Annotated in this window: 50 protein-coding genes and 1 riboswitch (1 of these 51 running past the window's edge); of the genes, 40 read left to right on the top strand and 10 right to left on the bottom strand. The window is 36.7% G+C overall.

Annotation, left to right across the window (positions count from 1 at the left end; all coding sequences use genetic code 11):
* The 19 genes from ACEN4I_RS09880 to ACEN4I_RS09790 all read left to right on the top strand — a co-directional run.
* A protein-coding gene (locus tag ACEN4I_RS09880) for an SDR family oxidoreductase (RefSeq protein WP_407103053.1) crosses the window boundary here: on the top strand, positions 1–599 show its 3' portion. 61 nt of this gene lie to the left of the window's left edge; only the last 599 of its 660 coding nucleotides appear in the window; the start codon falls outside the window, past its left edge; the stop codon is at positions 597–599.
* A 325-nt stretch (positions 600–924) separates the two neighbouring features.
* Positions 925–1,968: a family 20 glycosylhydrolase gene (locus ACEN4I_RS09875; RefSeq protein WP_407103052.1), complete on the top strand. Its 1,044-nt coding sequence runs from the start codon at positions 925–927 to the stop codon at positions 1,966–1,968.
* A 244-nt stretch (positions 1,969–2,212) separates the two neighbouring features.
* Positions 2,213–4,105 carry a beta-N-acetylhexosaminidase gene (locus ACEN4I_RS09870; protein ID WP_407103051.1) on the top strand — a complete coding sequence of 631 codons (1,893 nt, stop codon included), beginning with the start codon at positions 2,213–2,215 and terminating at the stop codon, positions 4,103–4,105.
* Between the two features lie 51 nt (positions 4,106–4,156).
* Positions 4,157–4,636: a hypothetical protein gene (locus tag ACEN4I_RS09865; protein ID WP_407103050.1), complete on the top strand. Its 480-nt coding sequence runs from the start codon at positions 4,157–4,159 to the stop codon at positions 4,634–4,636.
* Between the two features lie 10 nt (positions 4,637–4,646).
* Complete coding sequence (locus ACEN4I_RS09860) at positions 4,647–5,945, top strand: alpha-L-fucosidase (RefSeq protein WP_407103049.1); 1,299 nt, start codon at positions 4,647–4,649, stop codon at positions 5,943–5,945.
* Between the two features lie 32 nt (positions 5,946–5,977).
* Complete coding sequence (locus tag ACEN4I_RS09855) at positions 5,978–7,603, top strand: glycoside hydrolase family 13 protein (RefSeq protein ID WP_407103048.1); 1,626 nt, start codon at positions 5,978–5,980, stop codon at positions 7,601–7,603.
* 268 nt (positions 7,604–7,871) lie between these two features.
* On the top strand, positions 7,872–8,513 hold the full coding sequence (locus ACEN4I_RS09850; protein WP_407103047.1) for a YesL family protein: 642 nt from the start codon (positions 7,872–7,874) through the stop codon (positions 8,511–8,513).
* 42 nt (positions 8,514–8,555) lie between these two features.
* Positions 8,556–10,844 carry a helix-turn-helix domain-containing protein gene (locus tag ACEN4I_RS09845; protein WP_407103046.1) on the top strand — a complete coding sequence of 763 codons (2,289 nt, stop codon included), beginning with the start codon at positions 8,556–8,558 and terminating at the stop codon, positions 10,842–10,844.
* Positions 10,845–11,109: 265 nt separating this feature from the next.
* Positions 11,110–12,102 carry an ABC transporter permease gene (locus ACEN4I_RS09840; protein ID WP_407097442.1) on the top strand — a complete coding sequence of 331 codons (993 nt, stop codon included), beginning with the start codon at positions 11,110–11,112 and terminating at the stop codon, positions 12,100–12,102.
* Positions 12,103–12,123: 21 nt separating this feature from the next.
* Positions 12,124–13,053 carry a carbohydrate ABC transporter permease gene (locus tag ACEN4I_RS09835; protein WP_407097441.1) on the top strand — a complete coding sequence of 310 codons (930 nt, stop codon included), beginning with the start codon at positions 12,124–12,126 and terminating at the stop codon, positions 13,051–13,053.
* 31 nt (positions 13,054–13,084) lie between these two features.
* The gene (locus ACEN4I_RS09830; protein WP_407103045.1) at positions 13,085–14,725 is read left to right on the top strand and encodes an extracellular solute-binding protein; all 1,641 of its coding nucleotides are present in this window, start codon (positions 13,085–13,087) and stop codon (positions 14,723–14,725) included.
* A gap of 117 nt (positions 14,726–14,842) precedes the next feature.
* Positions 14,843–16,126, top strand: coding sequence for a glycoside hydrolase family 125 protein (locus tag ACEN4I_RS09825; protein ID WP_407103044.1), 1,284 nt, complete (start codon positions 14,843–14,845; stop codon positions 16,124–16,126).
* A 6-nt stretch (positions 16,127–16,132) separates the two neighbouring features.
* Complete coding sequence (locus ACEN4I_RS09820; RefSeq protein WP_407103043.1) at positions 16,133–17,518, top strand: glycoside hydrolase family 1 protein; 1,386 nt, start codon at positions 16,133–16,135, stop codon at positions 17,516–17,518.
* Between the two features lie 23 nt (positions 17,519–17,541).
* On the top strand, positions 17,542–20,256 hold the full coding sequence (locus tag ACEN4I_RS09815) for an alpha-mannosidase (RefSeq protein WP_407103054.1): 2,715 nt from the start codon (positions 17,542–17,544) through the stop codon (positions 20,254–20,256).
* A complete protein-coding gene (locus ACEN4I_RS09810) occupies positions 20,253–22,463 on the top strand; it encodes a GH92 family glycosyl hydrolase (RefSeq protein ID WP_407097438.1) in 2,211 nt (736 codons plus the stop codon). Before ACEN4I_RS09815 ends, ACEN4I_RS09810 begins: the two co-directional genes overlap by 4 nt.
* A 51-nt stretch (positions 22,464–22,514) precedes the next feature.
* Positions 22,515–25,553: a glycoside hydrolase family 2 TIM barrel-domain containing protein gene (locus ACEN4I_RS09805; RefSeq protein ID WP_407103042.1), complete on the top strand. Its 3,039-nt coding sequence runs from the start codon at positions 22,515–22,517 to the stop codon at positions 25,551–25,553.
* A gap of 116 nt (positions 25,554–25,669) precedes the next feature.
* Complete coding sequence (locus ACEN4I_RS09800) at positions 25,670–26,623, top strand: N(4)-(beta-N-acetylglucosaminyl)-L-asparaginase (protein WP_407097436.1); 954 nt, start codon at positions 25,670–25,672, stop codon at positions 26,621–26,623.
* Positions 26,624–26,638: 15 nt separating this feature from the next.
* The gene (locus ACEN4I_RS09795; protein WP_407097435.1) at positions 26,639–27,955 is read left to right on the top strand and encodes a Sapep family Mn(2+)-dependent dipeptidase; all 1,317 of its coding nucleotides are present in this window, start codon (positions 26,639–26,641) and stop codon (positions 27,953–27,955) included.
* 40 nt (positions 27,956–27,995) lie between these two features.
* Positions 27,996–29,354: an exo-alpha-sialidase gene (locus tag ACEN4I_RS09790; protein WP_407097434.1), complete on the top strand. Its 1,359-nt coding sequence runs from the start codon at positions 27,996–27,998 to the stop codon at positions 29,352–29,354.
* 227 nt (positions 29,355–29,581) lie between these two features.
* On the opposite strand, the gene ACEN4I_RS09785 is transcribed toward ACEN4I_RS09790, so the two are convergent.
* The 3 genes from ACEN4I_RS09785 to tyrS all read right to left on the bottom strand — a co-directional run bounded on the left by ACEN4I_RS09785 (position 29,582) and on the right by tyrS (position 33,089).
* On the bottom strand, positions 29,582–31,042 hold the full coding sequence (locus ACEN4I_RS09785) for an amidase (RefSeq protein ID WP_407103041.1): 1,461 nt from the start codon (positions 31,040–31,042) through the stop codon (positions 29,582–29,584).
* Positions 31,043–31,187: 145 nt separating this feature from the next.
* Positions 31,188–31,676, bottom strand: a complete 489-nt coding sequence (locus ACEN4I_RS09780) for a GNAT family N-acetyltransferase (RefSeq protein ID WP_407103040.1) — start codon at positions 31,674–31,676, stop codon at positions 31,188–31,190.
* Between the two features lie 150 nt (positions 31,677–31,826).
* Entirely contained in the window at positions 31,827–33,089 is a 1,263-nt protein-coding gene (tyrS, locus tag ACEN4I_RS09775) for a tyrosine--tRNA ligase (RefSeq protein WP_407097431.1), read from the bottom strand.
* Between the two features lie 475 nt (positions 33,090–33,564).
* Between tyrS and ACEN4I_RS09770 the strand changes: the two genes are divergently transcribed.
* Genes ACEN4I_RS09770 through ACEN4I_RS09755 form a run of 4 tightly spaced genes read left to right on the top strand, consistent with a single transcriptional unit; the run spans position 33,565 to position 36,748 of the window.
* A complete protein-coding gene (locus ACEN4I_RS09770) occupies positions 33,565–33,957 on the top strand; it encodes a GntR family transcriptional regulator (protein WP_407097430.1) in 393 nt (130 codons plus the stop codon).
* On the top strand, positions 33,954–34,643 hold the full coding sequence (locus ACEN4I_RS09765; protein WP_407097429.1) for an ABC transporter ATP-binding protein: 690 nt from the start codon (positions 33,954–33,956) through the stop codon (positions 34,641–34,643). Before ACEN4I_RS09770 ends, ACEN4I_RS09765 begins: the two co-directional genes overlap by 4 nt.
* Positions 34,640–35,473, top strand: coding sequence for a hypothetical protein (locus tag ACEN4I_RS09760; RefSeq protein ID WP_407097428.1), 834 nt, complete (start codon positions 34,640–34,642; stop codon positions 35,471–35,473). Before ACEN4I_RS09765 ends, ACEN4I_RS09760 begins: the two co-directional genes overlap by 4 nt.
* Positions 35,474–35,506: 33 nt before the next feature.
* Positions 35,507–36,748 carry a hypothetical protein gene (locus ACEN4I_RS09755; RefSeq protein ID WP_407097427.1) on the top strand — a complete coding sequence of 414 codons (1,242 nt, stop codon included), beginning with the start codon at positions 35,507–35,509 and terminating at the stop codon, positions 36,746–36,748.
* A gap of 554 nt (positions 36,749–37,302) precedes the next feature.
* Here ACEN4I_RS09755 and ACEN4I_RS09750 read toward each other — a convergent pair.
* Positions 37,303–37,950: an MBL fold metallo-hydrolase gene (locus tag ACEN4I_RS09750; RefSeq protein ID WP_407097426.1), complete on the bottom strand. Its 648-nt coding sequence runs from the start codon at positions 37,948–37,950 to the stop codon at positions 37,303–37,305.
* 254 nt (positions 37,951–38,204) lie between these two features.
* On the opposite strand from ACEN4I_RS09750, the gene ACEN4I_RS09745 reads away from it, so the two are divergent.
* Complete coding sequence (locus ACEN4I_RS09745) at positions 38,205–39,197, top strand: MsnO8 family LLM class oxidoreductase (protein ID WP_407103039.1); 993 nt, start codon at positions 38,205–38,207, stop codon at positions 39,195–39,197.
* A gap of 60 nt (positions 39,198–39,257) precedes the next feature.
* Positions 39,258–39,333: riboswitch (Fluoride riboswitch) on the top strand.
* A gap of 81 nt (positions 39,334–39,414) precedes the next feature.
* Entirely contained in the window at positions 39,415–40,617 is a 1,203-nt protein-coding gene (locus ACEN4I_RS09740; RefSeq protein WP_407097423.1) for a chloride channel protein, read from the top strand.
* Positions 40,618–40,952: 335 nt separating this feature from the next.
* Here the strand turns inward: ACEN4I_RS09740 and ACEN4I_RS09735 are convergent, their stop codons facing one another.
* The 3 genes from ACEN4I_RS09735 to ACEN4I_RS09725 all read right to left on the bottom strand — a co-directional run bounded on the left by ACEN4I_RS09735 (position 40,953) and on the right by ACEN4I_RS09725 (position 44,010).
* On the bottom strand, positions 40,953–41,774 hold the full coding sequence (locus ACEN4I_RS09735) for a carbohydrate ABC transporter permease (RefSeq protein WP_407097422.1): 822 nt from the start codon (positions 41,772–41,774) through the stop codon (positions 40,953–40,955).
* On the bottom strand, positions 41,771–42,637 hold the full coding sequence (locus ACEN4I_RS09730) for a carbohydrate ABC transporter permease (RefSeq protein ID WP_407097421.1): 867 nt from the start codon (positions 42,635–42,637) through the stop codon (positions 41,771–41,773). Before ACEN4I_RS09730 ends, ACEN4I_RS09735 begins: the two co-directional genes overlap by 4 nt.
* Positions 42,638–42,729: 92 nt before the next feature.
* Complete coding sequence (locus tag ACEN4I_RS09725; protein WP_407103038.1) at positions 42,730–44,010, bottom strand: ABC transporter substrate-binding protein; 1,281 nt, start codon at positions 44,008–44,010, stop codon at positions 42,730–42,732.
* 316 nt (positions 44,011–44,326) lie between these two features.
* Here ACEN4I_RS09725 and ACEN4I_RS09720 point away from each other — a divergent pair, with 316 nt between their 5' ends.
* From ACEN4I_RS09720 to ACEN4I_RS09680, 9 genes are all read left to right on the top strand, one after another.
* Complete coding sequence (locus ACEN4I_RS09720; protein ID WP_407097419.1) at positions 44,327–45,151, top strand: Cof-type HAD-IIB family hydrolase; 825 nt, start codon at positions 44,327–44,329, stop codon at positions 45,149–45,151.
* 304 nt (positions 45,152–45,455) lie between these two features.
* The gene (locus ACEN4I_RS09715; RefSeq protein WP_407127732.1) at positions 45,456–45,896 is read left to right on the top strand and encodes a hypothetical protein; all 441 of its coding nucleotides are present in this window, start codon (positions 45,456–45,458) and stop codon (positions 45,894–45,896) included.
* A 3-nt stretch (positions 45,897–45,899) separates the two neighbouring features.
* The gene (locus tag ACEN4I_RS09710) at positions 45,900–46,772 is read left to right on the top strand and encodes an extracellular solute-binding protein (RefSeq protein ID WP_407097445.1); all 873 of its coding nucleotides are present in this window, start codon (positions 45,900–45,902) and stop codon (positions 46,770–46,772) included.
* 36 nt (positions 46,773–46,808) lie between these two features.
* Positions 46,809–47,696: a carbohydrate ABC transporter permease gene (locus ACEN4I_RS09705; RefSeq protein ID WP_407103278.1), complete on the top strand. Its 888-nt coding sequence runs from the start codon at positions 46,809–46,811 to the stop codon at positions 47,694–47,696.
* 29 nt (positions 47,697–47,725) lie between these two features.
* Positions 47,726–48,538, top strand: a complete 813-nt coding sequence (locus tag ACEN4I_RS09700) for a carbohydrate ABC transporter permease (protein WP_407103276.1) — start codon at positions 47,726–47,728, stop codon at positions 48,536–48,538.
* Positions 48,539–48,869: 331 nt separating this feature from the next.
* On the top strand, positions 48,870–49,031 hold the full coding sequence (locus ACEN4I_RS09695; protein ID WP_407103275.1) for a hypothetical protein: 162 nt from the start codon (positions 48,870–48,872) through the stop codon (positions 49,029–49,031).
* Positions 49,015–49,353, top strand: coding sequence for a GNAT family N-acetyltransferase; N-acetyltransferase (locus tag ACEN4I_RS09690; RefSeq protein ID WP_407103277.1), 339 nt, complete (start codon positions 49,015–49,017; stop codon positions 49,351–49,353). Before ACEN4I_RS09695 ends, ACEN4I_RS09690 begins: the two co-directional genes overlap by 17 nt.
* 144 nt (positions 49,354–49,497) lie before the next feature.
* Complete coding sequence (locus ACEN4I_RS09685) at positions 49,498–50,316, top strand: Hsp33 family molecular chaperone HslO (RefSeq protein ID WP_407103274.1); 819 nt, start codon at positions 49,498–49,500, stop codon at positions 50,314–50,316.
* On the top strand, positions 50,313–51,035 hold the full coding sequence (locus tag ACEN4I_RS09680) for a MerR family transcriptional regulator (protein ID WP_407097744.1): 723 nt from the start codon (positions 50,313–50,315) through the stop codon (positions 51,033–51,035). Before ACEN4I_RS09685 ends, ACEN4I_RS09680 begins: the two co-directional genes overlap by 4 nt.
* 204 nt (positions 51,036–51,239) lie before the next feature.
* Here the strand turns inward: ACEN4I_RS09680 and ACEN4I_RS09675 are convergent, their stop codons facing one another.
* Positions 51,240–51,596 carry a hypothetical protein gene (locus ACEN4I_RS09675; protein WP_021150714.1) on the bottom strand — a complete coding sequence of 119 codons (357 nt, stop codon included), beginning with the start codon at positions 51,594–51,596 and terminating at the stop codon, positions 51,240–51,242.
* A gap of 153 nt (positions 51,597–51,749) precedes the next feature.
* Between ACEN4I_RS09675 and ACEN4I_RS09670 the strand changes: the two genes are divergently transcribed.
* The gene (locus tag ACEN4I_RS09670) at positions 51,750–52,184 is read left to right on the top strand and encodes an Rrf2 family transcriptional regulator (protein ID WP_005237713.1); all 435 of its coding nucleotides are present in this window, start codon (positions 51,750–51,752) and stop codon (positions 52,182–52,184) included.
* Positions 52,181–53,572 carry an NAD(P)/FAD-dependent oxidoreductase gene (locus tag ACEN4I_RS09665; protein ID WP_005237714.1) on the top strand — a complete coding sequence of 464 codons (1,392 nt, stop codon included), beginning with the start codon at positions 52,181–52,183 and terminating at the stop codon, positions 53,570–53,572. The genes ACEN4I_RS09670 and ACEN4I_RS09665 overlap by 4 nt, the downstream gene beginning before the upstream one ends.
* A gap of 374 nt (positions 53,573–53,946) precedes the next feature.
* On the opposite strand, the gene ACEN4I_RS09660 is transcribed toward ACEN4I_RS09665, so the two are convergent.
* Entirely contained in the window at positions 53,947–54,225 is a 279-nt protein-coding gene (locus tag ACEN4I_RS09660; protein ID WP_407097695.1) for a DUF1905 domain-containing protein, read from the bottom strand.
* A 268-nt stretch (positions 54,226–54,493) separates the two neighbouring features.
* Between ACEN4I_RS09660 and ACEN4I_RS09655 the strand changes: the two genes are divergently transcribed.
* From ACEN4I_RS09655 to ACEN4I_RS09640, 4 genes are all read left to right on the top strand, one after another.
* Entirely contained in the window at positions 54,494–55,378 is an 885-nt protein-coding gene (locus ACEN4I_RS09655) for a hypothetical protein (protein WP_407097696.1), read from the top strand.
* A gap of 211 nt (positions 55,379–55,589) precedes the next feature.
* Positions 55,590–55,745, top strand: a complete 156-nt coding sequence (locus tag ACEN4I_RS09650) for a hypothetical protein (RefSeq protein ID WP_407127730.1) — start codon at positions 55,590–55,592, stop codon at positions 55,743–55,745.
* Positions 55,746–55,894: 149 nt separating this feature from the next.
* Positions 55,895–56,215, top strand: coding sequence for a type II toxin-antitoxin system Phd/YefM family antitoxin (locus ACEN4I_RS09645; protein ID WP_407097698.1), 321 nt, complete (start codon positions 55,895–55,897; stop codon positions 56,213–56,215).
* 3 nt (positions 56,216–56,218) lie between these two features.
* Positions 56,219–56,437: a hypothetical protein gene (locus ACEN4I_RS09640; RefSeq protein ID WP_207558107.1), complete on the top strand. Its 219-nt coding sequence runs from the start codon at positions 56,219–56,221 to the stop codon at positions 56,435–56,437.
* A gap of 342 nt (positions 56,438–56,779) precedes the next feature.
* Here the strand turns inward: ACEN4I_RS09640 and ACEN4I_RS09635 are convergent, their stop codons facing one another.
* Positions 56,780–57,460 carry a hypothetical protein gene (locus tag ACEN4I_RS09635; RefSeq protein ID WP_407097700.1) on the bottom strand — a complete coding sequence of 227 codons (681 nt, stop codon included), beginning with the start codon at positions 57,458–57,460 and terminating at the stop codon, positions 56,780–56,782.
* Positions 57,461–57,671 lie beyond the last annotated feature (211 nt).

The raw sequence follows: 57,671 nt of genomic DNA, 5'->3' as shown, positions 1-57,671 counted from the left end.
AAGAAAGTGATACTCATTCCGTCACAGCCTTTGTACGTAAAGAAGAACAAGTAGAAGAACTGAAACAAAAAGGTATTGAGGCTTATTTAGGCAATTTAGAAGGACCTGTAACAGATTTAGAAGAGGCTGTTAAAGGGAAGGATGCAGTGGTATTTTCAGCTGGATCTGGCGGAAGTACTGGTGCAGATAAAACGTTATTGATTGACTTAGATGGCGCTGTAAAAGTGATGGAAGCTGCTCAAAATGTCGGCGTTAACCGATTTGTAATGGTCAGTGCATTTGGAGCCAACAATCGTGAAGGTTGGAGTAGAGACATGAGACCTTATTACGTTGCCAAACATTATGCAGACAAGGCCTTGGAACAAAGCGGCTTAGAGTATACAATCGTTCGTCCAGGTGGATTGTTGGATGAACCCGCTAAAGATAAAATCAAAGTTGCAGGGAATTTAGAAATATCTGAATCAGATGAAAAAACTGTTCCTCGCGAAGATGTAGCCAAAGTGATTGTGACTAGTTTAGACAATGAAAAAACTTACCGCAAAGCTTTTGACTTAGTGACCGGGGAACAATCGATTGAAGAAGCGTTGAACCAACTGTAAAAATAAGAAGTACCGCAAATGTTGTTTTTAACAGTTGTGGTGCTTTTTTATATGGGTTTCAAGTTTTTTTTAACTTGTCTAGATATTTTCCTGCAGTAGATTAGTGTACTTTTACATCTTGGAATCAATTGAAACTAGTGATGGTTATAAGAAAAAAATTAACACAATTGATTGTATTAATTTTTTTGGATGTTAAGATAGTAACGAGACTCTTTTTGAAAGCGGTGTCTTTTTTTGTATGAGGAAATAAATTAGAGTAGGAGGAATTATAAGCTATAAACTACCAAGTTTACAATTTAAAGAAAATTACGAATGAAAAAACAAAATGAAGGAGTATACTAACGAAATGACTAATCATACTTATAATGCTTTTCATCTCCGTTTTGGAGATAGAAATTTGATTCCAGAATTAAAAATATTGATGGAAAAGGTACTCGCTCCGGCTGGAGTAGATATGCTTATTCTAGAAATTGATAAATCATTTGTTTTTAAAAGTCACCCCGAAATCGATGGTGGGAAAAACGCATTAACAACAGATGATGCTGCTAACTTATCAGCATTTTCAAGAAATTTAGGTATAGAGATTGTGCCATTGATGCAAAGTTTAGGACATCAAGGTTGGGGAGGAAGTAGAAGTGCGTTACTAACAGCTTATCCTGAATTTGATGAAACGCCTAACATTCCGTTGGATGCTGAATGGCCGGAAATTTTTTGCCGCAGTTGGTGTCCTCAACATCCAAATGTAAATGAAATCGTTTTTGATTTGATGGATGAACTGATCAATGGATTTTCTGCAAATTATTTCCATATTGGAATGGATGAAGTATATGAAATAGCGAGTGATCAATGCGAGCGATGTAATGGTGGAAACCGCGCAGAACTATTTACTAAAGCTGTAAATGATATGTATTCCCATTTGAATAAAGAATGTGGAGTAACAGTTATGATGTGGGGAGATAGATTAATTGATGCAGAATTATTTGGCTATGATAATTGGGAAGGGGACACATTTGGTACTTTCCATGCAATCGAAAACATACCAAAAGATATAATTCTGTTAGATTGGCATTATGATGAACGCGAAAATGGATTTCCAACACCAAAATATTTCATGGAACATGGATTTTCTGTAATGCCATCATGTTGGTTCAAACAAGATGTTGCTGAACAACTATTTAATGAAGCAAATACTGCTGCGAAAGAAGTGAAAGCTTCTAATCAGTTTTTTGGTAGACTAGTTACTTCTTGGCATTCATGGAATGAAGAAGCATTTGATCGCTTTATTTCATTTTCAGAGAAAGAAGGACAAGATGGAGAAGAACAGTGGAGACTTTATAATACGCTGCAGAAAGTTACTTCAATGAAATAGTATTAAAGGTATATCATAGAAGGTCTATTTTTTATATAGAGACCTTCTTATTTTTTTGCAGAGTTTTTAAACAATGAGATATAGGGAAAGTACTCGTAAAAGCCTATGACTAGCAGTTAAGCAAAAGGAAAATGTGTATATAACGTTCAATGTGTATTTATTGCAGTTGTATTGAAAAGGCTTTCAAACTCCTTTAAACTAAAAAGTGAGCTTAAACATGAAAAAAATAGGAGGAAAATATAGTATGCTAAAATTACATCTTATTGGTGATTTGCAAGATCTGGAAGCTGGGTTGAAGTTACTGTCTCATGAATATAAGTTTGAAGAAAGCGAGGCAGGAATTCCACTTGAAATTCAAAAAAGTTTAGTGAAAGACAAACTATTCATTAGTTATGACGGTCAAAAAGGAATTATTGAGTACACTTCTAAAAATTCTTTTTTCAGGTTATTAAACTTATGGCTTTATCAATATAAAAAGAATACCATTTTCTCAGTTCAAGAAAAGGATTGCTTTGATAAAACAGGCGTAATGGTAGATGCATCAAGAAATGCCGTTGTAAGTGTTAGTGGAATGAAACTAGTATTGAATTACATGGCTAAACTCGGTCTAAATTTAGTTATGCTGTATACAGAAGATACATATGAAGTAAAAGAGTACCCTTACTTCGGTTACTTACGAGGAAGATATACACATGAAGAAATGAAAGAGATGGATGATTACGCTTTTGAATTGGGTATAGAGATGGTTCCATGTATTCAAACATTAGGACATCTTTTCAATGCTTTAAAATATGAATATGCAAATGGAATCAAAGATACATCAGATGTTGTTCTTGTTGGTGAAACAAAAACATATGAGTTTTTAGAAAACTTGATTCAATCGGCTACTAAACCGTTTAGATCAAATCATATCCATATCGGAATGGATGAAGCATTTGGATTGGGAACAGGTGTTTATCGCTCAAAAAATGGTATACGAGACAGCTTTACCATCATGAATGAACATTTAGAAAAAGTTATTGCTATTACTAAAAAGCATGGCTTAGAAGCAATGATTTGGAGCGACATGTATTATCGTTTTGGTTCAAAAACTGGAGATTATTATGATTTAGAAAGTGATATTCCTGAAGAAGTTATTAACGATATTCCAGACGTAGATATGGTTTTGTGGGATTACTACCATGAAGATGAAAAAACATATGACATTTTGTTAGGAAAGCATAAAGAAATGAAGAAAAAAGTTATATTTGCAGGTGGAGTATGGACTTGGAATGGAATCGCTCCAAACTATGGGAAATCATTTGAAACAACAAAAGCAGGGTTAGCTAGTGCTAAAAAGAATGGTATTAGAGAAGTATTTGCTACGTTATGGGGTGATGATGGTGGAGAAACACCAATTTTATCTGCACTGCCTGGGTTACAACTATTCGCTGATTTATCTTATCGAGATGAAGTAGGTGAAGCTCAAATGAGAGAAGAGTTCCAATACAATACAGGATATTCTTTAAAAAAGTTTATGTTATTAAATGATTTTGATGAAACTCCAGGCGTTATGGAAAATAATTTAAATACCTCGGCTGCATCGAAGTTTTTATTATGGCAAGATCCATTATTAGGGCTGTATGATCAAACTGTTGCAGGGCTTGGCTTAGGCGAACACTACCAAAACTTGTCGATTCAGTTAAAAGAATTAGTCTCTAAAGAAAATGATTTGACTCCATTATTTGAGTTCTATCATACATTAGCCGTGGTTTTAAGTGTAAAAGCTGAATTAGGAATTCGTTTAAAAACTGCGTATGATACAGATAATAAGGATGCATTGAAAAATGAAGTAGAACAAATGAAGGCTCTTCAACGTTCACTTAATGAGCTTCGTATAGCACACCGAAATGTATGGATGGAATACAATAAGCCATTCGGATGGGAAGTTCTAGATATTCGTTATGGAGGGACAATTTCTAGAATGAGTACAGCTGTTGACCGAGTAACTGATTATTTAAATGGGAAATTGGATGAAATTTCCGAATTAAAAGAAAATAAATTACCATTCTCTAATCCTTATTATCTCGGGGAAGGAACTTTAGGAAGAGGATTATATAAAGACATGGTGACACCAAGTAAATTATCTGATGTTTAGTAAATAAGTGAAGTGTTAGATTTAAAGTGGATAGAAAGGCGGAGGAAAAGAATGAAAAAAGTACTTTTATTAGTTATAGCTGGAATTTTTTTAACTGGATGTAATTCGGTAGCAGTATATCAAGACCCGAAAACGGTTAGTTACTCTCTCGAAGGTGAATACGATAATACTGAGGATGCGCAGGAAGTAGTTCAAGTTATTCAAGATAATTTACATTACGCTCAAGAAGAAGATATGGAAGGGTACCTGTCCACTCTCATTTCCTCCGCACGAGAAGAGACGGAAGAAGAACTTTTTCCATTTTTTGAATCCTATGACTTGGAACACACGGTTTTAAGTGTAGAAATACTGGACCAAGAAGAAAACCGCATGTTGATTAAAACGGAACAACAGGCAGTTATGGTGGATTCAGTAGACGGAGCAGAACAGTATAGAGACCATATAGCAGAAGCAAATCATACGGTGATAAAAGAAAATGAAGAATGGAAAATTGAAGAAACGATAATGACTGACACATTATTTTTAGATTAGAGGGAAGAAGATGAAATATGCAAATTGGAACAATGAATTAGGAAATCCAGAGTGGTTTTTACACGATCGATTTGGAATGTTTATTCATTTTGGCTTGTTCAGTCTAGCTGCACGCCATGAATGGCTAATGACCACAGAACAAATTTCTCCAGAAGATTATTATCACTATTTTGAACATTTTAATCCAGAATTAATGGATATGAAGGCATTAGCTAAAGCAGCAAAAGGAACGGGTATGAAATATGCAATACTTACGACTAAACACCATGAAGGATTTGCCTTGTGGGATACGGAATATTCAGATTATAAAATTACAAATACTTCATTTAAAAGGGATTTAGTACGAGAATTCGTAGAAGCATTTCGTGCTGAAGATATCAAGATTGGTTTATATCATTCTTTAATCGATTGGCATCACGAAGACTTTACAATAGATGGTCTTCATCCACAAAGAGAAGATGAAGAATATAGAAAATCAAACAACACTCGAAAAATGGATATTTATTTAGAGTTTTTAAAAAAACAAGTAACAGAATTATTGACAAACTATGGAAAAGTAGATTATCTCTGGTTTGATTTTTCATATGGCCATCGTGATTGGGGATGGTCCAAAGGAAAAGGCAAAAACGCATGGAAATCAAAAGAAATTTTAGATGTAGTGACAAAATTACAACCAGATATTCTAGTTAATGATCGATTAGACTTAGGTTTAGGTGTTGTAACACCTGAGCAATACCAACCCGTTCAGCCACTTGAAAAGGATGGGCAACCAGTCATTTGGGAAGCTTGTCAAGCGATGAAACCAACCTGGGGTTACGATCGTGACGCGAAAGATTGGAAAAGCAGTGAAATATTGCTAAAAATGTTGATTGAAACAGTATCCAATAATGGGAACTTTTTGTTAAATATTGGTCCAAATGGGAAAGGTGAATTAGATAAAAGAGAAGAAAACAGATTAAATGATATTGGTGACTGGATGAAACGAAACAGTAAATCCATCTATGGAGCAGGACAAAGTCCGTTTGAAGCTCCAAAAGACTGCCGATATACACAAGTCGGAACTAATAAATTGTATCTTCACATTTATTCTTGGCCATTAAGACACATTCATTTACAAGGATTAGCTGGAAAAGTACAATACGCACAATTTTTACATGATCATTCTGAAGTTTTCTTTAGAGAGTTTGATCCTGAAGAGGTCATTACAAGTACAGAAACGCTCATTGATAAGGATAGTGTCATGTTAGAATTGCCTGTCGAAAAACCTGAAGTTTTAGTTCCTGTAGTCGAGATTTTTCTGAAAGATTAAGGAAACGAAACAAAAGTATAAGGAGTGCAGTTATGCAATGGTGGAAAGAAACTGTCGTATATCAAATTTATCCGAGAAGCTTCCAAGATACTAATAACGATGGGATTGGTGATCTTTCAGGAATCATAAAACATTTGGATTATTTAGAGAAGTTAGGCATTGGAGCAATTTGGTTAAGTCCGGTCTATCAATCACCTAATTTTGATAATGGATATGATATCAGTAACTATGAAGAGATCAATCAAGAATCGGGCTCGATGATTGAAATGGAATTACTTATTGAAGAAGCAAGGAAAAGAAATATACGCATTTTAATGGATTTAGTATTGAATCATACAAGCGACAAGCATCATTGGTTTTTAGAAGCAAAAAAAGGGAAAGATAATCCATACCGCGATTATTATATTTGGAGAGATTCAAATAAAGGAAAAGAACCGAATGACTTAACAGCGGGGTTTGGTGGATCAGCTTGGGAATATGACCAAAAGAGTGAACAATACTACTTTCATTTATTCAGTAAGCAACAGCCGGACTTAAATTGGGAAAACCCTCGATTACGGCAGAAAATATGGCAAATGATGAGCTTCTGGCTCGACAAGGGAGTAGCAGGTTTTCGCTTAGATGTTGTGGACTTGATAGGCAAAGTCCCGGATGAAAAAATCACTGTAAATGGACCAAGATTGCATGATTATTTGCAAGAAATGTATCGAGAAGTACTTGCAGACAGAGATACCCTGACTGTTGGAGAAGTTTGGAGTGCCTCTCCAGAAGTCGCACAGCTTTACGGTGACCCTTCAAGGAATGAGTTATCCATGGTTTTTTCTTTCGAACATATGGTATTAGATGAACAACCAGCTAAATCTAAGTGGGACTTGAGGGTATTTACTTTACTCGAACTAAAGCATGCTATTGCAAAGTGGCAAGTAGCATTAGATGGAAAAATATGGAATAGCTTGTTTTGGAACAATCATGATCTTCCAAGAATCGTATCTAGATGGGGAAATGAAAAAGAATATCGTGTAGAAAGTGCAAAGATGTTTGCAATCATTCTTCACCTATTAAAAGGTACACCCTACATTTATCAAGGAGAAGAAATTGGAATGACTAATTTTCCAATTTCTGATATTTCAGAAGTTAATGATATTGAAACACGTTATATGTATTTCAAACGAATTAAACAAGGATACTCGCAAAAGGATATTTTTCATTCTATAAATGCTAAGGGACGAGATAATGCTCGAACTCCAATGCAATGGAGCGAGAGTAAAAATGGTGGTTTTACTCAAGGAGAACCTTGGCTCCATGTCAATCCCAATTATTCTGATATTAATGTAGAAGCAGCATTAGCTAATCCAAATTCTATCTTTTACACCTATCAGAAATTGATTAAATTGAGAAAGGAAAATCCTATAATTATTTGGGGAAAGTTTAAATTACTTCTTCCAAATCATCCGAAAATATTTGCTTATGAGCGTATTTATAAAGAAGAAACTTGGATAGTGGTGGCAAATATGAGTGAAAGCTATGTATCTTTCAGTTTGAATGATAGTCTAGATAAAAAACAATCAATTATTGGAAATTATCCAAATAAGGTTTATCAATTGAATAAACTTAATTTGCGTCCGTATGAAACGTTTGTTGTAAAGACTCACAATTAATAAAAACAATTTTAGTTTTTTTGTTAAACCTGCGAGAAGAACGATAGAAATAAGAGGTCATATCTATTTCTATCGTTGTTTTTTTTAAGTTTGGTATGTCGCAAACCAAACCTTATTTGATAAAAGCGCTTTTTTGTTGTAAACTAATTTCATATGAAAAGACTAACAAAAATGGATTTGAAGTCTTTTTTTATTAAAACAAAAAGAAAGCGGTTCCTTAGCGGCTGCTGAAATGATTTTAAAGACCGAATTAGGGGGAGTTAATAAAATGTCGGATAATATTAAGAAAAGTAAATTTTTAAATGCACTTATTTCATTTGGAATGTGGATTTATAATTTTTTTATTTTGCAATTATTTTGGGTTTTACATAGTTTAAAAGGATTTATTGTATTTGGAGTTTTCCCTGCGAATGCTTCTGTTATAAGAGTAATGTATAGATGGTTTAATGAAAAAGGGGAAAGTTTTTCTATAAAAGAAGAATTTAGTCAAGCATACAAAGCTTACTTCAAGCGTTCAAACCAAATCGGGTACATGATGCTTTTGGCATTTGCAATTGTATATATTGATTTAAGGGTATCAAATGTGTTTATTCAATCTATTATTCTACATACGCTAATATTGTTTCTTGGGTTCCTTGTTCTTTGTGTTGGTCTATACACGTACACGATTATGATTCGATACAATTTCTCTTTAAAAAACACCCTTAAACAATCTTTTTTTATCGCTCTTTCCGTTCCATTATTTACTCTTTCAGCTGTGGTAGGGTTAATCATTGTTATTACCCTAATGAGAAATTACCTATTTCTGCTATTCTTTTTTGGGATACCATTATTTTTTCTGCCTATAGTGTGGTTCACATATACTGGAGCAATAAAAGCAGAGGAAAAGAGGAAGGAATTACAGGATTAATGCCAATCAGTTTGTTGTAAGAAAGGGGGATAAAATTTAGCAATGAGAAAAATTCCAAACTCTGATCTGTTTAAAAGTTATTTTGGTTCTTATTTACTTGTTTTTTCTATTCCTTTTATCATTTCTTTAATTGCAGTGAATATAATTTATGTCAGAAGTATCCGTGAAGAATTAACCTCAGCGAATCAGACTTCTTTAGAACAAGCAAGTTTACAGTTAGATGAACAAATTATGGAAATGGATTCAGTCGGGAATCAAATCAATTATACTCGTGATTTTGTTCCGCATTCGTTAAGTAAAAAGGAAGAATATAGGGAATATGTAGAACGCTTAAGGATGTATGATAACTCAATCCGTTCTACAAAAGGCATTTATATTATTATTAATGATCATCCAACTGTTTTTTCATCTAAAGGTACTATGTCGCTAGAGGCATTAATGAATAATACAAGTGATTTTAATATTACTGAAAAAGATCGGTTAATGGAAGAAATTATGCATCCTACAGAGAATGCATCTGTTTATACATTGGATAGGTTCTCAGGTAGTAATCTCTCTAACAATAAAATTGTCTATTATACTATGCCGCTTGAAGGAACATCTCCTGAATATGAATATGGCGTTATTCTTTTCGTAATGAATATGGATCCCTTAAAAGCAAATCTTAAAGCAATGGGTAATGAGGATGAAAGGATTTCGTTTGTAGCGGATAAAAAAGGAAGCTTGCTTTTTTCAAATGGAGAAATCTCTAAAGTGTCCCAATCAGACATCTTAAACAAAATGCCAGTCATCATGAATAATGAAACAATTCAAATCAATCAGAAAAATTTTACATTAAATAGTCACTCTAATTCAATCACAAGTTGGACAATCGTTTCTTTGATTGAAACAGTTCGTTTTTATCGCCCACTATATCGAGTATTATTTATTTTCATAGCAGCGGCAGTATTGCTTAGTCTTGTAGGCATGGGTGTTTCTTTTTACTTTGCTACAAAAAATTATCGGCCAATTAAGCGGTTAACGAGTACATTTTCATCAGAAGAAGATAAAATAAGTGATGAGTGGATGTTTATACAAACAAATGTAAAGCGCACTCGATCAGAATATAATTTGTTAAATCGTTTGATGAATGAGCAGGCTCCAATTGTACGAAATTCTGCATTATTGAACTTAATTGAAGGAAAGTACCTCCAAGACGACAAGTTTATAAATGGTTTGAAAGATATAGGAATAAATTTTCCATTTCCTTTATTTGCTATTTTAATTTTAGAACTTGGAGAAAAATCTGTGGAAACTAAAAATATTATCAATATAGAAAAAATTGTACAAAAATTAAATAAGACTGAAGAAAATCTAGATTGCTATATTGTTGAAGCAACTGTTCCACATTTTAAAAATAATCAGATTTTTGTCATCTTAAATATGGAAGAGGATAATAAAGCCCATTGGAATAAAACCATTTCATTTATTAAAGAAAAAATTGAGAGTGAAGATTTGCCAAAAAATGAAGCGTGGAAGTTTGCAGTCGGGAATGCCTACGAATCAGTAACTAAAATTAAAAATTCGTATATTGAAGCTAGTTCTACATTGGAACAATTGAATTCCTCTTCTTCTAAGACATCATCTATCATGTTTTTCAAAGAAGTGTCGCAAAAGAACGGTATAACGAATCCGACAGACATGATTCATTATCCAAATGAAGAAATGTTGGTTCTGATGCAAAGCATGAAGCAAGGGAATAAAGAAACTGCATTAGAAACAGTGGAGTCTTTATTTTATAAAATTGAACAATATGCTTATCAAGCAATTGCCACACAGGCAGTAGTCGCTGATGTATTTAATACTGTGTTTAAATTAGCTATTGATTTAGAAATAGACGATTACTATAAACAAGCTCTACAGTTATCTAATTTTTCCAATACGAAAGAAACAAAAGAAGTGTTAAACAGCATTGTCATTTCTATTTGTAATAACATAAATGAAAGACAAAAAACGGAAAGTATAAAAACAGAACAAAGAGTTGTTCAATTTATTTACCAAAATTATGATTCCCCTGATATTTCATTGGAAAGAATTGCTTCCGAGAATAATATTTCTATTTCATATGCCAGTAAACTAATTAAGGAAGAAACAGGAAAGTCTTTTTCAAATACTATACAAGTATTGCGTATGGGACGCTTTAAAGAGTTGCTGTTGACAACGAAAGAACCGATACAAGAATTGGTTAAAAAGATTGGATATTATGATGTATCTAATTTCACCAGGAAATTTCGGAAAGAAAATGGAATAACACCTGGAGAGTATAGAAAAAGATATCGAGAAAGCAATTAAAAAACAAAAAAGATATGAATGGGTAAACTATTCGTATTTTTTTTGTGTAGATGTGTAGAAAAATTACACATTCTATAATGCACAATCATTGATTTGATAATGTTTTTAACAAAAAAGCGTAAAAAACAACACATTGTAAATAATGCCTGATCTACATATAATGAAAGTGCTTACATTAGGGGTGGCCAACCACAAGCAACTAGGAGAAAGATGATTCTATTTTTACTCCTAAGAATAATATAGAAGAAGGAGGAATCAAATTTGTATGGAGAAACAAGCTAAGAAAATAGCGAGTATCCCAAATACTACAATTAGAAAGGGAAGCCTAGAAAAGACAAGGATAAAATCAAGTTGGAAAGATAAAACAAAAAAAATCCTCTCTAGCTGGCAACTATATGTATTGATATTACCTGCCTTTCTTTACTTTTTAGTTTTCCATTATGGACCTATGTATGGTGTTCAAATAGCCTTTAAAGACTATATGCCATCATTAGGAATTTGGGATAGCCCTTGGGTAGGACTTGCACACTTTGAAAAGTTCTTTGATTCTTATTACTTCTTGGATCTATTAAAGAATACATTGGGGATTAGTATTTATTCCTTAGTAGTTGGTTTTCCAATACCAATTATGTTAGCACTAGCCTTAAATGAAGTGAAAGATGGCGCATTTAAGAAAATGGTTCAAACAGTTACTTATGCTCCTCATTTTATTTCAACAGTCGTTATCGTTGGGATGATTATTGCTTTCTTATCGCCAACAAATGGGATTATTAATCACGGTTTGGAAGCATTTGGTTTTGAGGCAAAAGCATTTATGGAAGATCCTTCTTGGTTTAAATCAATTTATGTTCTTTCAGGAGTTTGGCAGAGCACAGGATGGAGCTCAGTCATTTATATGGCAGCTTTATCAGGGGTAGACCCGCAATTGCACGAAGCGGCTACAATCGATGGAGCATCAAGGTTACAGAGAATGTGGTACATCAATTTACCAGTTCTTATTCCTACCATGGTTATTTTACTCATTATGAATTTTGGAAGTATTATGTCTGTAGGACATGAAAAAATATTATTGATGCAAAATCCATTGAACATGCCGTCTTCTAACGTAATTTCTACATTCACTTACCAGCAAGGGTTATTGGATGCTCAATATAGTTATGCGGCAGCGATTGGTTTATTTAATTCAGTGATCAATGCGGCATTATTGATTGTAGTGAATAAGGTATCTCGTAAAGTAAGCGATGTATCCTTATGGTAATAATGAAGGGGAGTGAGGAAAATGAAAAGTGCTGCAGTTATAAAAAATTCTACCATTAAAGAATCTAAAACAGACCGAATGTTTCTTACCGTTGTGTACCTATTGCTATTGATCGCTCTTTTAATAGTAGTTTACCCCTTGGTTTATATCTTAAGTGCTTCAATCAGTGACCCATCTGTTGTAAACTCGGGAGAAATGTGGCTGTTTCCAAAAGAAATTACATTCAAAGGGTATCAAACGATATTGCAAAATGAAGCTATTTGGAGAGGATACCTCAATACTATTGTTTACACCGTGGTTGGAACATTAATAAATCTTGCGGTGACTATTCCGGCGGGGTATGTTTTGTCGCGTAAGGATTTTCCTCTCAAGGGCTTTTTTACAAAAATGATGATTATCACGATGTTTGTTTCTGGAGGGTTAATTCCAAGTTATATTTTAATAAATGATTTAGGATTGTCAAATACGATGTGGGCTTTGATTCTACCTGGAGCAGCGTCTGTTTATAACATAGTGATTACGCGAACGTTTTTCCAATCTACCATTCCTGATGAGCTAACGGAAGCAGGCCTTATGGATGGGGCTTCAAATTTCAAACTATTTACTGCAGTAGTTTTACCATTGTCTAAGCCAATACTAGCTGTAATGGCTTTGTTTTATGGAGTTGGTCATTGGAACCAGTATTTCCAAGCATTGATTTATATTGATGATCGAAATAAGTATCCATTGCAAATGGTTTTGAGAGAAATTCTTGTGTTACAGGATTTATCTTCAAATCCAACTACTATGATGACAGAAGAGACTGCAATGTACTTAAATGAACAACAAAACTTAAGCGCTATCATAAAGTACGGCGTTATGATTGTTGCTACACTGCCTATTATTATTGTGTATCCATTTTTACAAAAATATTTTGTAAAAGGTGTAATGATTGGTTCTATTAAAGGGTAATAAAAAATAAAAATTAGGAGTGAATATTCTAATGAAAAAAAACAAACGATTTTTAGCAACGGGACTCTTGTTCTCCACTTCATTATTATTAGCAGCATGCGGAGGTAGTTCAGCTAGCGAAGGTAGTTCCGATGAAAATACACCATCAGATACTCAAGAAGTTGCAAAAGAAGGGTTCCCATTAGTGGAAGAACCTATCAATATGACGCTGATGGCTCCTGGTACTGGTATGGCAGAATGGGAAGACATGGCAACGATGATAGAGTATGAAAAAATGACAAATATTGACCTTGATTATACTACACCACCCTTAAGTGATTTTAGTACGAAATTCAATTTAGCTTTTGCTAGTGGAGACGTACCGCATATGCTTTTTGGGCCAGGAACAGATGTTTTAACACCAGCTTTGGAAGTAGATTATGGTAAACAAGGTTTGTTATTGCCGTTAAATGACTTAATTGAGGAATACGCACCAAACTTGAAAGCAGCTATGGAAGAAAATCCAGAAATCAAGCAATCTATCACAACAACTGATGGAAATATTTATAGTTTGCCACGAATTAATGGAGGAGCAAGCTCAACTTGGATAAGAGGGCCTGTTTGGATTAATGGAGACTGGATGGATGCTTTAGAAATTGATGAGGCACCTAAAACGATTGATGAGTTATATGACATGCTTGTTAGATTTAAGACGGAAGATCCAAATGGTAATGGTAAAGCAGATGAAATTCCTTTTACAGATGTAAAAATGGATAGTACTCGTCCATGGTTACTTTCAGCATTTGGAATTAAAGAATGGGGAATTGAAGAAAATGATGGTACTGTTCGCTATGCTCCAACAACAGAAAATTACCGTGGCTATTTAGAATTCATGAACAAATTATATACAGAAGGATTACTAGACCAAGAAGTATTCTCTCAAGCAGATGAACAGAAAAAAGCTAAAGGTGAGAATAACCAGTTAGGAATGTTCCCAGATTGGTTCTCATTCTTTACAACGGGTCAAACAGAAGAAGAAGCTATCAATAACCCAATGATGGGTCCAATGACAAGCGAGTATTCTGAAGAACTAATATTCCCAATGAGTACAGGAATTCAAAGAGGTACATTTGCTATTACAAAAGATAATCCAAACCCTGCTGCATCTATGAGATGGGTAGATTACTTTTACTCTCAAGAAGGATATGATTTCTTAAATAGAGGACCGGAAGGATACTTATGGGTTTGGGCAGATGAAGAAGGCGGAGCAAGAGAATACAATGAAGATCTAGAAGCTAGTGATAGAGAAGAATACCGCGGTCAAATCACTCCAGACTACGGAATTACTACACCAGGAAATTCAGATTTTGAATTAGAGCCAATCGGCGATAGCGAAAAAACGGAATTTGAAATGTTTATAGAATCAGAAACGGAAGAAAAAATTAATCAACACGGAGAAGTTGCATTCCCACTCGTCTATTTAACTTCAGAAGAACAAGATACAGTAAGCGGAATCGAAGTCGACCTTCAAACGTATATCCGTAATTCTGAAGCACAGTTTATTACGGGTCAACTTCCATTAGATGATGAAAACTGGAATAAGTATGTGTCTACAGTTGAAAATATGGGTGTTGAAGAATACGTATCGGTATACCAAGCTGCTTACGACAGATGGGCAGAAGCTGGAAAATAATAAAAAAGACAAGTAAGTCTTATTGATATAAAGAATATAGCTCGTATTTGTTTTCTGAATCTATGAAAACTGTACGAGCTGTTCTATCTAGGACTAATTTATTGGAGGTAACTAATAATGGAAAAAACTCTTCCTAAATCTATTCAAACGTTTATGACTCGTATTAATTCATTAGGGAAAGAACATCCTGAATGGTTGGAAATTTTTAATGGTAGTTTTTTAGATACATTACAAAATACAGTGAAAATTTTAGAAGATGACACTACTTTTGTATTAACTGGAGACATTCCAGCAATGTGGTTAAGAGACTCGACGGCACAAATCCGCCCTTATTTATTTCTTGCAAATGAAAGTGAAGAAATTAAGTCTATCATTAAAGGATTGATTGAAAGACATTTTAAATTGATTCATATCGATCCGTACGCAAATGCATTTAACGAGGAAGAAAATAAAGCAGGACATCAAACGGATTACACAGAAATGAACTCTATTGTATGGGAAAGGAAATATGAAGTTGATTCGTTATGCTACCCTATCCAATTAAGCTATTTGTACTATAAACAAACAAAAGATACCTCTCATTTTAACGACACGTTCTTGAAAGCGGTAGAAGACATTTTGACTGTTTGGGAAACAGAACAACGACACGAAAATTCTCCTTACCTATTTGAACGAGATACCTGGCGTAAAGAAGACACATTAGTGAATGAAGGAAAAGGTTCAGAAGTGGCTTATACCGGCATGACGTGGTCTGGCTTCCGTCCGAGTGATGACACATGTGAATACCATTATCTTGTGCCGTCGAATATGTTTGCTGTTGTTGTGTTGCGCTACTTGGAAGAAATTTTTACGGATGTTTTACCGGATGAAGCAAAAAAAGAACGTGTGAAAAAATTAAGAGAAGAAATTAAAGCAGGAATCTCGAAACATGCAATTGTTGAAAATAATCAAGGCAAAAAAATATATGCCTATGAAGTGGATGGATTGGGAAACGCGTCTATTATGGATGACGCAAATATACCAAACCTTCTTTCAGCACCGTACCTAGGTTTTTGTTCTGCTGATGATCCAGTTTATGTGAATACTCGTGAAACAATTCTCAGTTCAGAAAATCCTTATTATTATAGCGGATCAGAAGCATCAGGAATTGGAAGTTCGCATACACCTGAAGACTATATTTGGCACTTATCTTTAGCTATGGAAGGTTTGACTAGTGACAATAAAGAAGATAAGAAACGTCTTCTTGATACGCTGGTAAAGACAGATGGCGGCAAGAAAGCTATGCATGAAGGATTTCATAAAAACGACAGTACACAATATACTAGAGAATGGTTCTCATGGCCAAATATGCTCTTTTGTGAATTAATGTTGGATTACTTTGGATATACGATTGAGAGGTAAATAATTATGGGAAAAAAATTTCCGAAAAATTTTCTTTGGGGAGCAGCAACATCCGCTCCTCAATCAGAAGGCGCACAATATGAAGATGGTAAAACACCTAGTACGTGGGATGTATGGTATGAAAAAGAACCAGAGCGTTTTTATAACGGGGTAGGTCCAAAAGATACTTCACTAACGTATGAAAGCTATGCGGAGGATGCCAAATTAATGGCAGAAATGAATTTAAATTCCTTTAGAACATCTATTTCTTGGAATCGTTTGTTACCAGATGGCAAAACGGTAAACGAAAAAGCTATTCGTTATTATCGCGATTACTTTTCAAAGTTAAAAGAACAAGGGGTAGAACCTATAGTAAACTTGTTCCACTTTGATATGCCATGGTGGTTGATGGAAAAAGGTGGCTGGGAAAGCAGAGAGTCCATTGAACATTTTGCTTATTATGCAGATACAGCATTTGAACAATTTGGAGATATAGTCCATGATTGGATGACCTTTAATGAGCCAATTGTTCATGTGCAGTGTGGTTATTTAGGAAATGATCACTGGCCACAAGTGAATAATTTTAAACGAGCTATTCAAGTTGCTTATCATACGATGCTAGCACATGCTGCAGCAGTGAAAGTATTCAAAGAAAAACAACGGAATGGAAGAATCGGAATCATCTTAAATTTATCGCCAGTCTATGCACGCTCAGAAAGTAAAGAAGACCAAGAAGCAAAGAAAAACTCTGAAGTACTTCATATAAAGAGTTTTTTAAATCCAGCTGTTTTTGGGAAATATCCTGAAAGATTGGTGACGCTGCTTAGAGAGAATGATTTATTGCCATCTATTGAAAATGGAGATGCAGAATTATTAGCTTCAGGGGTAGTAGACTATTTAGGAGTTAATTACTATCAACCAATACGTGTGCAAGCCATAGACAAAGAAAGAGTTCGCCAGCCTGCAAAAAGTCCAGGCGAATTTTCACGCGGCTATGATTGGCCAGAAAAAAGAATGAATTTATATCGAGGATGGGAAATTTATCCTGAAGGAATTTATGATATAGCCATAATGCTTAAAGATGAGTATGAAAACATTCCTTGGTATATTTCAGAAAACGGAATGGGTGTTTCGGATGAAGAACAATTTATGGATGAAGAAGGAATTGTCCAAGATGATTACCGAATTGAATTTATTCGAGATCATTTAAACCAAGCATTGCAAGCTATTGATGAAGGAGCAAATTGTTTTGGATATCATGTATGGACATTTGTGGATTGTTGGTCTTGGTTGAATGCATATAAGAATCGTTATGGTTATTATCGCTATGATTTAGAAACCGGCAAACGAATTCCTAAAAAGAGTTCGTTTTGGATGAGTGAAATCATTCAAAAGAACGAATTAGATCGTTAATATTTTTGTATTGAAGGAGCTAGATTATGAAAACCGTTCATATTATTTCACATAGTCACTGGGACAGGGAATGGTACTTACCATATGAAAAACACCATATGTTATTAATTGAATTGATTGATGATGTATTGGAGTTGTTTGAAACTGATCCTGGATTTAAGAGTTTTTATTTAGACGGACAAACGATTATTTTAGATGATTATTTAGAAGTTCGTCCTGAAAAAAAAACTTTACTAGAAAAATATATTCAAAATGGGAATCTAAAAATTGGACCCTTTTACATTCTTCAAGATGCATTTTTGACGAGTAGTGAATCAAATGTTCGAAACATGTTAATTGGTCACCGCGAAAGTGAAAAATGGGGGTCAAAAGTAGACATTGGATATTATCCTGACACTTTTGGAAATGTTGGGCAGACTCCTCAGTTAATGAAACAGTTGGGATTTGACATCGCAGCATATGGAAGAGGAGTGAAACCAACTGGATTTTCGAATAAGTCTACTGAAGATGATAATTTTGTTTCTTCTTATTCTGAAATGAAATGGATAGGGGCAGACCAATCAGAAATCATTGGGCTTCTATTTGCTAATTGGTACAGCAATGGGAATGAAGTTCCGGCAACTGAAAAAGAAGCTAAAATATTTTGGGATCAAAAATTAAAAGATGCCGAGGCTTATGCGTCAATGGATCAATTATTGTTCATGAACGGCTGTGATCACCAACCTGTTCAAAGAGATTTATCAAAAGCAATAGAAGTTGCGAATGAATTATATCCAAACTACAATTTTGTTCATTCCAATTTTGAGGAATATATGGGTCAAATGATGTCAGAACTTCCTGAAGATTTGGATACTGTTAAAGGCGAATTGACTTCTCAAGAGACAGAAGGATGGTATACCTTAACGAATACAGCTTCTGCTCGGACATACTTGAAACAAGCGAATCACCAAGTTTCTGTGTTATTAGAACAAATTGCAGAACCATTAGCAACGATGGCGTATGAAGTAACTGGGGAATATCCTCATGACCAACTGGATTATGCTTGGAAAATTTACATGCAAAACCACCCGCATGACAGTATATGTGGCTGTAGCGTAGATGAGGTTCATGCTGGAATGATGACTCGTTTCCAAAATGCAAGAAATGTTGGAGAATATGTTAAAGATGAGTCTATGGATAAATTGACGAACCATATCAAAACTGCACAAGATGGAATGGAAAAAGCAGTACCATTTGTAGTGTTTAATACAGCCGGTTCAGAAAAAAATGGAGTTTCTTCAATCAGCTTGGATACAGAAAAAATTTACTTTTCTGAACAATTTCCAACAGCAAGTTACGAAGAAATCAGAGAAGCAGATGCTCCTAAATACAAAATAGTGAATGCCTCAGGGGAAGAAGTGGAAGCCGAAATTATAAATGAAGGGCCACGCTTTGGATACGAATTGCCAAAAGATGCTTTTAGGCGTCCTTATATTTCAAGAAATATAACGGTTCAACTTCCTGTTAAGCAAATGGCCTCGTATTCTTGGGATACGTATTATCTAGTTCCAGTCGGAGAGAGAGTTATTCTTGAAGAAAACCAAGAGAGGGATAAAACAGACGTAACCCTTAAAAATGACTGGGTGTCTTTAGAAGTAAACAGTGATGGAACGATTAGCGTGACTGATTTAAAACAAAATAGAACTTATTCTAATTTATTGGTCTTTGAAGATGTTGGAGATATTGGAAATGAATATGTATTTAAACAACCGAATAACGAAAAACCAATTTATTCACTGAACAAATTAGTAAGTGCTCAGGTATCAAAAGAGACTACATTCTTTAAAGAATTAACTTTGGTACACGAAATGGACGTTCCAGTTAGCGCAGATGAACAATTGGAAATAGAACAGCAAGCAGTCGTCGAATTTAGAAACCGTAAAGCTCAACGTGTGAAAGAAACGAAGCCATTACGTATTGAAACAACTGTTTCTCTCGTTAAAAATAGTCGTCACCTTTCATTTTCATCCACTCTTCACAATGAAATGAAAGACCATCGACTACGAGTGTTGTTCCCAACAGGTATTCAAACAGATGTCCATTATGCAGACAGTATTTTTGAAACGGTTAAAAGGGAAAATAAGGTTAGTGCAGCATGGACAAATCCGACGAATCCACAAAGAACGCATCGTTTTATTAATGTTCGTACAGACTCTCATGGAATGGTATTGGCACCTCAAGGGATACCAGAGTATGAAGTGATTTCAGAGAACGACCAACAAACGATTGGCTTAACGTTGTTCCGCGCAGTAGGAGAAATGGGAGATTGGGGTTACTTCCCAACGCCAGAAGCACAATGCCAAGGAACTTATACATTTGACTATTATTTAAGCTTCCATGGAAAAGATGACGTAGAAAAAAACTACAAAGAAGCTATTTATAGTTCAGTTCCATTATTGACCTATCAAACTGACTTGCATGATGGAACACTGAAATCAACAGATCAATTTCTCTCAGTTGATGGAGAAAACATTGCAGTAACGGCTTTAAAACGGAACGCAGGTACAAACAACCCAGTGACTCGTTTTTACAATTTTACAAGTAAAAAGAGCCCTTATAAATTAGAAATGGGTTCATATAAACCTGTTGAAGCAACTATTTTAGAGGAAGAAGTACCATACAATGGGAATACCCAAGAAGTAAAACCGTTTGAAATTAAAACACATATTTGGAAAAAAATGGAGGAAAGCGAAGTATGAAAGTAACTACGGTAGATACGCGACATGGTTCGTTAAATAAACCAGGATTTTCAAATGGGAACACTCTCCCTTATACAGGCGTTCCTTTTGGAATGAATTACTTCGTCTTACAAAACCAAATGGGATCGAATTGGATGTTCGATCCTACTTATCCCCTTTTCCAAGGTATTCGGCTGACACATCAGCCGAGTCCTTGGATGGGAGATTTTAGTTCATTTTTAATGACTCCAGTTACAGGAATGCCGACAGGAACTCACGTTGAATTGAATCAAAGTTCATACAAAATTGACAGAGCTTTTTTTCAACCACACTATTTTAAAGCAGATCTGTTGCGTTATCGTTTAGGAGTAGAGTTGGCTCCAACAACTTACGGAGCAAAATTAAAGCTGACTAATCAAAGCGAAAAGGAACTAGGCCTTCTTTTACATACTAATGAAACCATTGACTACACAGTAGATAGAGAAAGTAATCGACTCATTGGGAGATTACCTCAAAAAGTAGATAGCGATAAGTCTTTGTTGTACTTTTATTTTGTGTTGGATTTTGGCACCGCTGAAGAGGATAAAGTTTCTTACTTAACATTTGATGAAAAAGAAGGCTGGACAAAAACGCTTGAGCTTGAGGACACCATTACAAGTTGTTTATTTATCAGTCTAGGTAATCATTTGGAAGAAGCGGAAATTTCTTTGGGCACTTCCTTTATCAGTGAACAACAAGCTTTACTAAACTTAGAAAGAGAAAGTTTGACCGAATCATTTGAAGAGATAAAAGAAAAGGCTGCAGATGAGTGGGAGTATTATTTAAGTAAGATCGAAGTAAGCGATCGAGACACGCAAAAGGTTCAGGATTTTAACTTTTATTTGTACCGAATGTTCTTATTCCCGCAAACCTTTTACGAATTGGATGATGAAAATCAGCCGATTCATTTTGACGTATACAGCAACTCTATTAAAAAAGGTAAATTCTTTACGAATAATGGTTTCTGGGATACTTATAAAACAGTCTATCCGCTGTATTCGTTAATTATTCCAGAAAAATACAAAGAAATCTTAGAAGGCATCCGGCACTTTTATGAAGAATCTGGTCATTTGCCTAAATGGATCAGCCCAGATGAACGTGGCTTAATGCCTGGAACACTTGTGAACGCAGTGATTGCAGATGCTGGTGTGAAAGGGTTATTAAATGAAGAAGAAATGCGATTCCTTTTAGATGCTATGGTGAAAGAAGCCACAATTCCGCCTACAGAAGAAAAGTTTGGGAGAAGTGGGGTACAAGACACACTGGCTTATGGTTATGTGACAAATAATAAAATTGAAAGCGTTAATCAAACTCAAGACAATGCCTATAGTGATTTCTGTATCCGACAAGTAGCCAAAATCCTTGGAGAAGAGGAAATAGCAGGTCAGTACGAAAAAGCGGCTTTAAATTACCATCATTTATTTGATGAAAATTCCGGTTTTATGCGAGGAAAAGATGCAGAAGGAGAGTATAAAGAATCCTTCGTGCCTGAAGATTGGGGATATGATTATACGGAGGGAAGTGCTTGGCAAAATAGTTTAGCTGTGTTTCATAATTTCCAAGACTACATAGATGTATTTGGAGGCAAAGAAGCGTTCTTAGAACATCTTGTTCGTCTGACAAATAGTGATCCTACCTTTGAAATTGGAAACTATGGAATGGAAATACATGAAATGAGCGAACTGGCAACTGCCGAATTTGGGCAAATTGCGATTTCGAATCAACCCAGTTTCCATATACCTTACTTGTTTGCTTATATTGGAAAACCGGCTTATACACAGTTGTTAGTCAAACAACTCTGTGAGCACGCTTTTTCAACCCATTTTGATGGTTATCCAGGAGATGAAGATAATGGCAGCATGTCAGGTTGGGTCATTTTTAGTATGTTGGGGTTCTATCCTGTGACTCCTGGTGTTCCTCAATATGTATTGGGAATACCACAATTTGATAAAAGCGTGGTTCATTTGCCGAATGGAAAAACGTTTACTACAGTTGTACCTAATCAATATCCGCAAAACAATTTTGTACAGCGGACGAAGCTAAATTCAGAAACAATGGAAAGTCTTTATCTAAATCATGAAACCATTCTTAAAGGCGGAAAACTGGAAGTCAAACTAGGCTTATTACCCTCAGAAAATGACTATCTTCCTCATGAGCTGCCTTATTCATTAAAGAATGAAGATAGCTAGTACAGACATTATTAAATATGGACTGTAGATTTATTCACAAGGAGGGGCATGATGCAAACAAGTTTAAATCGTGAATCTGCTCGAGCGGATTTTATTCCATATGGGTCACTAAAAGCTTATCAGCACAGAAAACAATGGAACGAATCTGATCGAACGATGAGTTTGAATGGAGCGTGGTCTTTTTCTTACTGGTCTAATCCTTTAGAGGCTGGAACGGCTTTCGCTGCAAAAACGTATGATGTTTCTAAATGGAAAGATATCTCGGTTCCTAGCCATTGGCAATTGGAAGGATATGGGAAGCCGCATTATACAAACGTTCAATATCCTATACCATTGGATCCTCCATACGTACCAGATGAGAATCCCACCGGGAATTACGCAAGAGATTTTTATTTGCCCGTTGGGTGGGATGAAAAAAAAGTTTTATTGCGTTTTGAAGGAGTGGACAGCTCACTAAAAGTTTGGGTAAACGGGGAAGAAGTAGGTATGAGTCAAGGAAGCCGGTTACCGGCTGAATTTGATATTACTTCATATGTAAAGGGTGAGAAAAATCGAATTGCCGTTCAAGTAACGAAATGGTCTGAAGGAACCTATTTGGAAGATCAGGATATGTGGTGGTTATCGGGAATATACCGAGATGTAACTTTAATTGCTCGCCCACAAACGTATCTTCAAGATACATTTGTTCATTCAGAAGTGAATGAGGCACTTTCTTCTGCTCAATTAGTGGTAGAGTCTGAACTCATTGGAGATACAGAAGGGATAACGGTCGTACATTCTTTAGTCGATCCTTTGGGGAAGGTACTTTATAGAGAGGAAGAAGCTGTTCAAGTAGATAATCAATATTGGAAATGGTCTGTTCCTGTAAAAGACATTCAACTGTGGTCAGCTGAGACACCTCATCTGTATGAAGTCCAAATTGAACTACGAGATATCCATAATCAAGTTTTGGAGACAGTTATCCAAAAATCTGGATTCCGAAAATTAGAAATAAAAGGAGGGTTGTTACATATAAATCAAGTTCCCATCAAATTAAAAGGGGTTAATCGACACGAGTTTCATCAAACAAAAGGACGAGCAATTGATTATGAGGATATCATTTTAGACCTCAAACTATTAAAGCAAGGGAACTTTAACGCTATTCGAACGAGTCATTATCCAAATACGCCGGCGTTCTATGCATTGTGTGATGAATACGGGTTTTATGTTATAGACGAAACGGATGTCGAAACACATGGCTTTGAAATAGATGGCAAGGTAGACGAATTAGCCAATCAAGAAATGTGGGAAGAGGAATATGTTTCCCGGATGGAACGAATGGTAGAACGAGATAAAAATCATCCTTCTATCTTTATGTGGTCTGTGGGAAACGAATCTGGAGCAGGAAAAAACCATGAAAAAATGGTTCAATTTACAAAAGAACGTGACCCTACACGGTTTGTCCATCATGAAGGAGAATCGTTAAAAATCAACTGGAGAGGAAAATTATTAGAAGAAGAACCAAAACTTTCTGCTGTTCATTCTACAATGTATACAGACTTGCCGCTTTTAAAACAATTAGGAGTACAATCACAAATGAAAAAGCCGCACATTGTTTGTGAGTATGCCCATGCCATGGGAAATGGTCCAGGAGCTCTTCAAGACTATTGGGACATCTTCTATAAGTTCCCAAGACTTCAAGGGGGATTCATTTGGGAATGGTGTGATCAAGGTATATTAGCTGAAAATGAAGAAGGGACATTAGTCTACCATTATGGCGGTGATTTTGGTGATGAACCGAATGATGCGAACTTCGTTATTGATGGTTTAGTGCAACCGGACAGAACACCGTCTCCCGGATATTATGAAGCAAAAAAAGCTCAAGAACCGCTTACAACTAAATGGCTCTCTAGTACTGAAATTGAAATAACCAATCGCAAAGATTTTACCACGGTGGATGACTTAACTGCAGAGTGGGTACTAAAAGTAGAAGGAGTTGCGATTCAAAAAGGTACTATTGATATTGTTGGGATTCAGCCGCATTCGGCAGTCAAACGAACACTATCTTATAATATACCAACTCATCAACAAAACGAGGCCGTGTGGATAGAAATACAGTACACTTCTAAACAAGATATGAAATGGTGTGAAAAAGGGTTTGAATTGGCCTGGAGTGAGTATGTATTGTACTTGCCGACAAGTATTTCTGTTTCAACTCCAGTGCCAGAATCAGCTGAAACAGGTCCATTTGTAAAGAGTGAGGCTGAAACCACTCTTGCCATTCAAAATAACTGTACTCAGGTATTGTTCAGCAAAGTAACTGGGAATCTGTTGGATTGGACAGTCCAAGGAGAAAAATTCTTTAAAACTGCGCCACGTCTAAATTTGTATCGACCGTTAACAGATAATGATCATCGAGTAGGAGCAACATGGAGAAATTATGGCCTGCATCAAACTCAAGAGCGTCTAGTATCAATTAATTACGATGATTCCCTTGAAAATACAACAGTAACGGTACAAAAAGTGGTTGGAACAAGAAAATTAGCGTGGAAGATCCATCTCACTTATGAATACAAGTTGAAGAAAGATGGTACATTGTCTTTTCATGTAAAGGGTAAACCAGAAGGACGTTTTCCTGATACGATTGCTCGTATTGGCTTAGAATCAGGAATACGCGCAGAGTACAAACATATTTCTTGGGTTGGAAAAGGGCCAAATGAAACGTATGTTGATACACAATCAGCAGGAAGATTTGGGTTATTTGAAAGTTCTGTAGAAAATTTAAATTTTCCCTACATTTATCCGCAAGAGAGTGGAAACCATTTAGACACTCATTGGGTTAAATTAAACGCCCAGGAAAGAAAACAAGTGCATATTTCCAGCACCAATTCATTTTCGTACAGTATCCATTCTAGTTCTCAAGAAAATATCGATTTAGCTCAGCACCGAGAAGAATTAGTGCAATCTCCTTTCAACTTTTTATATCTTGATATAGCACAGAATGGAATTGGGACTGGGAGTTGCGGTCCGGATGCACAGCCGGAATATACATTAAAAATGGACGATTTTGAGTTTGATTTTATTTTTCAACAAAGCCAGTTCAACCAGTGATGGAAACAAAAAGATTCTTTTTGAGGAAACACGAAAAGCTTTGCTTGCTGACTATTTTGAAGCAAGTAAAGCTTTTATACTTTGTAGTATACGAAACTTGCTAAGGAGGAAAACGAATGACTTATGGAATGATTGCAACATGGCGGATGGCTTATGAAGGAGTTCTTCATCAATCAGAAAAATTAGCTGATGGAAGTAGTGCAGGAGATGTACTTGAGGGAGTCATCAAAGAAGTAGAAGAGTTTGCCAATTTTATCTCAGTCGGTTATGGAGGCCTTCCGAACGAAGAAGGAATAGTGCAATTGGATGCAGCATACATGGATGGAACTACGTTAGAAATAGGGGCAGTTGCTGGGCTGGAGAATATAAAAAATCCCATTTCAGTTGCCAGAAAATTAAGTAAAGAGCGATTCAATTCATTTCGTATTGCTGAAGGAGCAAAAAAATGCGCAGTGAAAATGGGTTTTGAACAAGAAGATTTATTGACAGAAAAGTCTAAAGAAAAATGGGAAGAGAAAAAAAAGGAAATTGAAGCTAAAGAAATATCTCCTTATGATGGTCACGACACAATTGGGACGGTTGTATTAGATAAAGCCCATCATATGGCTGCAGGAACATCCAGTAGCGGTCTATTTATGAAAAAAGAAGGTAGGGTTGGAGATTCTCCTCTGCCGGGTTCAGGATTTTATGTAGACAGCGATATCGGCGGTGCAGCAGCAACCGGTTTGGGCGAAGATTTAATGAAAGGCATTTTAAGTTACGAAGTGGTTCGGAAAATGGAAGAGGGATTACCACCAAAAGATGCAGCACAGCGAACTTTGGAGGAATTTGAAAAGAAATTAAAGAGAAAATATGGGAAAGTTGGAGCGATGTCGCTCATTTGTATGGACAATAAAGGGGAATGGGGTATTGCGACAAATGTAGAATTTACGTTTGTTGTTGCAACTGAATCGCAAAAACCCACGATTTATATTTCTCATCGGACAGAAGATGGACAGGTGATAATAGAAAAAACAACCGAAGAATGGTTGAAGGATTACTTGGGAAACGTAAACAATCGGACTGAATAGAGGAGGAGACGAAATGTGGAAAAATGGATACCAGGAGCTATTGATGAACAGATTGAAGACTATCTAAATGCGTTACAAAAGATGGTTCGTATAGAAAGTGTTGAAGGGAATGCAACTCCTGAAGCTCCGTTTGGAAATGGACCGAAACAAGCTTTAGAACAAGCTCTATCCATTGCTGAAGATTGGGGGTTTCAAACCGTTTCGATAGATAACGCTGTTGGTTACGCTGAATGGATCAATGATTCCACGACAAATGACTATGTAGGAGCTCTTGGACATGTAGATGTTGTGCCTGCTGGAACTGGCTGGTCGTATCCTTCTTTTGAGACCACTATTGAAAATGGCATAGTTTATGGGCGTGGTGTGTTAGACAATAAAGGACCAACGATGGCTGTTTTGTTTGCTGCTAAGTTATTGAAAGATTCAGGGCAAACGTTTAAGAAAAATTTGCGGGTTATGTTCGGAACAAACGAAGAAACAGGGTCGAAAGATTTGCCTTTTTACTTAGCTAAAGAGCAGCCGCCAGTATACGGATTTACACCAGATAGCCAATTTCCTGCTGTCTATGCAGAAAAGGGAGTTGTCGGTATTCGTTATAAGACGTCCTTTTTAAAAGGTGATTTAGATGGATTAACAGCCATTCGTGGAGATTTTATTTCAAGTTCAGTTCCTGATGAGGCGGTATTTATTTTTGGAAATGGAACTGAAAAAACCTTTTATGGAAAGCGGGCTCCTAGTAATGAGCCGCAATTAGGAGAAAATGCCATTACAATGGCCGTTGAGAATTTAAAAGATCATTCGACACTATCCTTCGAACTGCAGGCTTTCTTTAATTGGGCTTCAACTACTTTTCATGATAAGCATTACGGAGAAGGATTGACTTCAATGAATGATTTGAACATATCAGATATGGCTATTCAAATTACCCCTTATAAGATAGAGATAAAAGAGGAACAAGTGATAGTTGAAGTTTCTTTTCGCTATTCAGTGGATTATACAGAAGCACAGGTTTTGTCTTTAATAAAGGAAAGTAATTTTAAGAACACAACAGTTGAAGTTATCCGTTCAATGCCTCCTAAAATATTGGATCGTACTCATCCAATGTTAGAAATAATGAAGCGTACTTATGAGGAAGTAACTGGTCTAGATGGTACTCCAATCGTTACGACTGGGGCAACCTATGCACGTTTTATGCCGAATATTATAGCCTTTGGACCATCTTTTCCTGGGCAAATTGGAATAGCACATAACAGTGACGAGTACATGTATATAGATGATTTAAAACGAAATATCAAAATATATGAATTAACGTTACAAGAAATGCTTCAATAAAAATAAAACGAAAACTGATTAGAAGGGATGTCGTCATAAATTGACTTCTTTAATCCAAGAACAAACTTTATTTTATTCAGGTATGAATGACTCAAAAGGATATCGTATTCCATCACTCATTACCACACAAAAAGGGACCGTTATAGCTGGAATTGATGCTCGTTTATACAACCAACAAGATAATCCAAATAAAATCAATATTTGTATTAGAAGAAGTGAAGACAACGGAAACACTTGGTCTCCAATTCAGACAGTAGTTGCTTTTCCAGATGAAAAATTAGATAGTGCTGCAGCGGTTGATTCTTCTCTTTTGCAAGATGAAGAAACCGGGACAATTTGGTTAATGTATTGCCATACTCCTGGAGGCATTGGGTTATGGAATAGTGAACCAAGTGTAGGTTTTGATTTAGCTGGTCAGCGTCAGCTATATGACAATAAAAAACAGCCTTATGAGTTGGAAGAAAATGGAGAAGTCAGAAATACAAAAAGAGAATTAAGCCGGTATACTGTTGATGGTGATGGAAGTGTGTTCATTAATGGACGAAAAACAGGACACATTTTTGAAAAAATTGATGAAAGCAATAAGCATTTATTGGTTGAAGCTTCAACTTCATTTTTGCAGTTGGTTAAAAGTGAAGATGATGGAAAGACATGGTCTAAGCCAATAGAAGTGAATCCCCATGTAAAAGAAGATTGGATGCGTTTTATAGGCACTGGACCTGGAAGGGGTATTCAAATTAAGAATGGGATTTATAAAGGAAGACTTGTTTTCCCTATCTATTTTTCGAATGAATCCGGGAGAATGTCCAATGCAGTTGCCTACAGTGATGATCATGGAATCAATTGGAAACGTGGCTCTACTCCGAATGATGGGAGAGAGGTTGATGGAAAGATTTTGTCTGCAAAAACATTAACAGAAGAGACTTACGAACTAACAGAATCACAAGTTATTGAACATGATGACGGGACTGTTGAGTGTTACGTTCGAAATCATTTTGGAAATGGAACGATTGCGAGAGCAGTAAGTGAAAATGGCGGAGAAACATGGGGACAACTCGAATTTGTAGAAGATTTAATCAATCCTGTTTGCCAAACAAGTGTCTTAACTATTCCTAATTCTGAAAAAGAAACGACTTCTATTCTATTTCTAGGAGCCCACAGTAAAACGGAAAGAAAAAAAGGAACTATCCAACTTAGTGAAGATAGCGGAAAAGCTTGGGCGTACAAAAAAATGATTGAACCAGGTGCGTTCTCTTATTCTTGTATGACGTTATTAAAAAACAATGATGTAGGAATAGTGTATGAAACTCAAGATGAAGAAGGTATGGTTAAGATTGTGTTCAAAAGAATGGGGTTGGAATGGATAAAAAATAGGTTCATGGGAAAATTGACTAGGTAATTATAGCTATTTTGCATAATCTACTCTCTTTAATAATCAGACTCTTGTAATAATAAGTAACCTCGACTTTAAAAATATTTTTTATTTCAATGATGCTTGGTGGCATATCTAAACAAATAGTACTGCTATAAACAAAAAAACTATGAAAGAAAAGTTTCACTTTCACAGTTTTTTATTTGTGTTCAGACAATAATAAAACACTTAAAATAAAAACAATAGAATACTGCCTAGATAAACTGTCCATCTGCTTCCATGTCGCGTCCAATGGCTAACAACCAGTCTTCTTTCCCTTTAGGAGCCGTGAATTGAACCCCAAGCGGCAATCCTTCTGTAGTTAAAAGCACCGGCAAACTGATCGAAGGCTGTCCGGTTAAATTGGCTTGCATGCCAAATGGTGTAATAGGCAAGCTTTTATCGAACATGTCCCACACCACTTGTTGTTGTTCTTCAGAACTTACTTCAGCAATAGTTCTCATTCGTTTCAGCATGTCTTCGTCTTGCCATTGCGTACCTACTTTAGGCGCGCTGTCGGCAGTTGCGGGAGTTAGGAATAAATCAAATTCTTGATTAAATTCTGCCATCACTTCCGCAGCTCGATCCCAAGTATTCAATGTTTTAGAGTAAGCAGCCGCAGAAATGGTTTTTCCAGCGTTGTACAATACCCACGTCACCAATTCCATATCATCAATGGTCAATTTGCGCTGTAGAGTGATTTCGATGGATTCCATCATTGCAGTTGTTTCGCCAGAATTCATGACGTAGTAACTCTTCATCAAATCAACTCCATCAATCGGCGGCGTTTTTTCTACCACAGTGTGTCCTTGAGCTTTCAACCAGTCGACCGTCTTCAGAACAGCTTTTTTAGCTTCCTCACTAACTTCAGACAAAATAGGGGATTCTAATGAGTAAGCAATGTTGAATTTAGGAGTCGGTTTTTCTAAGGCATTCAAATAGCCTTCTGTAAATAAAGGTGTCTGGAAGGCAGCCGCTGGTTGGACAGTTTGCAACACATCCATCATGGCCGCTGTATCCCGAATGGATTTGGTCAACGCGAAGCTGATCGAAGCACCTTGCCAATTTCTGCCAGAACCTGGCCCAAGTGGAGTGCGACCGCGAGTTGGTTTCAGACCGACTAAGCCGGTAAAAGAAGCGGGAATCCGAATCGAACCGCCGCCATCACTGGCACCCGCCACAGACACCATACCTGAAGCCACACTTGCTGCCGCACCGCCGCTGGAACCGCCTGGAGAATAATCTGGATTCCAGGGATTACGAGAAGGTCCGTACAATTCGGGTTCGGTAATGTTCTTAAAACCGAATTCTGGTACATTGGTCTGCCCGATTACAATAAAACCAGCATCGATCAAGGCTTGAGTAAAGTGACTCGTTTGAACAGCTACCGAATCTTTAAACAAATGAGCTCCAGACGTGCTTGGTTCACCAGCTAGAGCTTGACCTAACCCCTTGACCAAAATAGGTACACCGCCATAAGGCTTGCCGCTAAAATCTCGTTCTTCGGCTTCTTTCAAAGCTTGTTCCTTTCGTGTATGAATCACCGCGTTTAACTGCGGATTTTCTTTTTCAATCATTTGAAAAGCTTGTTCTACCAGTTCTTTTGGCGTGACAGTTTTATTTCGTACTTGCTCTGCGTAAAATAATCCGTCTTGTTCACGATTGATAATACTCACAACATCCCTCTTCCCTAAAAATTCTTCTTGTTCAGTTTAGCATTGCCGCGTTGAGAAAAGAACTCAAGCTTAGAAAAACGAGTTGAAAAAAGTGGCCATCTAGCCTTTTTCCAGCATAGATAGCCACTATATAAACAAAGTTGTTTTAGATTGTATAACTCAAAACGTAATCGTCCATCGCAAAACCATTGCCGATATCCGCTACTTGTTCGCAGACTTTTTTGAAGCCCAACTTTTTATACACCGCTATAGTAGGTGCGTTGTATTTATTGACGGTCAGACCAACAGACTCTTTATTTTTTTCAAATGCAATTTTCTTCAGTTCTTCAAATAAGAAGCGTGCTACACCTTGGCCGCGAGCAGCTTCAGTAAGATACAATTTGCTCAAGAAAAGCTGGCTTTCTTGAAGTTCATAACTGACATATCCAGCATCTTGGCCATCTACTTGAACCAGCCAATAAATCTTGCCGTCTTGAAGGTCTTTTTCAATGGCTGCTTGCGACTGAATGGTTTCCAACATATATTGCACTTGTTGCTCGCCAAGAATGGCGGTGTAGTGTTCTTCCCAGATCTCACGCGCCAAAACTGCCAACGTGTGTGCATCAGAAGGTTGAGCGATTTGGATATTAATCATGTGGTGACATCTCCTTGTACTAAATATGAGGTTAGAAAGGTGAAAATCGAACTCTACGAGAGTCAAAACGCTTTTCTCCGCTCTTTGCTTTTAAAACGAGCTGCGAAAAGCATCCTATACACCTATAAGCTGAGCGCTTTTCTCCGCTCTCTAAACGAGTTTCACTAAAAAGTATTTTTTCTTGCCTTTACGGACTAGGATGAAACGTTCTTCGAAGGAATTTTCTGGTTTGATGACTGCCTCTACATCCGTTTCTTTTTCACCATTGATCGAGATCGCTCCATTAGTGATGTCTTCTCGCGCTTGGCGTCTAGACGGCTCGATGCCTACAACGTCTACTAACCATTCCACGATATTGCGTTCTTCTTTTGGTGCTTCAAAAGTCGGCATGTTTTTGAAGCCTTCTTCGATTTGTTTAGCGGTCAAGTCTTTGACTTCTCCAGAGAACAAAGCGGCAGTGATTTTTTCAGCATCTGCTAAGGCTTCTTCACCGTGAACAAATAATGTCATTTCGCGAGCCAAAGTTTTTTGAGCTTCGCGTTTGTGCGGTTCGGCTTCAACTTTCTCGGCTAACGCATCGATTTCTTCTTGGCTCAAGAAAGTAAAGTATTTCAAGTAACGAACTACATCACGGTCGTCTTGGTTTAACCAGAATTGGTAGAACTCGTAAGGCGTTGTTTTTTCTGCATCCAGCCAAACTGCTCCGCCGGCTGTTTTCCCGAATTTAGTACCGTCAGCTTTTAACAGTAGTGGAATCGTTAAGCCGAATGCTTTAGCTTCAGCGCTTTCTTGTTTGCGGATGAATTCCAAACCAGCAGTAATATTTCCCCATTGGTCTGCGCCTCCAACTTGTAATTGAACATCTTCATTGCGGTATAAATGCAAGAAATCGATGGATTGCAAGATTTGGTAAGTAAATTCAGTAAATGAGATTCCAGTTTCCAAACGGCTGGCAACGATATCTTTAGATAACATCGTATTCACGTTGAAACTTTTTCCGACATTGCGCAAGAAGTCTAATAAAGTCAGCTCGCCAGTCCAATCTAGGTTGTTGACTAAACGAATCGATTTTTCGTCTTTACCAGCATCAAATAGTTTCTCCATTTGCTCTGTTAATTTTTCGACGTTGGCTTGCACTTGTTCAGCCGTTTGCAGCACACGTTCTTCGGATTTTCCGCTAGGATCTCCGATAGAGCCTGTTGCACCGCCAATTAAGATAACGGGTTTATGACCAGCTAATTGAAAACGTCTTAGAACCATAAAAGGAATCAAATGACCGATGTGCATACTGCCTGTAGGGTCGATTCCGCAGTAGACCCCGATTTCCTTCTCTGAAACTAGTTCACGTAAACCAGCCTCATCCGTTTGTTGGTTGATGGCTCCGCGCCATTCTAATTCATCAATAATATTCATGTTTTTTACCCCTTTTCTATTTTTTTGTATAAAAAAACCCGATGAAAAGAACAAGTCTTTTCATCGGGACGAATGTATTTTCCGTGGTACCACCCAATTTGCAAGCAAACGTCAGTTGAACTGAGTTCGTTGCCTCTCTCTTCAGTACTAATATCGCCAGTATCGCGCTTGAGGTTAATCAAGTTGCTCCAGAGTGTAATTCGACGTATTGTTTGTGCCGATTTCCAGCACCCATCGGCTTTCTTTAAACAGTGACAATACTCTACTGTGCTCTTTCTATGCAAAGGTTATAAGATTTAAATTCAGTATAGGAAATTAATGGCAGAATGTCAATCAAGGAAAAAAGAAAGTTGTTGACAGTTTAGTGTATTAACCATATAATACACACAAAGCAACTGTATTAATGGATTAATACATCAATTTGCGCATAGTGTATTAACCCCTTAGTACAGAAAAGAAAGCAGGTGTATTGATCGTGCCAGAGCTATTTAATCAAAGAGAGCCGGTTTATTTGCAAGTCGTGCGTCATTTTAAAGAAAAAATCGCTGCGGGAGAGCTGCAGCCCGGGGAAGAAATGCCGTCAAGAAGAGAGTTAGCAGGAACTTTAGGCATCAATCCCAACACAGTTCAACGAGCGTACAAACGAATGGAGGAAGAAAAGTTGTTGTATACAGAAGGAAATATGCCCAGCAAAATAACGGAAGATACGAATGTATTGACTCAAGTCCGTCACGAATTGATGTTGGAAGCTGTGGAAACCTTTATCGCAGCAGTGAAGCCGATCGGTGTTTCTTTGGAGGAAGTCCAACACAAAATAAAAGAACAATTTCTTTTGGAAGATGAACAAGATGGAGGCGAAACAGCATGATCGAAGTAAAACAAGTAGAGAAACGATTTGGGCGTAAAAAAGTATTGAACGGGATGTCGTTTACCGCAAATAAAGGTGAAATCACTTGTTTGATCGGAATCAATGGATCTGGTAAAACAACCATCTTGAACGCCATTATGAATTTGACGCCGATCAAAAATGGGGAAATCTTGATTGGCGGAAAGACGTTGACGAAAGAGTCTTATGAAAAAATAGCGTTTATTCCTGATGCGATCACGATGATGCCATCTATGACGATTCAACAAGCGATGGACTTTATGAACGATTTCTATACTACATGGAACCAAGACAGAGCAACGGAGATATTGAACTTTTTCAAATTAAGCTCGCAAGATAAAATTTCGACGTTATCAAAAGGGAACACAGCAAAAGTAAATATGCTGCTAGGACTAGCGTTAGATGTAGATTACTTATTGATGGATGAACCATTTTCTGGAATTGATATTTTCAGCCGTGAACAAATCGCTGCCGTGTTTACCAGTCATTTGGTAGAAAATCGAGGAGTCTTGATCACGACTCACGAGATCAGCGATATTGAACATTTAATCGATAAAGCGGTGTTGATAGAAAATGGAAAAGTATTGACTGAATTCAACGCAGAAGAAATGCGCGAAGAAAACGGGAAATCAGTCGTAGATGTGATGAGAGAGGTGTACCAACCATGAAAAATTTTATTAAATTAGTCAACTTTGAACTGAATCGATTCTTTCCGATTTATGCTGCTTTAGGGATTTTAACGATCATCTTGCAAATCGTTGGAGTATTTGTAACAGCAAATGACTATATTTATCAAGTTAATGAACAAATAAAAATGGGAATAATAAAAGAAAGTGCTGTTATTCTTGAGATTGGTCGAATGGGAATGGACCGTTTCACTAGCAGTTTATGGTTTTGGGCGCCTATTGCGTTATGTGTTGTCACTTTGATTATTTATAGTTTGTTCATTTGGTACCGGGATTGGTTAGGAAAAAATACGTTTATTTACCGTTTATTGATGTTGCCAACAGAAAGATTGAACGTATACTTTTCTAAAGCGGCAGCTATCTTCATAATGGTGTTGGGGTTAGTCGCATTACAGTTGGTCTTATTGGTTGTAGAAAGACAACTTTTCTCTATGTTGATTCCTGCAGTGTATATTAAGACATCGACCATAAGCCAAATAATTCAAGGATCTAATCAATTACTCCTTTTGTATCCAGCTTCTTTTATTGCAGCAGTAGCTAATTACAGTAGAGGTTTTATAGCGATTTTGGTGCTATTTACGTTGATTTTATTAGAACGCAGTTTTAAATTCAAAGGGTTACTATTAGCTGGAGTCTATAGTGTATTAACACTCGTATGTCTATTTTCTCCTTACTGGCTGCAAGCAATCTTTAATCGCCAATTATTTTTCACAAGTGAAATATTCTGGATTTCATTAGCATTGACTTTTGTGATCGGAGCAGTTTCTGTTTGGATCAGCCATCATTTATTAAACAAACGGATTACCGTCTAACGGGTCTGCGTCAAGAAAGGGAGGAGAAAAAGAATGAAGAAATATTGGAAAGTAATTGCTTTAGTACTTTTTAGCGTAATCACTATCAGTAGTTTTTATGTACAAAAAGCTTTAGCAAATACAACGTCACCTGAATATACGATTGAAACTCGTTCAGGAGATGCAACCTATATTAAGGATATGATTTTATCAGGAGATGTCAATAACGAGGAAAATATGTACTGGGATTTTGTACAGATCAGTACAGAAGGTACAAAAGCTTCAGAAGACTTTTCATTTAATGAGCAATTGGATTATATTTATACTTACAGTCCAGAAATACAAACTATGTACCACGAACATCCTAGTTTTCTGCGTGATAAAAGCGTGAGCGCTAATTTGTATTATGAAGATGAAGCCAGTATTGTTTTTGTAGATACCTATACGGAAGATTACAATCTACCTTACGAGCAAATGGAAATCGCTTTGTTGGATAAAAAAACTAATGATGAAACTCAAATGATTGTCGATATTCCTGAGTATGAAAAATATGATGACATTTACATTGAAAACGTTCAAAAAAGCGGCGAAGAAGTAATGGTTTTTACTGTGAATTACTTTGATGATCAGCAATATGCGGAGCTGCACGTTTATCGAGTAGATTTAGCAACTGGAACAGTGATAGAAGATCAAATTATCCAGCCGGCAGCAGGCGAAACGGGAGCAGATTATTCTTCTATTTTACTAAATACACTTACTGGGCCACACGATTCAAAAGAAGAACGTTACATGATCTATGAAAGCAGCCTAAAAGATGAGCAGGATGTAGATACTGATGAGATACTGCTATCGGCCTACGATACAGCATCTGGTAATTTGAAAGAGCTAACAGTTCCAAATGAATTGAAAGAATTACCTTTATATCCAGCCATGACGGTTCATGAATCATCTATCTATTACACGAATGCTGTGGAAAATGGGTTTGAGGTCAGTCGATTTGATATTGAAGCAAATGAGGTTGCAGAAACACAGTTTGTTAGTCTGCCAAGTGAAGTGATGACGAATTTTACTTCACAGACATACTATGAAGAAGAAGCCTTTTCAACTTACATTGATGAAAACGTCATTTATTATGTCAGTGCCGTAAAAGAAAATTCAGGACAAGACATTGCAATCGTAGCTGCAGACTTTAATACAGGAAAAGTATTGTATGACGGAAAAATTATTGATGCACCTGAAATGAATGAGTCATTTAAAGATAATTTGTTGACCATTGATTGGATTTATTTTAACTAAACGTAGGAAAGAAGCTGGGACAATAACTTATTTTTCCTAGACTAAATAAAAAAAGAATGTTCCTTTTCTCCTTTCTTAAGGGAGAAAAGGAACATTCTTTTTTATAGAACCATTCAAAGGTGGATTATTGTTCCAGCTCTCTTCTCATTGAAAAGATTTTAGGTCAGCACAGGTAATAACACTGAGATAAACGGCCTTTAGCTGACTTGTGGGGAACATTCTGGTGCTCACAAGTCAGCTATAAGAGATAAACCTGACTTACGCCTCAGATTTTCAGCTCCACAAGTCAAGAAAGGAAGAGTTACCTGACTTACCACGATGATTTTAAGACCCACAAGTAAAGTAATAGGCTCCCCCTTAGTAAGCACGAGACGAATCGAGTAAAAGCAGAGTTGCCAAAAAAGTAATCCCCCTTACTTTAATTTAATATAGATAGAAACACACACTCCCAAAACTATCGAACAAAATAGTTCATAGTTTTGGGAGTGTGTGTTTGAGAGTCCTTTTGTTTTAGTATATTTCAGTTACTAGGAGGTTTGTCCCAGTTGTTTTAGTTAGCGGGTTGCACCATTCAAGAATGGGTTGGTGTCAATTTCTTCTTGAACAGTTGTCGCGTCGCCATGTCCCGGGAACAAAACAGTATCGCCTGGGAGCGGCATGATGTATTTGCGAATACCGTCTATCAAGGTTTCATGACTTCCATATGGAAAATCAGTCCGGCCTACACTGCCTTTGAAAATAACATCTCCGACAATCGCAAACCCGTGATCTTTGAAAATGAAAATAGTGCTTCCAGGCGAGTGCCCTGGAACGTGCTGCATTTCAAAGGTGAATTCGCCGATAGAATAATTGCCCATTTCTTCCAAATGAACATCAGCTGGTTTGGTAGAGATCACGTCTTCGATTTCTGGATGGCGTCCTGAGCCGTTTTGTGCGGGGTCTACTAACCATTCCTTTTCGATAATGTGTTGATACACTGGTATGTCATAAGTATCTCTGATGTCATTTAATGCTCCGATATGATCGTAATGCGCATGAGTCAAAACAATCGCGATCGGGTTCAAATCGTGTTCTTTCACGATATTTTTAAGTGTTTCAGGTTCTGCACCCGGATCGAAAATAAGCGTCTCTCGATTGTTGTCGCCCACTAGAAAATAGCAATTTTCTTGGATCGATCCAACGGTTGCTCCATATAAATCCATGTTGTTGCCTCCTCATTCTATTTATGTCTAGTATAAAGTATTTTTGAAAGATTGTCTTACACAAAGAGTGCAGGATAGTAAGGAAGCCTATTGAACTTAAGAAAAGCAAAATCAATTGCCGAAGCTTGCTAGGCATCTGAAGCAGACACTTTTTTCAAGAAGTTTATTCAATAATGAGAATTTTGAAAGGAATTCCCGACGAGTTAGTGCTAAGATAGTTAAAAGACTGATTTTTAGTAAGGAAGGGGATTTTTATGAAATTAAGTGTTTTAGATCAAGCTCCGGTGACTCAAGGAAACACAGCAGCAGACGCGCTGTTAAAAGCAGAAGAACTGGCTGTATTAGCTGATGAATTGGGGTACACACGGATGTGGATGGCGGAGCACCATGGGACTGAAAACTACGCCAGCTCGGCACCCGAGATTACGCTAGCTTATTTAGCGGCCAAAACTAAAAATATTCGCCTAGGTACAGGCGGGACAATGATGATGCATTATTCACCCTTGAAAATGGCAGAAGTCTTCAAAACGTTGAGTGCATTTGCTCCAGGACGGATCGATTTTGGTGTAGGGCGTGCTCCAGGTGGAGATCACGCATCCATGTTTGCGTTGGCGCAAGGAAATCGACCTCAGTTGGATAATATGTATGAAAAATTAGATGTGGCGCTGGAATTAATAAATGATCTAAAGCCTGCAGATAATCTGTACAACAAAACAATCGCTGCTCCTAGCGGTATTGTACTGCCTGAAGCTTGGTTGTTGGGTTCTAGTGGAAGCAGCGCTGTGCAAGCCGGCCGGAAAGGGATCGGTTATTCTTATGCACAGTTCTTTACAGGAGTGATGGAAAAAGCTGTGTTAGATCAGTATCGACGCAATTTCGAACCTAGTGCTTTCATGGAAAAATCCGAAATCAATGTAGCTTATATGGTCACCGCTGCAGAAACTACGGAAGAGGCGGAATATGAAGCATTGCCGCAAGACTTGGTTCGCTTATGGATGTCTCAAGGAAAAATGGGACCGATTTTAACACCCGAAGCAGCACAAAATTACCCTTTGAGTGAAGTGGACCGCCTGAATATTTTAGATGGTCGCGCTCAGCACATCGTAGGTTCGGCTAAAGAAGTGGCAGCGAATCTGATGCAGCAGCAAGAACACTATGGTTTTGATGAAGCCATGATCTGCAGTATCCCTCACTCACAAGAGAAACGGTTGGATACGTATCGTTTGTTAGCAAAGGAATTGCTGTAACGAAAGAGTTTACTAAAAATTTTGACTTGTTTAACAAGGAAATCTGTAGTATCCTAATGCTATCTTTTGGGGAATGAATGTCTCCCTAAGCAAACTGCTTAAACCGCTTGATAAAGCTGATGACTTCTGCGCATAGGCCGCAGTCTGTCTTCAGCTTTTTTTGCGGGATGCAAGAGGTAAGCAATAAAAATAGCCGTTGTTTTGAAAGGAATAGAAAATGAACAAATATCTATCGGAATATAAAGAAATTGGACTTTATGCGATTCTGGCCATCTTTATTGGCCTAGTAGTGGGCATATTAGATACCTTATTTGGGAGAGTATTGCTTATGATCAGTGCCTTTCGGGACAGCCACTTTGTGTACCTGATTCCATTCCTGCCTTTAGCAGGTTTATTTATTGTATCTATGTACAAAAAAATCGGAAAGAATACCCAGAAAGGTATGAGTTTGGTTTTTGCAGCTGGAAATGAAGAGTTGCGGGAAATCCCGAAGCGTATGATTCCGTTGACCATCATCGGCACTTGGATCACCCATTTATTTGGCGGGAGTGCCGGTCGCGAAGGAGTGGCAGTCCAAATTGGAGCGACCTTTTCGCATGCAATCGGTCGCAACATACCCTATAAAAATGCCTCAAAAATAATGTTGATCACAGGAATGGCAGCCGGATTCGGCGGTTTGTTTGAAACGCCATTTGCAGCTACATTTTTTGCCTTAGAGGTATTGGTAGTAGGAAAACTAGAGTATTTAGCATTATTTCCTGCTTTAATTGCTGCTTTGGTAGCCAGTTCTGTCTCGCATTTTTTAGGGCTGGAGAAATTTTCAGTCCACTTAGAATCCTCTGTGAGTATGGACGGTCAAACGATTTTAAAAATGATTCTTTTAGGGATTTTATTTGGCGTAGTCGGCGGTTTGTTTGCCTACTTGCTGGGCTATGCGAAGCAATATATTGGAAAGAAAATACCGGACTTGAGCAAACGGATTTTCTTCATAGGTCTGCTGCTCAGTGTGCTGCTCTTCATTCTCCATCTGGAAAGATATTCAGGTTTGGGAACAAATCTGATCGCCGCCAGTTTTGATGGAGGCAGTATCTACAGCTATGATTGGATCATCAAATTTCTATTGACCATTCTAACTTTAGCGGCAGGGTTTCAAGGAGGAGAGGTTACGCCACTCTTTTCTATTGGAGCTAGTTTAGGAGTTTGGCTGGCGCCGTTATTCGGCTTGCCGATAGAATTCGCGGCTGCTTTAGGGTATGCAAGTGTGTTTTCTTCTGCTACAAACACCCTCATTGCACCAGCTTTGATCGGTGCAGAAGTTTTTGGATTTGATTACCTTCCGTACTTTCTGATCACCGTTAGTATTTCCTATGTGTTCAATGGAAATCATTCCATTTATGGAGGACAAAAAACCATTTTTTAACTGAAAAAGTTCTACATCATTTGACGTTGGTAAGCGGAAAAAAATTTAATTGTAAACGTTTAAAAAGTCTCATTCCTAGAAATTTTTGGAGGAATATGGGGTTGCTTATAACCATGAAAGAGGATGCAATGGGAATTACTTAGCGTTAGGCTTTAGCCGTTACGCTAAATTTGACGCTTGCAAGCCTTGAGACGCGGTTTTCGGCTCAAGGCGTTCCCATGGTTCTCCACGAGCTACACCGTAGGCTGGAAAAAATTTCTTTACCAACGCTAGAAGATGAAGATCCACTGAAAAAGGCTCTGAGAACAAAACATTCTCAAAGCCTTTTCATCATTTTATTTTGTAGCGCCTTCTGTAATCCCTTGGATAATGTATTTTTGCAGGAACATATACAGCAGTATGATAGGAATGATCGCCAGTACCAAACCAGCTAAGGCTAATTCCCATTGAATCGTGTACTGTCCAAAGAAGTAGTACATTTGCAAGGGAATGGTGTACATGCCGTCTTTATTGATGACCAGTGAAGGGAGCAAGTAATCATTCCAAATGCGAATGGAATTCAAGATAATAACCGTCACTGTCGTTGGTTTCAGTAGCGGGAATACCACGCGCCAAAAGATTTGAAAAGGATTGGCACCGTCTAAAATGGCTGCTTCGTCCAAGGATTGCGGCACTGACCGTAAAGCTCCAAAATATAAGAAGATAGACATACTGGAACCGAAACCTAAGTTCATAAAAGTCAGTCCCACGCGATTCAGCATATCAAATCTTCCGAATAAACTGACCAAAGGAATCATCAACGACTGAAAAGGGATCAGCATTGTAATCGCACAAATAAAATAAATCACGGAACTCATTTTTCCTGGATAGCGAGATAAGGCATAAGCTGCCATCGAAGAGAACAAGACGACCACGATGATACTAGCTACGGTGATCATCAATGAATTCATAAAACTGCGCGTATAATCTAAACTTTCATACGCTCTAGGGTAATTTTCTGTGGTCAATAGTTCTGGCCAAAATAAGGTGTTGGTAAAAATTTCTCTTCGGGTTTTAAAGGAGTTGATGAAAATCAATACGAAAGGATAAATCCACGTCAGAGAAACTACTGTACCTAGAATAATGACCAGCCATTTATGCATTTTTTCTGTTTTCATAGGTCAATTTCTCTCTTTCGTGTGTAATAAACTTGCGTTAACGAAATGGCCGCTACCAATAACAAGTAGACGATCCCTTTAGCTTGGGCATATCCTTGCTGGTACTGGAAGAAAGCCGTGTTGTAGATATTCATAGCTACCATCTCGGTAGAACCAAAGGGAGCACCATTCGTCAAAGCCAAGTTTTGATCGTAGACTTTGAACGCATTTGCCAAAGTTAAAAACAAGCTGATCGTAAAAGCGGGAGCCAGCATCGGTAGTTTGATTCGCCAGAATGTCTGCCAAGTGCTTGCACCGTCAATGGAGGCCGCTTCATTGATGTCGCCCGGAATGCTGTTTAAAAATGAAATGTAAATGATCATGATATAGCCGCTCATTTGCCATAAGAACACGATAACGAGTCCCCAAAATCCAGTCGTTGTATCTGCCAGCCAACTGCTGAAAAAACTAATGCCGGTCAATTGGGCGATGCCTTCGAAGGCTTTGACAAAAATAAATTGCCAGATAAATCCAAGAATGATCCCCCCGACTAAATTGGGCATGAAAAAGATCGTTCGAAACAAGTTGCTGATTTTTCCTGTCCGCTGCGTCACTAAAAGAGCCATACTCAACCCAATGACATTAACGCCAATAACAGAAACGACCGCAAACTTGACCGTAAACCAAACGCTGCTTAAAAATTGGTTGTCATTCAATAAGCGGGTGTAATTTTCTAGACCGATAAAGTTCATCGTGTATCCGTCAGAATCCGTAAAGGAAGTATAAATCCCATAAAGTAGAGGGATGAAGATGACTAAAGATACTGCTAATATGCTTGGGAATAGAAATGCCCAATAAAAATACTTTTCATTTTTTCGTTTCATTCTGTTGTTCGCCCCTTTTACCTTTAGGATAAGTTATTGCGAAAAAGAAAGAGAAATAGAAGAAAAGTTCTTCTATTCCTCGGTTGCAATGTCTAGCGCATTTCTGCAAATCGATTAGAAGTATTGGTTTCAAATTCATCCCAGCTGATGTCGCCGTTCAAATATTTTTGATATTCTGGGAACAATACTTGTTGGAACCAACCATCTGGATATTGTTTGTGCGTCATCGCGCCAGTCTCGCCATCCAGTAATGCTTGATAGATTTGTTGAGAAACCGTGTCGCTGATAGCTTCCACATCGTAACCTTCCTGTGCCGGCACGAATTCAAATTCTTCCAAGACTGCTGTTTGGCCTTCTTCAGAAGTGTACATCCAGTCTAAGAATGCTTTTGCTTCTTCCACAACAGCTTCGTCTAGATTCTTGTTGATTCCAATGTACCAAGGAGCTCCGGCGATGATTTTACCGGTGGTATCGTTTTCGCCAAATACAGGCAAAATGCCCATTTTATTGGCGGCGAATTCAGGATCAATACCATTCAAAGTAGGGACGATCCAGTTTCCCTGGTGCACCATAGCAACTGCATCGTTGATAAACAGTTCTTCCACAGAACGACTGTAATCAATCGTTAAAATAGGCTGTACATTGTACTGATTGAACAAGTCAGTGTATTTTTGCATTTGATCGCCATATTCCCAATTTAATTCAGTCGCACTGTAGCTTTCCAAAATACTGTTGTTGAATTCAGGCGAAGTAAAGTTGGCTGAGAATTGGTTGGCGATATAATTTTCAGCGCCGCTGAAGGCAAACACTGCATCAATACCCAACTCTTCTTTTTGACTGTCCAAAGTTTCTACAGCGGTTACAAAATCATCATAGCTTTGAATACCTTCAGGGTCGACACCCGCTTGTTCGAAGATTTCTTTGTTGTACATCCAGCCGAATCCTTCGATATTCATCGGGATTCCTAAAGGCACCCCGTCAATCGTTCCACCTTCCAGCATGCCTTCGATCACTGTATCGCTCATTTCCAATTCCGTCACATCCAGCAATGAATCGCTATAACGTTCTACTTCCGGCAAACCGCCTAACATCATTAAAGCCGGCTCATCTCCAGAAGAAAATTTCGCTTGCAGAGCTGCAGAACCTTCTCCGCTTCCTACTGTTGTAATGTTGACGCGAACATCAGGATTTTGTTCTGTATAACTAGCTGCTAAGGCTTCTAATTGAGTGGTAATCTCCGGCTTTTGGCTGAAGAATTCCACGACTACTGCCTCAGAATCACTGCCTGCGTTATCACCTGAACCTCCGCCACAAGCGGCAAGAACGGCAGCTGTGCTTAAAAGTGCTAAAGATAGTTTGATAGTTTTTTTCATGATGAAATTCCCCCCTTTGATTATGTAAAACTGTCCAAATGAACTCTTAGACAAGAAATAATCTGTATCTCACTGGTGTTTGATAAAGCTCCTTTCTGACTAAATGTTGGATAATCAGAAGCTAGACTGAGTAGAGAAAGTGCGTGGTGTAAAAGTTGAAACAAACTTGTTAAATAAATTTTAGCAGACTTGTATGCGTATTCAAAACAATATGGATTTTTGCAGATAACAGCTTGCTTAAAGTTGATTTGAAAGCTAAAATAAGCTAAACGAAACTGTTTTCATAAATTAAGAGAACGAGTTACAGGAGAAAAGTATGCCAAAAATGATTTTCTTTGATATTGACGGAACTTTAGTGACACACAACAATTCGATTCCAGCTTCTACCAAAGCGGCGATCCGGAAATTAAAACAAAACGGCATTGTCCCGGCCATTTCTACGGGAAGACCGCTCACCTTGATGCAAGAAGTGGCGAATGAATTAGAAATTTGTACATTTATCGCGATGAATGGGCAATATGTGGTATATGAAGGAGAAGCGATTTATCAAAATCCGCTGCCTCAAGAGTCGATTGCGCGGCTAATGAAAACCGCTCAAAAGCGTAAACAAGGCATAGCTTTTTGCGGAAGCGAAAAGATCACCGGGAATTCAATGATTCTGTTGGCCAATAGAGGTTTCGTAAAGTGGCTGCGACCCTTTTTTTCGAAGATGGCTCCAAAAAGTGCTTTAAGACTGGTCAATCGCCGTTTTTCTGCCAAGCCGATTCAACCAACGGATTATGAAGATCGCCCGATTTACCAGTGCATTTTGAATGCCCCGGAATCCGATGACGCTTTTTATGCCAAAGAGTTTCCAGAGTACACCTTTACGCGATCGAATCCTTATTCTGTCGACGTCATCAGCAAAGGCGGCTCAAAAGCAGTCGGTATTCAAAAATTGTTGGAGCATATTGAAGGCACTCTTGAAGATACCGTTGCTTTTGGAGATGGATTGAACGATATGGAAATGATCCAATACGCCGGAATCGGGGTAGCCATGGGGAATGGCAGAGTAGAGTTGAAGAATTTAGCTGATTTGGTCACCGACACTGTTTGGAATGACGGGATTTACAAAGGATTGGACGCATTGGGTTTGCTTTGACACATTGAAATGCAACTAAAACCAGCTGCTTCTTCGTGAGCAGCTGTTTTTTTTATCGCAAGTAACGGGCCTGTCACTACCTTGTACCAACTGCCAGAGACGAATCATTTGGTTTTATCTAAGCGTCACTATATAATAAGCTTAACAAATGATAACGTATACAATTCCGCTCTTTTGCAAGCCGATAAAAAGGTTGGGAAGAGTTTTTTTCTTCTAAAAATACATCTTCGATCAAGCAGCAACCAAACTAACTCATATTTCTAAGTGTATCAAATCAACAAGAATAATTTTATAGGAGGGTAAGATGATGAAAAAGAAATTAGGGGTACTTTTTTTTGGATTGTTTAGCGCATCTTTATTAGCAGCATGTACGGGCGGGCCAGAAGCCAACCCTGAAGATTTTGCTAGTGGAGACGACAATACCATCACTGTATGGGCTTGGGATACAAACTTCAATATTCCTATCGCAGAGAAAGCAGCTGAATATTACAAACAAGCCGGCCATGAAGATGTGACCGTCAATGTTGTCGAGATGTCTAACGAAGATACCAAACAAAAATTGGTTTCAGGATTTACTTCAGGAGTATCTGAAGGATTGCCCGATATTATGCTGATGGATGATTACGACGTACAAAACTACATTACGAATTACGAGGGTAAATTTGCTGAATTGTCTAGCGAGATTGACTTTTCACAATTTGCCGAATACAAAGTAGAAAATGCTACGAAAGATGATGGTGTTTAGGCTATTCCGTTCGATTCTGGTTCAGCTGGTTTGTATTACCGCACAGATTACTTGGAAGAAGCGGGATATACACCGGAAGCTATGCAGGATTTGACGTGGTCTGAATTTGTGGAGATTGGGAAGGATGTCAAAGAAGCAACCGGCAAATGGTTCGTGGCATTTATTCCAAACAGAGGAACTCATTACATTCAAATGGCCATGCAATCTGCAGGTTTATGGTACTTTGATGAAAATGGAGAGATTTACTTGAAAGACAATCCTGCTGTACGTGAAATGGCGGAAATTTTGAAAGCCATCGAAGAAAACGAACTGGCCAAACCGGTAGATTATTTTGCTCCTGAAGGTATTGGAGCTGTTACGAGCGGAGAGGTGGCAGCTGTCAATTCAGCGATCTGGTTCTCAGCTACGATTCGTTCTGCAGAAGACCAAGCGGGCAAATGGGCATATACAAACGTGCCGCAACTGGAAACAGTCGATAACGCCACTCCTTATTCGAACTTAGGAGGAGCCAGCTGGGTCATTTTAGAAGACTCGCCGAATAAAGATCTGGCCATCGATTTTATGAAGACACAATTTGCCGGGAATGATGAATTCTATCAAGATATTTTAGTTGAAAACGGCGCCGTAGGAACTTATTTGCCCTCACAAAGTGGAGAAGCTTACCAATTCGAAGACCCGTTCTTCAATGACGCTCCAATATACAAAGACTTCTCGGACTGGATGGCTGAGATTCCGGGAGTGGATTATGGAAACAATACTCAAGCTGCTGTAGATGCTTTGCGTTCTGTGCTGCAGGACTACTTTGACGGCAATTTAACACTAGACGAAATGCTGGAAAAAGCGGAAGAAAACTATACGATGCAAGTTGGAGAATAATTAAAACTACTGGATAGGGTGAAAGGGGAGATGAAGATGAAGGCTCATCCGAAAGAAAAACGCATTCGCCGTCAAAAACAAGACGTCTGGAAATTTATCGTTTTTGCAGTTGTGTTAAGCAGCATCTTCCTTCTTTATCCTATTTTTTATTCCCTGTACCTTTCACTGCACAGCATGCAAGGCCTGCAGTCGGTATTTGTAGGATTTGGGAATTATCTACGGATGTTTCAAGACGATATTTTTTTAAAAGCCTTGATGAATAATTTTACTTTCTTGATTTTCCAGGTGCCTATTATGGTAATTTTAGGCTTATTGATGGCTTTCCTGTTGAACACGCCTAACCTAAAGGGCCGTACTTTTTTCAAATTAGCTCTGTTCTTGCCTTGTGTGACGTCTCTGGTGTCTTATGCGGTATTGTTTAAAATGATGTTTCAAATCGGAGGGATCGTCAACAACGCTTTACTGGGTATCGGGATCGTTCAAAACCCCATTGACTGGTTAAACAGTCCTTTCTGGGCAAAAGTGACCGTCATTATTGCACTTTGCTGGCGTTGGACAGGATACAATATGATTTTTTATCTGGCGGGTCTGCAAAATATCTCAGACGACACGTTGGAAGCAGCGGATATTGATGGTGCTAACGGCTTCCAGAAATTTTTCCAAGTCGTTATCCCACAATTGAAACCAGTGATCGTTTTTACCACCATTACTTCAACGATCGGGACCATTCAATTATTTGATGAAGTTGTCAACTTAACTGGCGGCGGTCCCTCGAATGAGACATTGACTGCAGCACAATTGATCTACAATCATTCCTTTATTTATACGTCCAACTTTGGCTATTCAGCTACATTATCTTGGGCGTTGGTAGTGATCATCGCTGTCTTGTCGATTATTCAATTGAAAATATCTAACCGAGACTAACATTTGCCAATGAAAGGGGAGGAGGAAAGATGAAAAAATTAACCAGTGTATTGAAATATGCCTTTCTGATCATCAGTTCCTTTATTTCGATTTTTCCTTTTTATTGGATGATTGCAGGTGCTACCAATACGACCAATCAAATCGCAGAAGGAAAACTGAGTTTTGGAAATCAGTTGTGGGTCAATTTGCAAGGATTACTGGGTGCATACAACATTCCGCTGATTATGTGGAACTCGCTGAAGATCTCGGGCATTACCGTTGTTTTCAGTTTATTGGTCACCTCGCTGGCAGCTTTTGGCTTTGAAAAGTTTAAAACTAAAACAAGTGAATGGATCTACACCGTCATCTTACTGTTTATGATGATTCCACTGGCAGCGCTCGTTATTCCGCTGTTCAAGATCATGGCCGGCTTGCAATTGGTCAACCAACATTTGGCCATCATTCTTCCGGCGGTCAATAATCTATTCCTGATTTTCTTTTTCAGGCAAAGCTTCAAATCTTTTCCAAATGAAATCATCGATGCCAGTAAAATAGAAGGTGCCGGCAATTATGCGATTTTCTTCCGAATCGTTTTTCCCATGATGAAATCTACTTACGCTGCGGCCGCTATTTATGCGTTTATGAATTCTTGGAACAGTTACTTGTTGCCCTTGATTTTCTTGCAAACAGAAAACAAGTACACCATGACATTGCTGATTTCCAGCTTGTCTTCCGCTTCTTACATAGCTAATAACGGTATGCAAATGATCGCCATCGTCATCGCCACCATACCGACCTTGATCTTATTCTTGTTTATGCAAAAAGGGTTTGTGAAAGGGATGACGGGGTCGCTGAAGATGTGATTGTTTGTATTGGGATAAGAAAAAGCGAGAGCTAGGGGTGGTGTTCCAAAAATTGATTTTGGAATCATATACCCTGGCCTCTCGCTTTTTTTGTTTGTAGTGAGTTTTTTATAAAACCTCAAAATGCATGCATAATTTCGAATGCTATGACACGAAATCATGTATTGAATACTCCTAACAAAAAAGAACCCCATTCGCATAGAATTCTCGATACATGATTTTATACAATTTCATGTATCGTATGTGTAAAATATAGAGTATTAATTACTTACTTCTGAGATATAATAACAATAACTAAATGAGTAACTATTGAATTCAATTGGAGGTCCTAATGAAATTAAATCTATTGAAGTTTAAGGAAGATGATTTTGACTATTATTATCAACTTGTTTCAAATGATCGTGTTATGTCTCAAATCACTGAAAGAGCTATTCCCTATGAAGAAGCCAAAACAAATTTCCAAAAATTAGTAACCTATAATAAAAAAAAATAACAATTATGGTTCATACAAAATATCTATAGATTTAGATCAAAAATTTATTGGACTTGCTCATTTAACTTTAAATGAAAAACAACCTAACGAAGCAGAAATAGGCTATATGATACTTCCAAAATATTGGGGAAGAGGTTATGGAACTGGTGTAGCAAATCAATTAATTGAGATAGCAAGTCGACTAGGGTTAGAGAAAATACAAGCTATCATTGATCCAGAAAACGTTGCTTCTAGAAAAATATTAAGTAATCAAGGTTTCATATCTGAAATTGTATGTGAAATTGACGGATTGCCTGGAGAAATATTAAGTAAAAAATTATAGTTTTCATGTAAAAGCGTGAGTAGTAAAAGACTTTTGCTAGCAAGGTTTTTACTACTCACTCTTTTATCTAATTTAGTGTATTAGATCTTTTTACTTGAACCTAACGTTACGTAACGGTATATGGTAATTGTAGGGAGTGAAGATATGAAAAATTTAACTGGAAAAAAATTTTTAACAGCTAATAAAACAGTTCGTATTTATAAAGTAGAAATCCCTTGTGCCTCTGTCCCTTCTCATGTCACTAATTATTCTAATGATGAATTTAAACTATTCTGTACAAAGTTGCTAATTAGTGGGTGTTCAATGAAAGGGCTACTCAATGACTATCAACGTATTAGCATCCGAATGAAATTTCCAGGAACTTCAAATACAATTTCTATTAGTATTGAGGGCAGTGGTTTTGTAAACATTTTAGCTTCAGAACGTTTAGCGAGTTTAGAAACATCTGTAAATAAATTAATGAGGAAAAAAGAAGCTATATTAACCGCAACGCAAGGAAGCAATAACTTTGGGCAATCTACTAGCACAATTCCATTTAATGAAACTGATCCTGATAAGATAATTCAGCATTATTTTCAACAAAGCGAACAGATTGATACTGCGTTTTACACTCATTCTTTTAAAGGACATTGGATAGGATATATGGTTCAAGCATTACCTGGTGCAGACGTTGGAGAAGTTGAAAAGATTATAAGTAATCTAAAATTCTCTCACTCAGAAGGTCATTTGCAACAGTTTGAAGCAGATTGGCTATTCCTCACAAATTTCTTTTTCACTACAGAATGTTATTGTACAAAAGAAATGTATGGACAACTTTTATTGTCTTGGTCACACACTGACCTAATTGATTCAATTGAAAATAAACGTTCAGAAGAAACGGTTTGTACAAGTTGTGGGAAAAAATATCACTATACTCCAGAGGAATTATCGTTATTACTAGGAAGGGGAAAGTATAGCTCATGAAAGAAACATTTAGAATTGGAGAATTATCAGAAATGACTGGAGCTTCGATACGCACACTCCATTATTACGATGAAATAGGACTTTTAAAACCGTACAATATTACAGAATCCAATCATCGTATTTATGATATCACTAACTTAGAGCAACTCTATATTATTTTAGGTTTAAAAGAATTAGGATATTCATTAGATGAAATTAAAACAATTATTCTGAAAGATAAAATTTATCTTTCAGAGTACGTATATGTACAACGTGCTTTATTAGAAAAGGAAATCTCTTCACAACAAAAAAAACTAGATAACCTGTTAAATTTTGAAAAAACATTAGCAGACTATACCGCTATTGACTCTACTCTACTTGCAGAATTACTTACCTTTTATCGTACCAATGCACATTCTCATTTTACGATTCAAGAATTTAATTCAATGCGAACTTTAGTAACAGAAAAAGATAGTTGGAAAGAACATTATTCTGAATGGTCTAAATTTATAACTACTTTAGAAGAAGCCTATAAAGAAAAATTTCCTTCTACCCATCCTAAAGTAATTTATTGTAAGACATATTGGAAAAAATTAATATCAATGACTGATAAAGAACTACCAAATGTATACGAAAAGACAGGTTATTTTCATGCTGAAGAATCGTCTAAAGATCTTTCATTCGGTTTAACAACAGAGTTATACGTATATTTATTAAGACAAATGAACGAGGATGTCTGAATGAACGTCAAAAATAGGCTAGGACAAAAGGGCTCTCAAAAAATACACTCCCACTACTGAACAAAATAGTTCATAGTTTTGGGAGTGTATTTTTCTATATCTCTATCAAAATAAACAAAAGTGGGACTATTTTTTCACAAAAGAACCTTATCAAATCATTTTTTTGTATACATGACTTTATGTAATTTCATGTATTAAGATGATTTAGAAAACCGACAGTACGCCATACATTAAGAAAAACTCAATAAGAGCTCCTACTATCGCCAAGCTAGATTTTTCTAAGTTCATTCTCTTCCTGTTTTGTGTTTTCGGATCATTTCTTACTTCTCTATTGTCCATATAATCTAAGATTTTTTTATAGGTTTTTAGATTTTCTTTATCTTGGATCTTTTGAAGTTTAATAGCAGCATTGACCATGATTACTATAAAAGTAACTGGCAAAATCAAAGAAAAATCGCCCCAGTATTTAAATAAGGATGCAGTAATGAGGGTTAAAACAAATGATCCTATAATAACCAACATTAATTGATTCATCTTAGCAATAGTTACTTCTCTTTTCATCTTATCGTCATCTCCTTTAATCAATTCGTCTAAGGAGATATTAAAATAATTGCTTAAAAGTAACAGACTTTGTAGATTTGGATAACTTTTAGGTGTATACTTAATTTAGATAAAGTAACTTTAAAAGTTACTTTTTAAAGAAGGTGAATAATTTTGAGTGAATTTACGATTGCAGTACATGGGTTGGTCTATTTAGGTCATAACAATTCAATTTTTACCAGTGAAGCATTAGCTGAGAACATTTGTACGAATCCAGTTCGTGTTCGCAGAGTTCTGGCAAAATGCCGAAAAAAAGGATTAGTTCAAACAAAAAAAGGTGTGCATGGCGGATACTTTCTAACCGATAATTTAGAAGCTATCACTTTAAAAAATGTTTATGAGGCGATAAAGATCCCAATTATCCAAAATACTTGGCATTCAGGTTATATCAATGAACAATGTATGATTTCGTCTGGTATGTCAGAAGCTATGGATGATCTTTATGATGAGCTGAATAAAGATGCAGTAGCAAAACTAGCAACTATTACATTAAAAGATATGGAAGTAAAATTATATGCAATACAAAATGAGAGGGGCACTAAAATATGAATGAGTACACTACAGACGTAGCCATTATTGGATTTGGTAAAGCAGGAAAAACATTAGCAGGTGCTTTAGCTAAAAAAGGAAAAACCGTCACTGTGATTGAAAAATCAGCTAAAATGTATGGTGGAACTTGTATTAATGTGGGATGCTTACCGACTAAATCGTTGACACATAGTGCAAAAATTATTGATCAATTATCAGAATTTGGCATTGAGCGAAATCCTGAGATTAACAACCAGTTTTTCAAACAAGCCATGGACTATAAAACTGAATTAGTAACCAAATTAAATAAAAAAAACTACCATAAAATTGCTGATTTAGATAACGTAACAGTCTTAGACGGTTTTGCTCACTTCAAAGATGACCATACTTTGTTAGTGGATACAGATACAGAAACGCTACAAGTTACGGCTGCTAATATCATTATTGGAACTGGATCTACGGCTGTTATTCCAGATTTTGAAAACAAGCAAAACAGTCCACACATCCACACAAGTGAAGAAATTTTAGAGCTAACAAATCTGCCAAAAAAACTAGGTATTATCGGAGCTGGTCCAATTGGATTAGAATTCGCTTCTTATTTTGCTGAATTTGGTTCTGAAGTAACCGTTTATCAATTCAATGACTCATTATTGCCACGTGAAGATAAGGATGACGCAGCAGCTATTTTGGAAAGATTAGAAGAATTAGGGGTAACTATTGAATTTAACGCTCAAGCTAAACGTGTTCAAGATACGGATAATGGTGTACGTTTAACATTTGAACAAAACGGCGAAGAAAAATCTGCTGAATTAAATGAAATTTTAGTTGCTACTGGCCGTATTCCTAACACAAATAAATTAGATATTGAAAAGGCTGGCGTGGCGCTCGGCGCTCGTGGAGAAATCAAGGTAAACAAGCACTTGCAATCTTCTGTTGAACACATTTGGGCAGTGGGCGACGTTAAAGGTGGACCACAATTCACTTATATTTCTTTGGATGACTACCGTATTGTTTTGCCTCAATTGCTAGGAGAAGAATCCAACTATAATTTAGAAACGCGTCGTGTTTATCCTACAGCAACATTTGTGGATCCAACATTTGCACGGGTAGGCTTTAATGAAAAAGAAGCAACTGAAGCTGGTAAAAATTATAAAGTTGCTAAGATGCCCGTTGCTGCTGTTCCTAAAGCTCAAGTATTGCGTGAAACAAGCGGCTTTTTGAAAATATTAGTTGATCCAGAGACTGACCTTATATTAGGCGCAAGCTTCTTCAGCTACGAAGCTCACGAAATGATCAACTTAATTGCATTAGCAATTAATGAAAATATTTCATATAAGAGTTTACGAGACGGTATTTATACTCACCCTACAATGAGTGAATCCATGAATGATTTACTTGAAATGATTTAACTTAAATTTAACCACAAAAGAGGCTGGGACAAAATAAAATGGACCTTATAGAGATCTATTTTTCAGAGTCCACTCTATAGGAGTCATTTTACACTATTCACCTCCTATTCATTATTACTTATAACAGATAAGAGGTGAATATCATGCCCTCACTAGACGTTTATGTACCAATTAATAACTCTATTTTAGTACTTGTTGAAGAAATAAAAGAGTGTCTATAAAATCGTATAAACTAATTTATATAAGAGATTCCGGAAAACATCGTGTGCGATATAAAAATAAATTCTATCAAATATAGAACTTACCCAAATCTTTAAGCCCATCATAGCGTAAGTTTCATATCTAAAAAGAGAAGATTGGATTTATTGAGTAAATTAATCATGCAAATATAACATTACCGTTACTATATCGCCACCGCTTTTCCCTATCGCGTCTCTAATTTCCTTATTGATTGAGATGATCTTATCTTCATCTTTCCTTGGAGCCAAATAAATGTTTTTCACTTCAAAATCGTCAATTGTACCAGATACTTTTAAATGTCCCCATCTCCCTTTATTATCAGCTGTTCCTGGTGGTCTAAGGTGATAAGTCCATGATCCAAATCCCTCTTTGTAATGTAATTTGAGTTTCTGATTGTCAATTATTTTTATCATTTAAATAGCCCCATTTCTCATTCACTTTATCTATAGTTATGATACATGAAACTATCTAATTTCATGTGTTAAAAAAATGTAAGGAACTTGATATCAATAAAAATTATCATACAAATGTAATACCAATATTATATACTAGTTTATAATAACTCATTCAGAAGTGGAGCTATGAGTGAAAAAATAAAATAAGAAAGACAGCCTTAAAATTGCTAACCAAAGATAAATAATTTCATGTTAGTTTATCGAAATAAAAATAGGAGGAGATTTTTTGAATAAATTATTAGGATTTACTATGTCCGTATTTTTTTTACTTGGATTAACAGCTTGTAGCCAATCGCCAGAAGAAAAAATATTGGGGAAATGGGAATTAAATGATGGTCGTGATGAATTAAACTATTGGGAAATAACGGAAGACGAAATAATTATAACATCAGAGTCCGGTAAACATTTATCAACTCAGGGATACATAATAACTGAATTAGAAGATACAGAAAACGAAAAATTTAGAATTGAGTTCAATGAATTAGCAAATGAAAGTATGGGGAGTTTTGAGGGTCTTGCGGATCTTTTTGACGTTTCTATTGAAGGTTATTTTAAAAATGAAAATTCAATAATTGGAACTTCATTAATGAATTCTTCGTCAATTGGGGATTTTGAACTTAATAGAGTAAAGGAAGGTGAGGCTGAAGAGATAACTTCAAAGAATGAGACTAGTTCTTCAGATGAAAAAATAAAATTATATTCTATGAGTAACCTTGAGTATTCAATTCCTGAAAATTGGACCGAAGAAATATCTGATGAAAACTTGAAATATTATTATCCTGAAGAAGCAATGCTATTGGTTTCTTATATATATTTAGATGATACTCTTTCCAATGATGAAACAAGAGAGAATTTTATAGAAGGCGTTGCTTCAGAATCTGAATCATACGATTTAATTGCTGAGTCAGAAATAACTGTAGCAGGTACAATAGCATATCAGTACGATTTTAACAGTATAATGACTGACCAGGAGTTTGAAAATTCTTTAGTTATTTTCGATCATTATGATGGAATAATGGCCTTTCAGATGTCAACTTTAGTACATTCAGATAAAGATTATAGCAATGCTTTTGAAAGCATACTGAGTTCAATAGATTTTACAGATGAGTAATGAAATTGAATTTTTTAAAACTAGAAAGAAAAAATAGTGGTTTTAACCTTGCAGAGACTGTACTTTACTAATTTTTTTTTGGAAAAATAAACCTTGATAAGTTAAAGCTCACGATACACGATTATAAGCAATTTCATGTATTGAAAGAAGTCTAGGTAACACTTTTCACCTCTTATTCGTTATTACTTATAACAGATAAGAGGTGAATATCATGCCCTCACTAGACGTTTATGTGCCAATTAATAACTCTATTTTAGTACTTGTCGAAGAAATGAAAGAGTGTCTAGAAACAAAATTTCTAATTCAGGCTACTCAACAAGAAATTATCGAAAATGCAATTGTTGCCCTAAAAACTCAACTAAATTAACTTTATATAAAGAAAAGAGGAACACTTCAACATAAGTGATCCTCTTTTCTTTATTTTTTCTACCACTAAATTTTAAAAAAGGAGCAAAAAGACTTTAAAAAGTTTTTTTAAAAGACTTATAATAGATCTAAGTAAAGGAGAGGATTTATATGGCCATGAAAATATTAGATATTCCAACATCTTCTATTTCCGAAGTAAAAAGGTCTCCTATGGAGGTCTTTCAAAAAGCTGATAAGGAAGCTGCTGGGGTTTATGTCTTTAATCGAGAAAAAGTAGCTGGAGTTATGTTGACACAAAAACAATATGAAACATTAAATAAAGAAGTTGACGGTTTATATGATCAAATTGCTGATTTAATAGCTGAAAAAAGATTACTGAATGAAAAAGTAGCTACTTTTTCTGATAGTGAAGTCCGTGGATCAATAGCAACTGAAGAACCTACTATCGACGAAGAAGATGGGTGGGAGTAAGATTTGTACCAAATTGAATGGACAGAATACTCAAAAGATGATTATGATAAGCTTGACGGAAGCCAAAAGGTTTTTGTCGATAAAGCTCTTAATCGTATTAAATTACGTGGTATGGACGCGGGTCAACCGTTACATGGCGCTTTAGCTCAGTGTAATAAAATGAAAAATAAAAAATGGGACTTCGCGTTATTTTTAGAGAAGTGCATGGTAAATTTGAAGTGATTCAAGTTGTTGTTATTGGAAAAAGAGATAAAGAAACCGTCTATAAAATCGCTGAAAATCGTATAAATTAACTAAACAAGAGCTCTAACACTATAATGAAAAGTGTTAGAGCTCTTGTTTTACAATATATGACTTTATCTAATTTCATGTATTAGTATAAATAATATTAGGGAGATGATAGTAACTATAATAAAATATTTTATATAGTATTTGTTAGAATTGTTTCTGGATGTAGCACTAATATATCAGAGGAAACTTCATTACTTAATATGATTAAAGAAAAAAGTACGTTGCCGATTACTGATGAAAAACCGCCTCAAGAAATATTTGAGGAATTAGAGCTTAAATAACTGGAATATTTGGACGTCCAATTTCACAAAAAACTTTTCCAATATAAGATATTTCCAAATAAGATTCTTGCCGAGCATATTCTCTGCCAACAACAACTGTGTAGGGCATCTTATTAATAAATCCCAGCCCTGCTAATCGTTCAATACGGTATAACTCTTGGGATGCGGTGTCTTTAATTTGACCGTTGTAAATTTTTAGAAGCATTTCCGTATCTGACAAATAGGATCGGCTCAAAGTATCTGTTAACTCTTGGAATTCCGTATAACTTAATTGTTCATTAATATAAGCCACTACAAACTTTGCTAAGATAGTTGACTTTTCAATATCTATCGTCGATTCTAAAATCAACATAATCCGTTCAACTTCTTTTTGAGATTTTTTATCACCATTTTTTATACGCTCAACAAACTTTTCTTTTTTTTCATTTATTATAGTTCCATTGTTTAATTCATGCATGAATTGTAAAGTTTGACGAATAAGATTACGATTTTTAAGCATAATCCCAGTCTTACCTATCGCCATAATTGCATTAACTATTGGTATGCCTTTAATGATTTCAGATTCAAAAAGGGTATCAAATGAAGCTTCAATCATGTCAACGCTCACATCTTTTGTACTATCATTAAAAATCGTTTCTGAAAAACTTTTCACTAGCTTATTATCTGTCTCCATAGACTACCTCCTGATAAAATAAGTAAAAAAATTTAAAATGATCTGTTACTTTTAGTATAGCAAAGATAAAATAGGCTTTGTTTAATTAATGTCTACTGAATAATAAACTATGCTTATTCTGCTGCCTTTTACAACTAATGATTGATATAATAGATGCAAGGGTTTTTTATAGGATGTTAAACAAAACCTTGCACTTTTACTGAAATGAGGA

Origin of the sequence: Desemzia sp. FAM 23990 (assembly GCF_045528485.1) — a bacterium.
Classification (GTDB): Bacteria; Bacillota; Bacilli; order Lactobacillales; family Carnobacteriaceae; genus Desemzia.
Note: the sequence above shows the minus strand (reverse complement) of the source record. Positions and strands in the feature narration are given on the sequence as shown.

What these genes read in the sequence shown, in the direction of transcription:
- ACEN4I_RS09875 (WP_407103052.1), top strand. Translation starts at nt 925, where the DNA reads ATGAAGGAGTATACTAACGAAATGACTAATCATACTTATAATGCTTTT.
- ACEN4I_RS09870 (WP_407103051.1), top strand. Translation starts at nt 2,213, where the DNA reads ATGCTAAAATTACATCTTATTGGTGATTTGCAAGATCTGGAAGCTGGG.
- ACEN4I_RS09865 (WP_407103050.1), top strand. Translation starts at nt 4,157, where the DNA reads ATGAAAAAAGTACTTTTATTAGTTATAGCTGGAATTTTTTTAACTGGA.
- ACEN4I_RS09860 (WP_407103049.1), top strand. Translation starts at nt 4,647, where the DNA reads ATGAAATATGCAAATTGGAACAATGAATTAGGAAATCCAGAGTGGTTT.
- ACEN4I_RS09855 (WP_407103048.1), top strand. Translation starts at nt 5,978, where the DNA reads ATGCAATGGTGGAAAGAAACTGTCGTATATCAAATTTATCCGAGAAGC.
- ACEN4I_RS09850 (WP_407103047.1), top strand. Translation starts at nt 7,872, where the DNA reads ATGTCGGATAATATTAAGAAAAGTAAATTTTTAAATGCACTTATTTCA.
- ACEN4I_RS09845 (WP_407103046.1), top strand. Translation starts at nt 8,556, where the DNA reads ATGAGAAAAATTCCAAACTCTGATCTGTTTAAAAGTTATTTTGGTTCT.
- ACEN4I_RS09840 (WP_407097442.1), top strand. Translation starts at nt 11,110, where the DNA reads ATGGAGAAACAAGCTAAGAAAATAGCGAGTATCCCAAATACTACAATT.
- ACEN4I_RS09835 (WP_407097441.1), top strand. Translation starts at nt 12,124, where the DNA reads ATGAAAAGTGCTGCAGTTATAAAAAATTCTACCATTAAAGAATCTAAA.
- ACEN4I_RS09830 (WP_407103045.1), top strand. Translation starts at nt 13,085, where the DNA reads ATGAAAAAAAACAAACGATTTTTAGCAACGGGACTCTTGTTCTCCACT.
- ACEN4I_RS09825 (WP_407103044.1), top strand. Translation starts at nt 14,843, where the DNA reads ATGGAAAAAACTCTTCCTAAATCTATTCAAACGTTTATGACTCGTATT.
- ACEN4I_RS09820 (WP_407103043.1), top strand. Translation starts at nt 16,133, where the DNA reads ATGGGAAAAAAATTTCCGAAAAATTTTCTTTGGGGAGCAGCAACATCC.
- ACEN4I_RS09810 (WP_407097438.1), top strand. Translation starts at nt 20,253, where the DNA reads ATGAAAGTAACTACGGTAGATACGCGACATGGTTCGTTAAATAAACCA.
- ACEN4I_RS09805 (WP_407103042.1), top strand. Translation starts at nt 22,515, where the DNA reads ATGCAAACAAGTTTAAATCGTGAATCTGCTCGAGCGGATTTTATTCCA.
- ACEN4I_RS09800 (WP_407097436.1), top strand. Translation starts at nt 25,670, where the DNA reads ATGACTTATGGAATGATTGCAACATGGCGGATGGCTTATGAAGGAGTT.
- ACEN4I_RS09780 (WP_407103040.1), bottom strand. Translation starts at nt 31,676, where the DNA reads ATGATTAATATCCAAATCGCTCAACCTTCTGATGCACACACGTTGGCA.
- tyrS (WP_407097431.1), bottom strand. Translation starts at nt 33,089, where the DNA reads ATGAATATTATTGATGAATTAGAATGGCGCGGAGCCATCAACCAACAA.
- ACEN4I_RS09765 (WP_407097429.1), top strand. Translation starts at nt 33,954, where the DNA reads ATGATCGAAGTAAAACAAGTAGAGAAACGATTTGGGCGTAAAAAAGTA.
- ACEN4I_RS09760 (WP_407097428.1), top strand. Translation starts at nt 34,640, where the DNA reads ATGAAAAATTTTATTAAATTAGTCAACTTTGAACTGAATCGATTCTTT.
- ACEN4I_RS09755 (WP_407097427.1), top strand. Translation starts at nt 35,507, where the DNA reads ATGAAGAAATATTGGAAAGTAATTGCTTTAGTACTTTTTAGCGTAATC.
- ACEN4I_RS09750 (WP_407097426.1), bottom strand. Translation starts at nt 37,950, where the DNA reads ATGGATTTATATGGAGCAACCGTTGGATCGATCCAAGAAAATTGCTAT.
- ACEN4I_RS09745 (WP_407103039.1), top strand. Translation starts at nt 38,205, where the DNA reads ATGAAATTAAGTGTTTTAGATCAAGCTCCGGTGACTCAAGGAAACACA.
- ACEN4I_RS09740 (WP_407097423.1), top strand. Translation starts at nt 39,415, where the DNA reads ATGAACAAATATCTATCGGAATATAAAGAAATTGGACTTTATGCGATT.
- ACEN4I_RS09735 (WP_407097422.1), bottom strand. Translation starts at nt 41,774, where the DNA reads ATGAAAACAGAAAAAATGCATAAATGGCTGGTCATTATTCTAGGTACA.
- ACEN4I_RS09730 (WP_407097421.1), bottom strand. Translation starts at nt 42,637, where the DNA reads ATGAAACGAAAAAATGAAAAGTATTTTTATTGGGCATTTCTATTCCCA.
- ACEN4I_RS09725 (WP_407103038.1), bottom strand. Translation starts at nt 44,010, where the DNA reads ATGAAAAAAACTATCAAACTATCTTTAGCACTTTTAAGCACAGCTGCC.
- ACEN4I_RS09720 (WP_407097419.1), top strand. Translation starts at nt 44,327, where the DNA reads ATGCCAAAAATGATTTTCTTTGATATTGACGGAACTTTAGTGACACAC.
- ACEN4I_RS09715 (WP_407127732.1), top strand. Translation starts at nt 45,456, where the DNA reads ATGATGAAAAAGAAATTAGGGGTACTTTTTTTTGGATTGTTTAGCGCA.
- ACEN4I_RS09705 (WP_407103278.1), top strand. Translation starts at nt 46,809, where the DNA reads ATGAAGGCTCATCCGAAAGAAAAACGCATTCGCCGTCAAAAACAAGAC.
- ACEN4I_RS09700 (WP_407103276.1), top strand. Translation starts at nt 47,726, where the DNA reads ATGAAAAAATTAACCAGTGTATTGAAATATGCCTTTCTGATCATCAGT.
- ACEN4I_RS09695 (WP_407103275.1), top strand. Translation starts at nt 48,870, where the DNA reads ATGAAATTAAATCTATTGAAGTTTAAGGAAGATGATTTTGACTATTAT.
- ACEN4I_RS09685 (WP_407103274.1), top strand. Translation starts at nt 49,498, where the DNA reads ATGAAAAATTTAACTGGAAAAAAATTTTTAACAGCTAATAAAACAGTT.
- ACEN4I_RS09680 (WP_407097744.1), top strand. Translation starts at nt 50,313, where the DNA reads ATGAAAGAAACATTTAGAATTGGAGAATTATCAGAAATGACTGGAGCT.
- ACEN4I_RS09675 (WP_021150714.1), bottom strand. Translation starts at nt 51,596, where the DNA reads ATGAAAAGAGAAGTAACTATTGCTAAGATGAATCAATTAATGTTGGTT.
- ACEN4I_RS09665 (WP_005237714.1), top strand. Translation starts at nt 52,181, where the DNA reads ATGAATGAGTACACTACAGACGTAGCCATTATTGGATTTGGTAAAGCA.
- ACEN4I_RS09660 (WP_407097695.1), bottom strand. Translation starts at nt 54,225, where the DNA reads ATGATAAAAATAATTGACAATCAGAAACTCAAATTACATTACAAAGAG.
- ACEN4I_RS09650 (WP_407127730.1), top strand. Translation starts at nt 55,590, where the DNA reads ATGCCCTCACTAGACGTTTATGTGCCAATTAATAACTCTATTTTAGTA.
- ACEN4I_RS09645 (WP_407097698.1), top strand. Translation starts at nt 55,895, where the DNA reads ATGGCCATGAAAATATTAGATATTCCAACATCTTCTATTTCCGAAGTA.
- ACEN4I_RS09635 (WP_407097700.1), bottom strand. Translation starts at nt 57,460, where the DNA reads ATGGAGACAGATAATAAGCTAGTGAAAAGTTTTTCAGAAACGATTTTT.